The 55,631-nt window shown below is 74.1% G+C and carries 56 protein-coding genes and 2 pseudogenes (2 of these 58 only partly in view); 25 read left to right on the top strand and 33 right to left on the bottom strand.

All coding sequences use genetic code 11. From position 1 onward, the window contains the following. From ACF053_RS19995 to ACF053_RS19980, 4 genes are all read left to right on the top strand, one after another. A protein-coding gene (locus ACF053_RS19995) for an ATP-binding protein (protein WP_391955106.1) crosses the window boundary here: on the top strand, positions 1–65 show its 3' end. It extends 1,576 nt beyond the left edge of the window; the window shows 65 of its 1,641 coding nt (coding positions 1,577–1,641); the start codon falls outside the window, past its left edge; it ends in the stop codon at positions 63–65. After that, the gene (locus tag ACF053_RS19990) at positions 52–744 is read left to right on the top strand and encodes a hypothetical protein (protein ID WP_391955105.1); all 693 of its coding nucleotides are present in this window, start codon (positions 52–54) and stop codon (positions 742–744) included. The genes ACF053_RS19995 and ACF053_RS19990 overlap by 14 nt, the downstream gene beginning before the upstream one ends. A 250-nt stretch (positions 745–994) precedes the next feature. Beyond that, complete coding sequence (locus tag ACF053_RS19985) at positions 995–1,636, top strand: VanZ family protein (RefSeq protein WP_391955104.1); 642 nt, start codon at positions 995–997, stop codon at positions 1,634–1,636. Between the two features lie 90 nt (positions 1,637–1,726). Continuing rightward, entirely contained in the window at positions 1,727–1,927 is a 201-nt protein-coding gene (locus tag ACF053_RS19980; protein ID WP_058944084.1) for a PspC domain-containing protein, read from the top strand. A 105-nt stretch (positions 1,928–2,032) separates the two neighbouring features. Here ACF053_RS19980 and ACF053_RS19975 read toward each other — a convergent pair whose 3' ends face one another. Both ACF053_RS19975 and ACF053_RS19970 read right to left on the bottom strand, forming a co-directional pair. Continuing rightward, positions 2,033–2,353: an ATP-binding protein gene (locus ACF053_RS19975; RefSeq protein ID WP_391955103.1), complete on the bottom strand. Its 321-nt coding sequence runs from the start codon at positions 2,351–2,353 to the stop codon at positions 2,033–2,035. Positions 2,354–2,491: 138 nt separating this feature from the next. Next, positions 2,492–3,646, bottom strand: a complete 1,155-nt coding sequence (locus tag ACF053_RS19970) for an adenosine deaminase (protein ID WP_391955102.1) — start codon at positions 3,644–3,646, stop codon at positions 2,492–2,494. A 180-nt stretch (positions 3,647–3,826) separates the two neighbouring features. On the opposite strand from ACF053_RS19970, the gene ACF053_RS19965 reads away from it, so the two are divergent. Beyond that, positions 3,827–4,600, top strand: coding sequence for an alpha/beta hydrolase (locus tag ACF053_RS19965; protein ID WP_391955101.1), 774 nt, complete (start codon positions 3,827–3,829; stop codon positions 4,598–4,600). Between the two features lie 167 nt (positions 4,601–4,767). Here the strand turns inward: ACF053_RS19965 and ACF053_RS19960 are convergent, their stop codons facing one another. Both ACF053_RS19960 and ACF053_RS19955 read right to left on the bottom strand, forming a co-directional pair. Next, positions 4,768–5,127 (bottom strand): hypothetical protein, encoded by a 360-nt coding sequence (locus ACF053_RS19960; protein WP_391955100.1) that lies wholly within the window; start codon positions 5,125–5,127, stop codon positions 4,768–4,770. A 133-nt stretch (positions 5,128–5,260) separates the two neighbouring features. Beyond that, a complete protein-coding gene (locus ACF053_RS19955; protein WP_391955099.1) occupies positions 5,261–6,223 on the bottom strand; it encodes a LysR family transcriptional regulator in 963 nt (320 codons plus the stop codon). A 63-nt stretch (positions 6,224–6,286) separates the two neighbouring features. On the opposite strand from ACF053_RS19955, the gene ACF053_RS19950 reads away from it, so the two are divergent. The 3 genes from ACF053_RS19950 (at position 6,287) to ACF053_RS19940 (ending at position 9,512) form a co-directional block, all read left to right on the top strand. Then, positions 6,287–7,585 (top strand): MFS transporter, encoded by a 1,299-nt coding sequence (locus ACF053_RS19950; protein WP_391955098.1) that lies wholly within the window; start codon positions 6,287–6,289, stop codon positions 7,583–7,585. Between the two features lie 154 nt (positions 7,586–7,739). Beyond that, positions 7,740–8,450 (top strand): L,D-transpeptidase family protein, encoded by a 711-nt coding sequence (locus ACF053_RS19945; protein WP_391955097.1) that lies wholly within the window; start codon positions 7,740–7,742, stop codon positions 8,448–8,450. An 84-nt stretch (positions 8,451–8,534) separates the two neighbouring features. Further along, entirely contained in the window at positions 8,535–9,512 is a 978-nt protein-coding gene (locus tag ACF053_RS19940) for a sigma-70 family RNA polymerase sigma factor (protein ID WP_391955096.1), read from the top strand. Here the strand turns inward: ACF053_RS19940 and ACF053_RS19935 are convergent. The 11 genes and pseudogenes from ACF053_RS19935 to ACF053_RS19885 form a co-directional block, all read right to left on the bottom strand. Next, on the bottom strand, positions 9,445–9,795 hold the full coding sequence (locus ACF053_RS19935; protein WP_391955095.1) for an STAS domain-containing protein: 351 nt from the start codon (positions 9,793–9,795) through the stop codon (positions 9,445–9,447). The genes ACF053_RS19940 and ACF053_RS19935 overlap by 68 nt on opposite strands. Before the next feature lie 294 nt (positions 9,796–10,089). Beyond that, positions 10,090–10,350 (bottom strand): annotated as a pseudogene (locus ACF053_RS19930) (Uma2 family endonuclease); the annotation flags it as partial. Between the two features lie 220 nt (positions 10,351–10,570). Next, positions 10,571–11,848, bottom strand: coding sequence for a thymidine phosphorylase (locus ACF053_RS19925; protein WP_391955094.1), 1,278 nt, complete (start codon positions 11,846–11,848; stop codon positions 10,571–10,573). Between the two features lie 103 nt (positions 11,849–11,951). After that, complete coding sequence (locus ACF053_RS19920; RefSeq protein ID WP_391955093.1) at positions 11,952–12,359, bottom strand: cytidine deaminase; 408 nt, start codon at positions 12,357–12,359, stop codon at positions 11,952–11,954. After that, on the bottom strand, positions 12,356–13,636 hold the full coding sequence (locus tag ACF053_RS19915) for an ABC transporter permease (RefSeq protein WP_391955092.1): 1,281 nt from the start codon (positions 13,634–13,636) through the stop codon (positions 12,356–12,358). The genes ACF053_RS19920 and ACF053_RS19915 overlap by 4 nt, the downstream gene beginning before the upstream one ends. Further along, the gene (locus tag ACF053_RS19910; RefSeq protein WP_391955091.1) at positions 13,633–14,742 is read right to left on the bottom strand and encodes an ABC transporter permease; all 1,110 of its coding nucleotides are present in this window, start codon (positions 14,740–14,742) and stop codon (positions 13,633–13,635) included. Before ACF053_RS19910 ends, ACF053_RS19915 begins: the two co-directional genes overlap by 4 nt. Beyond that, positions 14,739–16,445 (bottom strand): ABC transporter ATP-binding protein, encoded by a 1,707-nt coding sequence (locus tag ACF053_RS19905; RefSeq protein WP_391955090.1) that lies wholly within the window; start codon positions 16,443–16,445, stop codon positions 14,739–14,741. Before ACF053_RS19905 ends, ACF053_RS19910 begins: the two co-directional genes overlap by 4 nt. 88 nt (positions 16,446–16,533) lie before the next feature. After that, on the bottom strand, positions 16,534–17,583 hold the full coding sequence (locus ACF053_RS19900) for a BMP family lipoprotein (protein ID WP_391955089.1): 1,050 nt from the start codon (positions 17,581–17,583) through the stop codon (positions 16,534–16,536). A gap of 714 nt (positions 17,584–18,297) precedes the next feature. Continuing rightward, positions 18,298–19,521: an amidohydrolase gene (locus ACF053_RS19895; RefSeq protein WP_391955144.1), complete on the bottom strand. Its 1,224-nt coding sequence runs from the start codon at positions 19,519–19,521 to the stop codon at positions 18,298–18,300. A gap of 192 nt (positions 19,522–19,713) precedes the next feature. Further along, a complete protein-coding gene (locus ACF053_RS19890) occupies positions 19,714–20,877 on the bottom strand; it encodes a hypothetical protein (RefSeq protein WP_391955088.1) in 1,164 nt (387 codons plus the stop codon). Positions 20,878–20,900: 23 nt separating this feature from the next. Next, positions 20,901–21,335: an N-acetylneuraminate synthase family protein gene (locus ACF053_RS19885; RefSeq protein ID WP_391955087.1), complete on the bottom strand. Its 435-nt coding sequence runs from the start codon at positions 21,333–21,335 to the stop codon at positions 20,901–20,903. 166 nt (positions 21,336–21,501) lie between these two features. Between ACF053_RS19885 and ACF053_RS19880 the strand changes: the two are divergent. Then, a pseudogene (locus tag ACF053_RS19880) lies at positions 21,502–21,653 on the top strand (glycosyltransferase); the annotation flags it as partial. Between the two features lie 336 nt (positions 21,654–21,989). Here ACF053_RS19880 and ACF053_RS19875 read toward each other — a convergent pair. From ACF053_RS19875 to ACF053_RS19865, 3 genes are all read right to left on the bottom strand, one after another. Then, complete coding sequence (locus tag ACF053_RS19875) at positions 21,990–22,835, bottom strand: MerR family transcriptional regulator (protein ID WP_391955086.1); 846 nt, start codon at positions 22,833–22,835, stop codon at positions 21,990–21,992. 85 nt (positions 22,836–22,920) lie between these two features. After that, positions 22,921–24,501, bottom strand: a complete 1,581-nt coding sequence (locus ACF053_RS19870) for an acyl-CoA mutase large subunit family protein (RefSeq protein ID WP_391955085.1) — start codon at positions 24,499–24,501, stop codon at positions 22,921–22,923. Between the two features lie 125 nt (positions 24,502–24,626). Continuing rightward, positions 24,627–24,995, bottom strand: a complete 369-nt coding sequence (locus ACF053_RS19865; protein ID WP_391955084.1) for a hypothetical protein — start codon at positions 24,993–24,995, stop codon at positions 24,627–24,629. Here ACF053_RS19865 and ACF053_RS19860 point away from each other — a divergent pair. Beyond that, entirely contained in the window at positions 24,985–25,608 is a 624-nt protein-coding gene (locus ACF053_RS19860) for a L,D-transpeptidase family protein (RefSeq protein ID WP_391955083.1), read from the top strand. The two genes, ACF053_RS19865 and ACF053_RS19860, sit on opposite strands and share 11 nt — an antisense overlap. Positions 25,609–26,018: 410 nt before the next feature. On the opposite strand, the gene ACF053_RS19855 is transcribed toward ACF053_RS19860, so the two are convergent. The 3 genes from ACF053_RS19855 to ACF053_RS19845 form a co-directional block, all read right to left on the bottom strand. Then, positions 26,019–27,158, bottom strand: coding sequence for a hypothetical protein (locus ACF053_RS19855; RefSeq protein ID WP_391955082.1), 1,140 nt, complete (start codon positions 27,156–27,158; stop codon positions 26,019–26,021). After that, entirely contained in the window at positions 27,158–27,835 is a 678-nt protein-coding gene (locus ACF053_RS19850; protein ID WP_058944063.1) for an RNA polymerase sigma factor, read from the bottom strand. The genes ACF053_RS19855 and ACF053_RS19850 overlap by 1 nt, the downstream gene beginning before the upstream one ends. Positions 27,836–28,011: 176 nt before the next feature. Continuing rightward, positions 28,012–28,692 (bottom strand): RNA polymerase sigma factor, encoded by a 681-nt coding sequence (locus ACF053_RS19845; protein ID WP_391955081.1) that lies wholly within the window; start codon positions 28,690–28,692, stop codon positions 28,012–28,014. A 182-nt stretch (positions 28,693–28,874) separates the two neighbouring features. Here ACF053_RS19845 and ACF053_RS19840 point away from each other — a divergent pair, with 182 nt between their 5' ends. The 3 genes from ACF053_RS19840 to ACF053_RS19830 all read left to right on the top strand — a co-directional run bounded on the left by ACF053_RS19840 (position 28,875) and on the right by ACF053_RS19830 (position 31,997). Next, entirely contained in the window at positions 28,875–29,303 is a 429-nt protein-coding gene (locus ACF053_RS19840) for a nuclear transport factor 2 family protein (protein WP_391955080.1), read from the top strand. Between the two features lie 196 nt (positions 29,304–29,499). Beyond that, positions 29,500–31,431 (top strand): hypothetical protein, encoded by a 1,932-nt coding sequence (locus tag ACF053_RS19835; RefSeq protein ID WP_391955079.1) that lies wholly within the window; start codon positions 29,500–29,502, stop codon positions 31,429–31,431. Between the two features lie 251 nt (positions 31,432–31,682). Further along, positions 31,683–31,997 carry a hypothetical protein gene (locus ACF053_RS19830; protein ID WP_391955078.1) on the top strand — a complete coding sequence of 105 codons (315 nt, stop codon included), beginning with the start codon at positions 31,683–31,685 and terminating at the stop codon, positions 31,995–31,997. Positions 31,998–32,195: 198 nt separating this feature from the next. Here ACF053_RS19830 and ACF053_RS19825 read toward each other — a convergent pair whose 3' ends face one another. Both ACF053_RS19825 and ACF053_RS19820 read right to left on the bottom strand, forming a co-directional pair. Further along, positions 32,196–32,777 carry a hypothetical protein gene (locus ACF053_RS19825; RefSeq protein WP_391955077.1) on the bottom strand — a complete coding sequence of 194 codons (582 nt, stop codon included), beginning with the start codon at positions 32,775–32,777 and terminating at the stop codon, positions 32,196–32,198. 249 nt (positions 32,778–33,026) lie between these two features. Further along, complete coding sequence (locus ACF053_RS19820) at positions 33,027–34,610, bottom strand: beta-N-acetylhexosaminidase (RefSeq protein WP_391955076.1); 1,584 nt, start codon at positions 34,608–34,610, stop codon at positions 33,027–33,029. 505 nt (positions 34,611–35,115) lie between these two features. On the opposite strand from ACF053_RS19820, the gene ACF053_RS19815 reads away from it, so the two are divergent. From ACF053_RS19815 to ACF053_RS19775, 9 genes are all read left to right on the top strand, one after another. Then, complete coding sequence (locus ACF053_RS19815) at positions 35,116–35,655, top strand: 2-oxo-4-hydroxy-4-carboxy-5-ureidoimidazoline decarboxylase (protein WP_391955075.1); 540 nt, start codon at positions 35,116–35,118, stop codon at positions 35,653–35,655. A gap of 147 nt (positions 35,656–35,802) precedes the next feature. Further along, complete coding sequence (gene sdhC, locus ACF053_RS19810; protein ID WP_079047448.1) at positions 35,803–36,183, top strand: succinate dehydrogenase, cytochrome b556 subunit; 381 nt, start codon at positions 35,803–35,805, stop codon at positions 36,181–36,183. Positions 36,184–36,191: 8 nt separating this feature from the next. Continuing rightward, a complete protein-coding gene (locus tag ACF053_RS19805) occupies positions 36,192–36,671 on the top strand; it encodes a succinate dehydrogenase hydrophobic membrane anchor subunit (protein WP_391955074.1) in 480 nt (159 codons plus the stop codon). A 24-nt stretch (positions 36,672–36,695) separates the two neighbouring features. Next, entirely contained in the window at positions 36,696–38,450 is a 1,755-nt protein-coding gene (gene sdhA / locus ACF053_RS19800) for a succinate dehydrogenase flavoprotein subunit (protein ID WP_391955073.1), read from the top strand. Continuing rightward, a complete protein-coding gene (locus ACF053_RS19795) occupies positions 38,450–39,208 on the top strand; it encodes a succinate dehydrogenase iron-sulfur subunit (protein WP_058944754.1) in 759 nt (252 codons plus the stop codon). The genes sdhA and ACF053_RS19795 overlap by 1 nt, the downstream gene beginning before the upstream one ends. A gap of 165 nt (positions 39,209–39,373) precedes the next feature. Continuing rightward, positions 39,374–39,562 carry a ferredoxin gene (locus ACF053_RS19790; RefSeq protein WP_391955072.1) on the top strand — a complete coding sequence of 63 codons (189 nt, stop codon included), beginning with the start codon at positions 39,374–39,376 and terminating at the stop codon, positions 39,560–39,562. A gap of 352 nt (positions 39,563–39,914) precedes the next feature. After that, entirely contained in the window at positions 39,915–40,322 is a 408-nt protein-coding gene (locus tag ACF053_RS19785; protein ID WP_391955071.1) for a hypothetical protein, read from the top strand. Between the two features lie 25 nt (positions 40,323–40,347). Continuing rightward, positions 40,348–40,740 carry a thiol-disulfide oxidoreductase DCC family protein gene (locus tag ACF053_RS19780; RefSeq protein WP_391955143.1) on the top strand — a complete coding sequence of 131 codons (393 nt, stop codon included), beginning with the start codon at positions 40,348–40,350 and terminating at the stop codon, positions 40,738–40,740. A gap of 11 nt (positions 40,741–40,751) precedes the next feature. Then, positions 40,752–41,543: a TetR/AcrR family transcriptional regulator gene (locus tag ACF053_RS19775; protein ID WP_391955070.1), complete on the top strand. Its 792-nt coding sequence runs from the start codon at positions 40,752–40,754 to the stop codon at positions 41,541–41,543. An 85-nt stretch (positions 41,544–41,628) separates the two neighbouring features. Here ACF053_RS19775 and ACF053_RS19770 read toward each other — a convergent pair whose 3' ends face one another. The 3 genes from ACF053_RS19770 to ACF053_RS19760 form a co-directional block, all read right to left on the bottom strand. After that, complete coding sequence (locus ACF053_RS19770) at positions 41,629–43,188, bottom strand: ABC transporter substrate-binding protein (RefSeq protein WP_391955069.1); 1,560 nt, start codon at positions 43,186–43,188, stop codon at positions 41,629–41,631. A 125-nt stretch (positions 43,189–43,313) separates the two neighbouring features. Then, positions 43,314–44,681: a metallophosphoesterase gene (locus tag ACF053_RS19765; protein WP_391955068.1), complete on the bottom strand. Its 1,368-nt coding sequence runs from the start codon at positions 44,679–44,681 to the stop codon at positions 43,314–43,316. 10 nt (positions 44,682–44,691) lie between these two features. Next, positions 44,692–44,943, bottom strand: coding sequence for an SCO4848 family membrane protein (locus ACF053_RS19760; protein WP_058944749.1), 252 nt, complete (start codon positions 44,941–44,943; stop codon positions 44,692–44,694). A 61-nt stretch (positions 44,944–45,004) separates the two neighbouring features. Here ACF053_RS19760 and ACF053_RS19755 point away from each other — a divergent pair, with 61 nt between their 5' ends. Next, complete coding sequence (locus tag ACF053_RS19755) at positions 45,005–46,216, top strand: D-alanyl-D-alanine carboxypeptidase family protein (protein ID WP_391955067.1); 1,212 nt, start codon at positions 45,005–45,007, stop codon at positions 46,214–46,216. Here the strand turns inward: ACF053_RS19755 and ACF053_RS19750 are convergent. From ACF053_RS19750 to ACF053_RS19735, 4 genes are all read right to left on the bottom strand, one after another. Further along, the gene (locus ACF053_RS19750; RefSeq protein WP_391955066.1) at positions 46,185–47,078 is read right to left on the bottom strand and encodes a YihY/virulence factor BrkB family protein; all 894 of its coding nucleotides are present in this window, start codon (positions 47,076–47,078) and stop codon (positions 46,185–46,187) included. The two genes, ACF053_RS19755 and ACF053_RS19750, sit on opposite strands and share 32 nt — an antisense overlap. A gap of 147 nt (positions 47,079–47,225) precedes the next feature. Continuing rightward, entirely contained in the window at positions 47,226–47,822 is a 597-nt protein-coding gene (locus ACF053_RS19745) for a 2'-5' RNA ligase family protein (protein ID WP_391955065.1), read from the bottom strand. A gap of 121 nt (positions 47,823–47,943) precedes the next feature. Beyond that, positions 47,944–48,969: a tryptophan--tRNA ligase gene (gene trpS / locus ACF053_RS19740; RefSeq protein WP_391955064.1), complete on the bottom strand. Its 1,026-nt coding sequence runs from the start codon at positions 48,967–48,969 to the stop codon at positions 47,944–47,946. Between the two features lie 86 nt (positions 48,970–49,055). Beyond that, entirely contained in the window at positions 49,056–50,450 is a 1,395-nt protein-coding gene (locus ACF053_RS19735; RefSeq protein ID WP_391955063.1) for a serine hydroxymethyltransferase, read from the bottom strand. 222 nt (positions 50,451–50,672) lie between these two features. On the opposite strand from ACF053_RS19735, the gene rocD reads away from it, so the two are divergent. Beyond that, positions 50,673–51,878, top strand: a complete 1,206-nt coding sequence (gene rocD / locus ACF053_RS19730) for an ornithine--oxo-acid transaminase (RefSeq protein ID WP_391955062.1) — start codon at positions 50,673–50,675, stop codon at positions 51,876–51,878. A 165-nt stretch (positions 51,879–52,043) separates the two neighbouring features. Here the strand turns inward: rocD and ACF053_RS19725 are convergent, their stop codons facing one another. The 3 genes from ACF053_RS19725 to pdxR all read right to left on the bottom strand — a co-directional run bounded on the left by ACF053_RS19725 (position 52,044) and on the right by pdxR (position 55,072). Then, on the bottom strand, positions 52,044–53,225 hold the full coding sequence (locus tag ACF053_RS19725; protein WP_391955061.1) for a glutathionylspermidine synthase family protein: 1,182 nt from the start codon (positions 53,223–53,225) through the stop codon (positions 52,044–52,046). A gap of 19 nt (positions 53,226–53,244) precedes the next feature. Continuing rightward, on the bottom strand, positions 53,245–53,547 hold the full coding sequence (locus tag ACF053_RS19720) for a hypothetical protein (protein WP_391955060.1): 303 nt from the start codon (positions 53,545–53,547) through the stop codon (positions 53,245–53,247). A 61-nt stretch (positions 53,548–53,608) separates the two neighbouring features. Then, positions 53,609–55,072 carry a MocR-like pyridoxine biosynthesis transcription factor PdxR gene (pdxR, locus tag ACF053_RS19715; protein WP_391955059.1) on the bottom strand — a complete coding sequence of 488 codons (1,464 nt, stop codon included), beginning with the start codon at positions 55,070–55,072 and terminating at the stop codon, positions 53,609–53,611. Between the two features lie 47 nt (positions 55,073–55,119). Between pdxR and ACF053_RS19710 the strand changes: the two genes are divergently transcribed. Continuing rightward, a protein-coding gene (locus tag ACF053_RS19710) for a carboxymuconolactone decarboxylase family protein (protein ID WP_391955058.1) crosses the window boundary here: on the top strand, positions 55,120–55,631 show its 5' portion. 55 nt of this gene lie beyond the right edge of the window; 512 of the gene's 567 nt are visible here — the first part of the coding sequence; the start codon lies at positions 55,120–55,122; its stop codon lies off the right edge, out of view.

Below are 55,631 nucleotides of genomic sequence, written 5' to 3'. Positions count from 1 at the left end.
GCCGAGGGAACGGCGGTCCAGGGGATGAGGGACAGGGGAGTGACGAGCGGGATGCGGGTGCCTGAGGCCGGCGGCGGGCGGTCCCGGCCGGGCGGCGTCCGGGGCGCGCGGGCCGGCCTGCGCGCGCGGGGCCCGGTCCGCGCAGGCCGGCGCGTGCTCGCCGGTGCGGCCGTGCTGGCGGCGGTGGCGGCGCTGACCGCCGGGTGCGGGATCCGCACGACGTCGGTGCCGGTCGACGCGGGCGGGGCGCCCTCGCGGGTGCCGTGCAGCCTGTCGGAGGCGGCCTCGGGGTCGCGGACGCCGGACGGGGGCACGACCGCGCGGGTGTACCTGGTCTGCGCGTCGGGGCTGGAGCCGGTGGACCGCATCCTGCCGCCGTCGGACGCGGCGACCGGCGAGGCGGGGCGCGTGGCCGTCGCCGCGGCGCTGGTGGAGGCGATGCGGGAGCGGCCGTCGCAGGGCGAGCGGCAGGCGGGCTTCACCACGTACATCGAGGAGCCGTTGACGGTGTCGGCGGGCCGGGAGGGCGACCCGGAGGGCGCGCTGCGGCTCAGCCGGCAGCCGGAGGACCTGCCGCCGGCGGCGCTGGCGCAGATCGTGTGCACGTACGCCGGTACGGACGCGACGTCGGTGGACGGCACGGTGGTGCTGGGCGGGCCGGGGAAGTACCCGGTGCGGCGGTACGTGTGCGACGAGGGCGTGAAGGAGCGGCCGGAGTCGGCCGTGCCGACGCGGAGCCCCTGATCCGGCTGCGGCGCTGCGGGCGTCGTGCTGTGGGCGTGACTGTCGCGCTGTGGCTGGTGGGCCGGACGCCGGCCCTGTGCCGGGTGTGGTGCTGCGGCTGGTGTGACGGATGGGGAGTCTCTGATCCGGCTGCGCAGCTCGCTGCGCGTGCGGCCCGTGGGCCGGACGTGGAGCTCTCCGATCCGGGTGCGGGTGCGGCCCGTGGGCCGGGCGCGGAACCGATCCCGCCGGTCCCCGCGTCTTGGGGGGCGTGCAGCGTCAAGGTTCGGGCGGCAGTGCCGCCCTCCGCTACCGCGTGGCGGGGCTCGTCCTCCTCTTCGTCCATCTGGTGTTCGTGGGGTGGCTGACGCTGCGGCCGCTGGACGTGATGTGGGTGACGGCCGCGAATCTGGAGCCGCTGGCCGGGATCAGGGCCGACCTGGCGCTGGGCCCGGTGGAAGCGGCGCGGCGGATCGGCGAGTCCCTCCTCCTGCTGGCGCCGCTGGGGGTGCTGCTGCCGCTCGCGGACGCGCGCCTCGACGTGGCGCCGTGGGCGTCCCTGGTGCGGACGGTGTCGGCGGGCGCCCTGCTGTCCCTGGGGATCGAGCTGCTGCAGACGGCCGTCCCGGGGCGGGTGGTGGACGTCGACGCGGTGCTCCTCAACGCCGCCGGCGTGGCGCTGGCCCACCTGGCGGTGGTGCCGGCCTGGCGGGCGAGGCTGCGGCGCAGGCTGTACGCGCCGGGCGGCGGGGGCGCGGGCGGCCCGCGGGCCGGGATCGGGGCCCGGGTCGGCGCCGGTGCCGGCGGCTGGTCCTCCCCCGGGCGGAGCCGCGGGCCCGGCGGGCCCCTGCGTCGGGAGGACGCCCCCCAGGGGGCGACCCCGAGGATTCCCAGGGTCGGGATCGCCCCGTAGCCTGACGTTTTGTCCGGTGGGTGCGGGCAGGATGGAGTCATCGGGAGCCGACGAGAGGCTTCCGCGACACAGCTCACGAAGGAGCCCACCATGGCCGCACTGACCCGCCCCCGTGACGGACGCGTGATCGGCGGAGTGTGCGCGGCGCTGGCACGGCGCTTCGGCACCTCGGCGACGACGATGCGCGTGATCTTCGTGGTGTCGTGCCTGCTGCCGGGCCCGCAGTTCCTGCTGTACCTGGCGCTGTGGATGCTGCTGCCGGTGGAGCGGGGCGCGAAGCCGGCCTGGTAGCCCGCCGGAGCCGGGGCGTCACGTACGTACGGCGGTGGGCGCGCATCCTTCACGGATGCGCGCCCACCGCCTCGTCGTGCGTGTCGCCTCGTCGTGCGTGTCGGCTCAGAGGCCGGCTGCCGGGAGGGCGCCGCCGACCGGGAGGCCGCCGAGGAGCCCGACCACCGGGTCGGCCGGGGTGTTGACCGGCACCGCGGGGGCGGATTCCGTGACGGTGTCCAGGACGCCCTGCGTGACGGTGGCGGTCTCGCCGGCGCCGCCGGGCAGCTGCGCGACGGTCTCGGCGACGGGGAGCATCGAGGTGACGGTCTGGAGGGCCGGGCCGGTGGGGACGGAGGTGAGCGCGGAGGCGCTGCCGGCGGCGGAGGCGGCGAAGGCGGCACCGAGGGCGGCGACGCCGAGGGTCTTGGCAGCGGACTGCTTCATCGGTTTTCGTCCTTGGGGTGACTCGGGGGGTGGAGCGGCTCTGCAACGTAGCCACGGGCCGCCGGACCCCGCAAACACCCGGCGGTGGGCCGTTCGGCGGCGCCCGCGTCCCCCGCACCGGCCGGGCGCGGCGCGGCGTCAGGCGTCCTGGGCCGCAGAACCGCTGGTGGGGCCGGTCGACCCGAACAGCCAAGCGGATTTCAGCGCGGCGAAGCCCGGCTTGATCACGTCATTGATCATCGCCAGTCGTTCGTCGAAAGGGATGAACGCCGACTTCATCGCGTTGACCGTGAACCACTGGACGTCGTCGAGCGTGTAGCCGAACGCCTCGGTCAGGTGTGCGAACTCCCGGCTCAGGGTGGTGCCCGACATCAGCCTGTTGTCGGTGTTGACCGTGGCCCGGAAGTGCAGGCGGCGCAGCAGGCCGATGGGGTGCTCCGCGTACGAGGTCGCGGCGCCGGTCTGGAGGTTGGAGGTCGGGCACATCTCCAGCGGGACGCGCTTGTCGCGCACGTACGCGGCGAGGCGGCCCAGCGAGACCGTGCCGTCGTCGGCGATCGCGATGTCGTCGATGATGCGGACGCCGTGGCCGAGGCGGTCCGCGCCGCACCACTGGAGGGCCTGCCAGATCGACGGCAGCCCGAACGCCTCGCCGGCGTGGATGGTGAAGTGGTTGTTCTCGCGCTTCAGGTACTCGAAGGCGTCGAGGTGCCGGGTGGGCGGGAAGCCCGCCTCGGCACCGGCGATGTCGAAGCCGACGACGCCTGCGTCCCGGTGGGCGTTGGCGAGTTCGGCGATCTCCAGGGAGCGCGCGGCGTGCCGCATCGCGGTGAGGAGCGCGCCGACCCGGATGCGGTGGCCGTTCGCGCGGGCGCGGCGCTCCCCCTCGCGGAAGCCCTCGTTGACGGCGTCCACGACCTCGTCCAGGGTGAGACCGGCCTCCAGGTGCTGCTCGGGGGCGTAGCGCACCTCGGCGTAGACGACACCGTCCTCCGCGAGGTCCTCGGCGCACTCGGCGGCGACCCGGAAGAGGGCGTCGCGGGTCTGCATGACGGCGCAGGTGTGCGCGAAGGTCTCCAGGTACCGCTCCAGCGAACCGGAGTCGGCGGCCTCGCGGAACCAGGTGCCGAGCCGTTCGGGATCGGTCTCGGGTAGGCCGGCGTAGCCGCCGTCGCGGGCGAGGTCGACGACCGTGCCGGGCCGCAGTCCCCCGTCGAGGTGGTCGTGGAGCAGGACCTTCGGCGCGCGGCGGAGCTGGTCCGCGGTCGGGGTGGTGAGGCTCTGGCTCGTCATCCCGGCACTGTAGTCCCTACGCGCGTAGAGGCACCCGTGGTGGCGCGAACCGGCCGCGGGCCGGTCGGGGGGGGGCGGGCAGGGGCGGGCCGGGGGCGCGTGGGTGGGGGGGCCACCCGATGCGGAACGGTGACCGCGTGTACGGGTGGCGTACACCTCCTCTTCTGAGACTGTTCTGCCATGGCACACCACGCACTCGTAGGCCCGGGCACCGCCCGGGAGGCGCGCCTGGGGCGGGCGGTCCGGGGTTCGGGAACGGCGGCGGTCGGCGGGGTGGTGCTGCTGCTGCCGGACGGCTGCGCCGAGTCGCCGCGCCGCGCCTCGCCGCTGCACCGCGCCGCGCTGGCGCCGCTGGCCCGACGGCTCGCCCGGGCGGGCCGCGACGACGGATTGGCCGCACACGTGGTGCGGTACGGGTGCCGCGGCTGGAACGGCGCCGACGAGCGGCTCGCCGTGGACGCTCGGTGGGCGGTCGCCGAGGTGGTGCGGCGCCACGGCGACGTACCCGTCTGCCTCGTCGGCCACGGGATGGGCGGCCGCGCGGCGCTGCGGGCGGCGGGGCACGCGGCCGTGGCGTCCGTGCTGGCATTGGCGCCGTGGCTGCCGGAGGACGACGTGGCCGCCGAGCCGGAGCCGGTCAGGCAGCTGGTGGGGCGTCAGGTGATGTTCGTGCACGGGACGAACGACGCGGCGGCGCACCCGGACCTGTCGTACCGGCTGGCGGTGCGGGCGAAGAAGGCGAACCGGGACACGTGCCGGTTCGAGGTGCACTCCGACGGGCACGCGCTGCGCCAGCACCACGGCGAGGTCCTGGCGCTCGCCGAGGACTTCGTGCTGGGCTCGCTCTTCGGGCGGCCCCACTCCCGCCCCGTGGTGGACGCCTTCGCCGCGCCGCCCCCGCTGGGCCTGCGCATGCCGCTGGCTGCGGGCTTCGGCCGGTCCCTGCGGCACTGAGGCGCCTGCCGGTCGGGCGTCGGCGGGCGGGCTCCGGTGGGGGCAGGCGGGCGGGCTCCGGTGGGGGCAGGCGGGCGGGCTCCGGTGGGGGCAGGCTTCGGCCGCCGGGGCGGGCGGGCGGCGCCGGGGCGGGCCTGCCCGGGCGGTGGGCCCGGGCTCGGCGGGGGTCAGTCCTGATCGGTCCTGCGGCGCGGGTCGGGCTCGCCGCCCGCGATCGTGTCGGCGTACTCGGCCGGGTCGATGGTCCCCTCCCGGTCGGGCGCGATGCCCGGGCTGCCGCCGGGCTGTCCGCCGCCGGTGGTGCCGTAACCGCCCGGGACGCCGGGGACGCTGTCGGCGTCCGCGCGCTCCCGGTCGATGCGGCGGGTCGCGCGGACACCCGCGCGGCGCTCCGGGTACGGGTAACTGAACGGCTGCGACGCCGCCCGCTCCTCCTCGGCCTTCCGGGCCGCCTCCGCGGCCTCGGCCTGGTGGCCGGCGCGCTGGTCCACGGGGTCTGCGGGGTGGTTCTCGTCGTGGTGCGTCATGCCCGTCGGGTACCCGGCCGCCGCCGCCCGATGCAGGCCGGGCCGGGTCCCTGGCGGCCCCCGGGGCCGCCTCGGCGACCGGGTCGCACCGGGGCGTGCCGGCGCCGCGCGCCCGGCCCGATCGGCGAGGCCCCTAGTGCTCCGCCTCGCCGAGGAGCTTGCCGCGGCGGGACAGGAGGAACCGCTTGAACGCCGCCACCGGGGGCGTGTCCGGGCGGCCCGCCTGCCAGGCGACGCCGATCTCGCGGGCCGCGCGCGGCGCCGTCACCGTCAGTTCGACGACCCCCGGGCGCCGTACGGCCGGCGGCGGGAGCAGCGCGACGCCGAGGCCGGCCGCGACGAGGCCCCGCAGGGTCTCCGCCTCCTCGCCCTCGAACGCCACGCGCGGCCGGAACCCGGCCTCCGCGCACAGGTCGTCGGTGATGCGGCGCAGCCCGTACCCCGGTTCGAGGGTCACGAACGCCTCGTCGGCCGCCTCCGCCAGGCGGACGCGCTTGCGGCCGGCCAGCCGGTGGTCGTCCGGGACCACGAGCCGCAGCCGCTGCTCGTCCAGCCGCCGGGCGACCAGGTCGGGGGCGTCCGGCACCGGGGAGGTCAGGCACAGGTCGAGCTCGCCGGCGCGCAGGCGTTCGAGCATGGCCTCGCCGTAGTTCTGCACGAGGGTGAAGCGGACCTTCGGGTGGTCGACGCGGAACGCCCGCAGCAGCCCGGGGACGGTCTCCGAGCCCATCGTGTGCAGGAAGCCGAACGCGACGCGCCCCGCCGTCGGGTCGACGTCCGCGCGCACCGCCTCCGCGGCCCGCTCCACCTCGCCGAGGGCCCGCTCCACGGAGAGGAGGAAGGTGCGGCCCGCCGGGGTCAGGGACAGGGCGCGGCCCCGGCGCGCGAAGAGCGTGACGCCGAGGTCCTCCTCCAGCCGCGCCACCGCGCGCGACAGGGTCGACTGCGGCACTCCGGTCTCCCGCGCCGCCCGCGTCACGTGCTCGTGGCGGGCGACCGCCGCGAAGTACGCCAGGCGAGGGGCAAGCAGCAGGCCCATTTCTTCTTCGTTACTGTTCAGTGACAGCCGTGGCTGTGGCCTGTACTCATGCACCATGGGAACGATTAAAGCCGTTCCGTGCATTGGACGCATGAACGGCCGTCTCCGTACGGTCGAAGCATGTCTCCCGCCAGTACCGAGGCGTCCACGGCCCCCGTGGACGCCGACACGCGCCTCGCCCCCGGACGACCCGGCCACCGCCGCATGAGCCTCGCCCTCTTCGCCGCCGGCGTCGCGACGTTCGCCCTCCTCTACTCGACGCAGGCCCTGCTGCCCGCCGTCTCCGCCGACTTCGCGGTCTCCGCGTCGGCCGCCAGCTGGACCGTCTCCGCCGCGACGGGCGCGCTCGCCCTGTGCGTCCTGCCGCTCAGCGCGCTGTCGGAGCGGTTCGGGCGGCGGGCCCTGATGACGGCCTCCCTCGCGGTCGCCTCCGCCGTGGGGCTGCTGGTGCCGTTCGCGCCGGACCTGGAGTGGCTGGTGGCGCTGCGGGCCGTGCAGGGCGCGGCGCTGGCCGGGGTACCGGCGTCGGCGATGGCGTACCTGGCGGAGGAAGTGCGTCCGAAGGCGCTGGTCGGTGCGATCGGGCTGTTCGTCGCGGGCAACAGCGTCGGCGGCATGAGCGGGCGGATCGTGACCGGCTGGACCGCGCAGCTGTGGGGCTGGCGGGCCGGGCTGGCCGCCGTCGGCGTGCTGGCGGTGGTGTGCGCGGTGGCGTACCGGCTGCTGCTGCCCCCCGCCCGCCACTTCCGGCCGGGCACCCTCGACCCGCGCGCCTTGGCGCGCACGGTGCGCACGCACCTGTCGGACCCTCTGCTGATGCGGCTGTACGCCATCGGCGCGCTGTTCATGACGGTGTTCGGCGCGGTGTACACGGTCATCGGCTACCGGCTCGTGGAGGCCCCCTTCTCGCTGCCGCAGGGCGTCGTCGGCTCGGTGTTCCTCGTGTACCTGGTGGGCACGGTCGCCTCGGCCGCGGCCGGGCGGCTCGTCGGCCGCATGGGGCGGCGCGGGGCGCTGTACCTGGCCGTCGCCACGACGGCGGCCGGTCTGCTGCTGTCGCTGTCCGGGTCGCTGACCGCCGTGCTCGGCGGGCTCGTCCTGATCACCGCGGGCTTCTTCGCCGGCCACGCCGTCGCCTCGTCCTCGGTGAGCCGCGCCGCGACCACCGGCCGCGCCCAGGCGTCGGCCCTGTACCAGTCGGCGTACTACCTCGGCAGCAGTGTCGGCGGCACGCTCGGCGCCGTCGCCTACCACCGGGCCGGTTGGGGCGGCACGGTCCTGCTCGGGCTGGTCGCGGTCCTCGGCGTCGTCTCCCTCACCCTGTACGGCACGCACCGGGCGCGGGTGGCGGCGCGGCGCGTCGGCCCCCGGCCGGCACCGAAGCGGAGCGTGCTCGTCGCGGCCGGCGGATCGCGCTGACGCGTCGTGCCGACGTCGCACCGATACGGCGCTGACGCGTCCGCGCGCTCGGACGCGTCGTGCTGACGCATCGCGCGGATTTTCGGTACAACCGCGGGGCGGTCACGAGCGTCCTACGGGTACGACAACCTCATCGGAGGCAAGGGGAGTGGCTATGGGGGTCAAGGGCGGGGCATGGCGGCGGCGCACCGGAGTGGTGCTCGGCGCCACCGGGCTCGTCGTGCCGCTGGCACTGACCGTGGGCGCGGGTTCCGCGCACGCGGCCACGGCGTGCACGGCGGGAACGGGGCCGTACCAGAAGCAGGTGGAGAAGTTCCTCGGCAGGACCGTGGACGGCAAGCAGTCCACGGGTGACTGCCAGGCGATCCGCTCGTTCCAGCAGACGCACGGCATCACGCCGAGCGCCGGTTACGCGGGGCCGCTGACCTGGCGGACCATGGACACGATGCTGCAGCAGCGGGCCGCGGGGAAGACGCCGAACAAGGCGGGCACGTGCCCGGTCAACAAGGGCCGCATCGCCTGCGTCGACCTGACCCGGCAGCTCAGCTGGGTCCAGGACGGGTCGAAGCTCGTGTACGGGCCGGTGCCGGTCCGCACGGGCCGTGACGGCGCCGAGACGCGCACCGGCGCGAAGAAGGTCTACCAGCGCACGCTCAACCACTGGTCGACCCTCTACAAGGTGTGGATGCCGTACTCGCAGTTCTTCGACGGCGGGCAGGCGTTCCACTCCACGACCAAGTCGATGTGGAACCCGCCGGGTTCCGGGGGCTGCGTCAACATGCGGCCCAACGACGCGAAGGCATACTGGAACCTGCTGAAGAACGGCGACGACGTGTTCGTGTACGGGCGCAAGCCCGGCACGTGACGCGCGATCCGGTCCGCGTTGTCAGTGCCCTCCGGTAACTTCCGGAGGGACGGCGGTGACAGCGGCGCGACAGGGGTGGACGCGATGGCGGACGTGGCGGCTCCGGAGGATCCGGAGGCCCGGCTGGAGGAGTACCGGACGGAGCTGACCGGTTACTGCTACCGGATGCTCGGCTCGGCCTTCGAGGCGGAGGACGCCGTGCAGGACACGATGGTCCGCGCGTGGCGGAGCATCGACCGGTTCGAGGGCCGCTCGTCGCTGCGTTCCTGGCTCTACCGCATCGCGACGAACGTCTGCCTGGACGCGCTCAACGCGGGCAATCGCCGCGCCCGCCCCATGGACCTGACGGCGGCCACGCCCGTCGCCCAGGCCCAGCTCACGGCCCGCCCCGAGGTCACCTGGCTGGAGCCCGTCCCCGACGGGCGGGTGCTCCCCCAGAGCGCCGACCCGGCGGAGGCGGCGCTCGCCCGGGAGTCCGTGCGTCTGGCGTTCGTGGCGGCGCTCCAGCACCTGCCGGCGAAGCAGCGGGCGGTGCTCATCCTGCGCGAGGTGCTCGCCTGGAAGGCGAGCGAGGTCGCGGAGCTCCTGGAGACCTCGGTCGCCTCCGTGAACAGCGCGCTCCAGCGCGCGCGGGCCACCCTCGCCGCGTCCGACCCGGCGCGGACGGACGCGGCGGACCCGCTCGACGAGGAGCAGCGCGGCCTCCTCGACCGGTACGTGGCGGCCTTCGAGGCGTACGACATGGCGGCGCTGACGGCGCTGCTCCACGAGGACGCGACGCTCTCCATGCCGCCCTACGACCTGTGGCTGCGCGGCCACGACGACATCGTCGGCTGGATGCTCGGCGTCGGCGAGGTGTGCCGGGGTTCGCGCCTGGTGCCGGTGGTGGCCAACGGCACGCCGGCGTTCGCCCACTACCACCCGGACCCGGAGGGCGGGTTCAGTCCCTGGGCGCTCATGGTCATCGAGATCGTGGACGGGAAGGTCTCGGGGATCACGTCGTTCCTGGACGTGAAGCGCTGGTTCCCCCTGTTCGACCTGCCGGACCGGCTGGAGGGCTGAGGAGCCCGGTCAGACCGACCAGCTCCAGCAGCAGCCGCAGGTCGGTTCCGGCGCCGCGCACGGCCATCCGGTGGCCCAGGCGCCGGGCCGTCAGGCGCAGCCGGGCCAGCGCGTCGACGGTGGCGAGGCCCGGCCGGGTCACCCCGCCGACGTCGCAGACCACCTCGCAGCCGGCGGCCGTACCCTCGCGGAGCAGCGCGCTCAGCTCCTCGCAGAGGCGCGGGACGTCGGCGGGCCCGACGGGCCCGGCGACGCGGAAGACTGTCGGATCGGTGGCGTCCACACGGGGTGAGACCCGCGCGACGCCCGGAACTCATCGGTCGGCCACGCGGGGCCGCCCCGGGCACCGGCCGCGAGCCGGCGCGGCGGCCGTCAGGCGCCGGGGAACTCGCCGGTGTCGAGGACGAGGTCGAAGGGCTCCGGCAGCCGCAGCTCCTCGCCGTACTTGACGGTGTCGAGCACGCGGTACACGGCGTTCCTCGGCTCGCCGTACAGGGTCCGCCTCGGGGCGGCCGGCGTGCCAGCTGTCGAACAGCAGGTAGAGCGGCACGCCCGCCGTGGCGTAGCCGTGGAGCTTTTCGACACGGTCGTGGTTCGCGCTCGACCTGGAAGTGATCTCGACTACCGGCTCGGCGGCGGTGGCGGGGATGTAGTGGCCGGGCTCCTTGTGGGCAGTGCGGGATGCCCCGAGAAGATCGGGAATGAACATCCCTTGCCGGCAGGGCAAGGCCACGGTCTGGGTCGGGTGGATGCCCCGGTCCTTGGGGATCACCCCGTACAGGTGGTGTTGGACCAGGTCGGCGATGTCGTTGTGGCTGTTGGCAGGCCCAGGTGTCACGGTGACGACCCCTTCGATGATCTCCACCCTGCATCCCTCCGGGCGCGTCCGTCGCCTCCCAGATACGGAGGAGCTCGTCCCAGCCGTCGCCCCAGGGGGACTCCGGCTCGATGGCGAGTGCGCCGATGGCGGTCTCCTCGTTTCGGTGCGTCACCGATCCCAGCATGCCGAACGGGACCGACGGAGGTCCGTCGGTCCCGTTCAGTCGCACGGGGGAGGGTCAGGCGATGCGCTCCAGGACGACCGGGGTCGGCTCGTACGACGAGCCCGCCGGGGCGACGTCGTAGGTGCCGACCAGGGACTTCAGGGCGTAGTCGAACTTCTCCGGGGTGTCCGTGTGCAGCGTCATCAGCGGCTGGCCCGCCGTGACCGTGTCGCCCGGCTTGGCGTGCAGTTCGACGCCCGCGCCGGCCTGCACCGGGTCCTCCTTGCGGGCGCGGCCCGCGCCGAGGCGCCAGGCGGCGACGCCGACGCCGTACGCGTCGAGGCGGGTGAGCACGCCGGACGACGGGGCCGTGACGACGTGCTGCTCGCGGGCGACCGGGAGGGCGGCGTCCGGGTCGCCGCCCTGCGCGGCGATCATGCGGCGCCACACGTCCATGGCGGAGCCGTCTGCAAGGGCCTTCGCCGGGTCGGCGTCCGTGATGCCGGCCGCGTCGAGCATCTCGCGGGCGAGCGCGACGGTGAGCTCGACGACGTCGGCGGGGCCGCCGCCGGCGAGGACCTCGACGGACTCGCGGACCTCCAGGGCGTTGCCCGCGGTCAGGCCGAGCGGGGTCGACATGTCGGTGAGGAGGGCAACGGTCTTCACGCCGTGGTCGGTGCCCAGGCCCACCATGGTGGAGGCCAGCTCGCGGGCGTCCTCGATGGTCTTCATGAAGGCGCCGGAGCCGACCTTCACGTCGAGGACCAGCGAGCCGGTGCCCTCGGCGATCTTCTTCGACATGATCGAGGAGGCGATCAGCGGGATCGCCTCGACCGTGCCGGTGACGTCGCGCAGCGCGTACAGCTTCTTGTCGGCGGGGGCCAGCCCGTCGCCGGCGGCGCAGATCACGGCGCCGGTGGTGTCGAGGACGTGCAGCATCTCCTCGTTGGAGAGCAGCGCGCGCCAGCCGGGGATGGACTCCAGCTTGTCCAGGGTGCCGCCGGTGTGGCCGAGGCCGCGGCCCGACAGCTGCGGCACGGCGGCGCCGCACGCGGCGACGAGCGGGGCGAGCGGCAGGGTGATCTTGTCGCCGACGCCGCCGGTGGAGTGCTTGTCCGCCGTGGGGCGGGAGAGGGAGGAGAAGTCCATCCGCTCGCCGGAGGCGATCATCGCGGCGGTCCAGCGGGCGATCTCCGAGCGGTTCATGCCGTTGAGCAGGATCGCCATGGCGAGGGCGGACATCTGCTCGTCGGCGACCTCGCCGCGGGTGTACGCGTCGATGACCCAGTCGATCTGCTCGGGGGTCAGCTCGCCCCGGTCCCGCTTCGTGCGGATGACGGAAATCGCGTCCATGGGCTCAGTGTTCCTTCCAGCGGGGCGAAACGCGGTGTCTACGCGCATAGAGATGGTAAAGCGGCGCGGCCCTTCCACCGCTGGGGCGGAAGGGCCGCGTCGGTCAGGTGAGGTGCGCCGGGCCGAACGCCTGCGGCAGCATCTCGTCCAGCGTGCGGATCCCGTCGGGGGTGTCCAACAGCAGCTCGCCGCCGCCGAACTCGAAGAGGAGCTGCCGGCAGCGCCCGCAGGGCACGAGCGTCTCGCCGCGCCCGTCCACGCACGCGAAGTGCGTGAGCCGGCCGCCGCCCGTGGCCTGGAGCTGGGAGACGAGCCCGCACTCGGCGCACAGGCCGATGCCGTACGAGGCGTTCTCGACGTTGCAACCGGTGACCGTGCGGCCGTCGTCGACCACGGCGGCCGCCCCGACGGGGTAGCCCGAGTACGGCGCGTACGCGCGGGACATGGCGTCCCGGGCGGTGGCGCGCAGGGCCTCCCAGTCGAAGGACGGCCGCCCGGCCGGGGTGCTCACTTGCCCTGGCCCTTCTTGTACGGCATGCCGTTCGCCTTGGGCATCCTCAACCGCTGCGCCGACAGCGCCAGCACCAGCAGGGTGGTGACGTAGGGCGCCGCGTCGACGAACTGGCTGGGCAGGACGTCGGTGGCGGAGTACCAGAGGAACAGCACGGCGGAGAAGACGGCGGAGACCACCGCGGCCGTGTACTTCTTCTTGTACAGGGTCCAGGCGCACGCGAAGACCAGCAGGATCGCCAACAGGAGCAGCATCGCGTGGACGTTCTCGGCGCCGCCGCGCAGCTTGAGGCTGTCGGTGAAGCCGAAGAGGCCGGCGCCGAGGGCGAGGCCGCCCGGCATCCAGTTGCCGAAGATCATCGCGGCGAGGCCGATGTAGCCGCGGCCGCCGGTCTGGCCCTCCTGGTAGATGCCCGTGGAGACGATCGCGAGGAAGGCGCCACCGAGGCCGGCGAGGGCGCCGGAGACGAGGACCGCGATGTACTTGTACTTGTAGACGTTCACGCCCAGGGACTCGGCCGCGACCGGGTTCTCACCGCAGGAGCGCAGCCGCAGGCCGAAGCCGGTGCGCCACAGGACCCACCAGGTGCCGGGGACGAGGAGCAGGGCGACGACGGTGAGCACGGACAGGTTCGTGACCAGGCCGCCGAGCAGGCCCGCCAGGTCCGAGACGAAGAACCAGTGCTTCTCCTGGAGGTCGCCCAGCCAGTCCGACAGCCCCGGGACGGTGATGCGGTCGATGCCCTCGACGCGCGGGGACTGCTTGGAGGAGCCGCCCGGGGCCTCGGCGAACGTGAAGTTCGACAGGTAGCGGGTGGCGCCGGTCGCCAGGATGGTGATGGCCACACCGGAGACGATGTGGTTGACGTTGAACGTGACGGTCATGATCGCGTGGATCAGGCCGCCCAGCGCGCCGCCGAGGATGCCGACGGCCACACCGGTCCACGGGCCCCACTGGTAGCCGGCCCAGGCACCGAACCAGGTGCCGAGGATCATCATGCCCTCGAGGCCGATGTTGACCACGCCGGCCCGCTCGGCCCACAGGCCGCCGAGTCCGGCGAGGCCGATCGGCACGGCGAGCTGGAGGGCGCCGGACACCTGGCCCACGGAGGTCAGGTCGTCGGCGCCGCTGACCGCGCGGACCAGCGAGAACAGGAGCAGACCGCCCGCGACGAACAGCAGGATGACCGGCAGGGTCAGCTTGCGGCGTCCCCCGCCCTTGGCCGGCGCGGTGGCGCCCGCGGCGGTCACCGTGCTCGTGGATTCGATCTCGCTCATGCCGCCACGTCCTCCTTGTTCTTGCGGGCCTGGGCGGCAAGTTCCTCGCCGACCTTCTGCTGCTGCCGGCGGAGCCCGTACTGCCGGACGACCTCGTACGACACGACGACCGAGATCACGATGAGGCCCTGCATGATCGTGGCGATCTCCTTCTCGAAGTCCGCGTCGATCACCGAACCGGACGCCTTCTCCAGGAAGGAGATGAGCAGGGCGGCGAAGAAGATGCCGATCGGGCTGTTGCGCCCGAGCAGGGCGACGGTGATGCCCACGAAGCCGACGCCGGCGGGGAAGCTCAGGCTGTACGTGTGGGTCTGGCCGAGCAGCAGCGGCAGGCCGGTCAGACCGGCGACGCCGCCGGAGAGCAGCATCGCGGTGAGGACCATCTTCTTGGCGTCGACGCCGCTCGCCTGCGCGGCGGTCGAGCTGGCGCCCGTGGCGCGCAGGTCGAAGCCGAAGCGGGTGCGGTTGAGGACGAACCAGTAGACGACGCCGAGGGCGAAGGCGACGAAGGTGAAGCCGTAGATGTTGCCGCCCTCGATGGCGAGGCCGGTCATCCAGCCGGACTCGGCGATCACACCGGTGGTGAGGTCGTTCGAGCCGGGGGGCTGGACGCCGAGGTTGGCCGGCAGGATCATCCAGGCGATCAGGCTGGTCGCGATGGCGTTCAGCATGATCGTGGAGACGACCTCGCTGACCCCGCGGGTGGTCTTCAGGAAGCCGGCGATGCCGGCCCAGAAGGCGCCGACGAGCACGGCGACGAGCACGATCAGCAGCAGGTGCAGCGGCCCGGGCAGCTCGACGGAGGCGCCGACGACGGCGGCGAGCATCGCCGCGAGGCGGTACTGGCCGTCGACGCCGATGTTGAACAGGTTCATCCGGAAGCCGATGGCGACGGCCAGGGCTGCCAGGTAGTACGTGCCGGTCTGGTTGATGATGAGGACCTGGACGTCCGGGAACTCCGCGGTCTCCATCATCAGGACGTACGGCTGGATCGGGTCGCGGCCCGAGGCCAGCAGCACGATCGAGGTCAGGACGAAGGCCACGGCCAGGGCGAGCGCCGGGCCCGCCAGACCCAGCAGCACCTTGTCCTTGTCGAACTTCTTCATCGGCCCTCACCGTCCGCGTCGTGGTTGTGCTCGAGGTGACCGGTGGCGGCGCCCGTCATGGCAGAGCCCAGCTCCTCGGGGGTGATCGTGGCGGGGTCGGCGTCCGCGACCAGGCGGCCGCGGTACATCACCCGCAGGGTGTCGGAGAGCCCGATCAGCTCGTCCAGGTCGGCGGAGATCAGCAGCACCGCGAGGCCCTCCCGCCGGGCCTCCCGGATCTGGTCCCAGATCTGCGCCTGCGCGCCGACGTCCACACCGCGGGTGGGGTGGGCGGCGATGAGCAGTTTCGGCTGGTGGCTCATCTCGCGGCCGACGATCAGCTTCTGCTGGTTGCCGCCGGACAGGGAGGCCGCGGTGACCTCGATGCCGGGGGTGCGCACGTCGTACTCGCGCACGATCCGCTCGGTGTCCTGGCGGGCGGCCTTCAGGTCGAGGACGCCGCGCTTGCTGTTGGGGGCCTCGGTGACGTGGCCGAGGATGCGGTTCTCCCACAGCGGGGACTCCAGCAGGAGGCCGTGGCGGTGGCGGTCCTCGGGGATGTAGCCGATGCCGCCCTCCCGGCGCCTGCGCGTCGGGGCGTGGGAGATGTCGGTGCCGTCGAGGGTGATGACGCCGGCGTCGGGGTCGCGCATGCCCATGAGGGCTTCGATCAGCTCGGTCTGGCCGTTGCCCTCCACGCCGGCGATGCCCATGACCTCGCCCTTGTGGATGGTGAACCCGATCCCGCCGAGGACCTCGCGGACGACGCCGTCGGGGTCGGTCTGGGCCAGCCGCAGGTCCTCGACCGTGAGCATCGGGACGTCGGTGACCGTGGACTCGCGGGTCTCCGGGGAGGGCAGCTCGGCGCCGACCATCAGCTCGGCGAGCTGCTTGGTCGTCGTCGTCCTCGGGTCGGCGGTGCCGACGGTCGTACCGCGCCGGATGACGGTGATGTCGTCGGCGACGGACAGCACCTCGCCCAGCTTGTGGGAGATGAAGATGACGGTGAGGCCCTCGGCCTTGAGCTCCCGCAGGTTGTCGAAGAGCGCCTCGACCTCCTGGGGCACGAGCACGGCGGTCGGCTCGTCCAGGATGAGCGTGCGGGCGCCGCGGTAGAGGACCTTGAGGATCTCCACGCGCTGGCGGTCGGCGACGCCGAGGTGCTCGACGAGCACGTCCGGACGGATGTTCAGCCCGTACGCCTCGGAGATCTCCTTGATCTTGTCGCGGGCCTTGGCGCCGATGCCGTACAGCTTCTCGCCGCCGAGGACGACGTTCTCCAGGACGGTGAGGTTGTCCGCCAGCATGAAGTGCTGGTGGACCATGCCGATGCCGGTGGCGATGGCGTCGGCCGGGCTGCTGAAGGTGACGTCGTCGCCGTCGATGGTGATCGTGCCCTCGTCCGGCTTCTGCATGCCGTAGAGGATCTTCATGAGGGTCGACTTGCCGGCGCCGTTCTCACCGCAGAGGGCGTGGACCGTGCCCTTGCGGACGGTGAGGTGGATGTCGTGGTTGGCGACGACACCGGGGAAGCGCTTGGTGATGCCGCGCAGTTCGACGGCAGGGGGGCTGGACGCGTTGATGACGCACTCTCCTTGGCGAGAAAGGAGCGAAGAAGCGGGGGACGGGCGGGCACGCTGGGCACGGTGGGGGCTCGGTGTGGCCGAAGTTATCGCGCCGGAGAGTTTTCTACGCGCGTAGCGATCCCTAATGCCAAAACCCATGGCCAGGACGTGACCCGGGGTCCGGAGAACGGTGGGGTACACCGTCCTCCGGACCCCCGGGTCGGGGCCCCGGCCCCGTGGCTGCGGGTTACGGAGCGGTCTTGACCTTGATCTTGCCGGCGGTGATGCCGGCCTTGGCCTGGTCCACCGCGGTCATGACGTCGGTCATCTTGGTGAAGGCCGGGTTGGAGCGGGCCAGGCCCACGCCGTCCTTGTCCAGGCCGTAGCGGATCTCACCGCTCTGCGGCTTGCCGTCCTTGACGGACTTGATCAGGTTGTAGACCGCACCGGAGACGTCCTTGGTCACCGAGGTGAGGATGTACTCCTTGTACGCGGCGAGGCCGGACTGGTTGTACTGGTCCGAGTCGACGCCGATGGCCCACTTCTTCGCCTTCGCCGCGGCCTCGATGGAGCCGGAGCCGGCGAGGCCGGCGGCGGCGTAGACCACGTCGGCGCCCGCGTCGATCTGGCCCTGCGCGGCGGCCTTGCCCAGGTCGGGCTTGGAGAAGCCGCCGAAGTCCGGCGGCTGCGTCAGGTACTGGACCTTGACGTTGACGTTCTTGTTGGTGTCCTTGACGCCCTGGACGAAGCCCGCCTCGAACTTCTTGATGAGCGGGGTCTCGACGCCGCCGATGAAGCCGACGGTGTTGGACTTGGTCACCTTGGCGGCGGCGACGCCGGCCAGGTAGGAGCCCTGCTCCTCGTTGAAGACCAGGTTGGCGATGTTCTTGCCGGTCTTCGACGTGTCGTCGATGAGGCCGAACGTGGTGTTCGGGAACTTCGGCGCGACCTCGGCGATGGCGGGCGCGTACGCGAAGCCCACGCCGATCACCGGGTTGTTGCCGGCGCGGGCGAGGGAGGTGAGGCGCTGGACCTTGTCCGGGTCGCCCTCGCCCTCGCTGGGCTCGGCCTCCGTGCCCTTGACGCCGAAGTCCTTCTCGGCCTTGGCGAGACCGGCGTAGGCGGCGTCGTTGAACGACTGGTCGCCGCGACCACCGATGTCGTACGCGATGGCGGCCGTGCCGCCCTTCGAGTCGGCACCGGCGTCCGACTTCTTGTCTCCACCACAGGCGGTGACACTGAGGGCGAGCGCCGCGGACGCGATACCCGCGGTGGCGATCCTGGTGATCCGGCGCAAGGGGGGCTCCTTCGACCTACCGAAGCGCCTCTTCCGGCGCTGGTTTCGCGGGCGATCGTAACGCGCGTAGATGTCTAATAAAGCCCTGTACGGAAGCCGTTATCGATTCGTCGCGTACAGGCCGCCCGCAGGCCGCCTGCCGGCCGCCCGCACCGAGTAGAGGCTGCCTCAGCGTGTCGGCCCGTGCACGCGGGGTCCGCCCGGAACACCCGGGAGGGGGCGACGTTGCGGCCGGATGGCGGAGGGGACCCGGCACGCGGACGCGCCGGCCCGGCGGGAGTCGCTTTCGGCCACGGGGGGGTTCGGGGGCGGGGGCTCGGGGGGCGCGGGGCGGCCGGGGCGGGGCGATCGGGGGCGCCGGCCCACATCCGGGGGGTGCGGCCGCCGGGGCGGGGAGTTCGCTCTCCGGGCGGCCGGGGCGGGGAGTTCGACGCGTCGGGGCGCGGGGCGTCGCCGGGCGGGCCGCCGGGGCGGGGAGTTCGGGGGGCGATCAGGGGCGTCGACACGACGTCCGGGGGGCGCGGCCACCGGGACAGGGGGGCTGCCGCCGGGCGGAGAGTCCGCTCTCCGGGCGGCCGGACCCGCCGGGGTGACGCTGCGGGGGACGCGCGGAGTCGGTGCGGGCGGCGCGCGGTCCGTGCGGGTGCACCGGGGCCGGGGGCCCCGGGCGCACGGGCCCGGCCCCGCTTGGGTGGGGGCCGGGGGTGGGAGGTGTCAGGCGGCGCCGGCGTCGATCAGGGCCGCGGCGGTGAACAGCTCCACACCGACCTTGATCGCGGCCTCGTCGACGTCGAAGTCGCCGCGGTGCAGGTCGTGGCGGGCCGGGTCGCCGGGGCGCCGGACGCCGAGGCGGGCCATCGCGCCGGGGACGTGCTCCAGGTACCAGGAGAAGTCCTCGCCGCCGAGGGACTGCTCGGTGTCCTCCACGGAGTACGGGCCGCAGCGGCGCTCCATGGCCTCCCGCAGGAGCTCGGCGATGACCGGGTCGTTCACCACGGGCGGCACGCCGCGCACGTAGTTGATCTGGGACTTGGCGCCGTGCAGGGTCGCGACCTCGTCGATCGCGGCGTACACCTGGTCCGGGGCGCCGCGCCACGCCTCCAGGTCGAGGCAGCGGACCGTGCCGCCCAGCTCGGCGTGCTGGGGGATGACGTTCGGAGCGTGGCCGGACTCGATGCGGCCCCAGGTCAGGACCAGGCCGGAGCGGGCGTCCACGCGGCGGGCGAGCAGCGCGGGGACGTCCGTCGCGACCCGGGCCACGGCGGTGACCATGTCCGTCGTCAGGTGCGGGCGGGCGGTGTGGCCGCCGGGGCCGTCGAGGGTGACCTCCAGGCGGTCGCACGCCGACGTGATGGGGCCGACGCGCAGGCCGATCCGGCCGGCGTCGACGCGCGGGTCGCAGTGGACCGCGATGATCCGGCCGACACCGTCCAGGACGCCCGCCTCGACGGCCTCCACGGCTCCGCCGGGCAGGACCTCCTCGGCGGGCTGGAAGAGGAGGCGGACCGGTCGCGGCAGCAGGCCCTGGCGGTGCAGGTCGGCGAGGACGAGGCCGGCGCCCAGCACCGTGGTGGTGTGGACGTCGTGGCCACAGGCGTGCGCGCGGTCGGGGACGGTGGAGCGGTAGGCGCAGTCCACCTTGGTGTCCGGGATGGGCAGGGCGTCGATGTCCGCGCGGATCGCGAGCATGGGGCGGTGCCCGTCCCACGTGCCGATGTCGCAGGTGAGCCCGGTGCCGCTGGGCAGGACCCGGGGGTGGAGGCCGGCGGCCTCCAGCCGGGCCTTGAGCGCCGCGGTGGTGCGAAACTCCTGGTTGCCCAGCTCCGGGTGCATGTGCAAATCCCGGCGGAAGGCGATCAGCTCGGTACGGAGTGACTCCGGCAGCGTACCGAGGAGGGGCGTTTCGCCGGGAACGTCGGCTTCGGGCTCGCGGGACATCAACTTGTTCACCCATCAAAGGGTAGGCGTCTTTACCCCTCAACTGACGTGTGATCTACAAAACTTCAGCCCGATAGGGGAAAGAAACCACGCTGACCGGGCTTGAGTCGGGTTCGAAGTGGGTAAGCTCACGCGATTTGGGGGTTGTCTTGGGCTTTTCGGGTACCCTGACTCTCCGCCGTTAACACTCGTTCACGCTCCGGTGAGCGTCAGCCCGTGCGCGGCGCGTGCCGTCTCGGCCACTGCGGCCAGGAACCCGCGCGCCCGGGGCGGGGCGCCCGCGCGCAGCCACTCCGGGGCCACGTCGCACACCGTGATCGTCACTCCGCTGCCCGCGAGGGCCGTCGGCAGGGTGTGCACGACGGTCGAGGGGAAGCTCACCACCGTACGCCCGATCGGGCCGCGCCGCGCGGTCATCTCCAGTGGCAGCTCGGGGCGGACCACCTCCAGGCCGGTCGTGGTGGCGATGCGGTGCAGCTTGGTGACGTCCTCGCGGCGGTGGGCGAAGTAGCGGGTGACGCCGTGCGCCGCGGCCAGGGCGGCGACGGCGTCCACGTACCGGTCGGGGTCGACCACACCGGTCTCCACGAGCGACGTGCCGACCAGGTCGGCGCCGCCGGTGATCCGGGGCGGGCCGTAGCGGGCCCGGGTCCAGGCGAAGGTGTTGCGGCTGACCTCGGCGCCGTCGGGCGCCTGGACCGGCAGGGCGCTGAAGATCTCCAGGGCGCGTCGGCGGCCGGGCGACAGCCGGCGCCGGGCGAGCGCGCCGACCGGGGCGAGGGCCAGCTCGCGCGGGGAGCGGACGCCGCCGCGGTCCCAACGCGCCAGCCGCTCGCCGCTGACCAGCTGGGCCGCGTACTCCATGGTGGCCGTGCCGTCGTCGACGACGGTGACGCGGCGCGGCCGGAAGAGGCCGAGCAGCAGCTGCGCGTGGCGGGAGAAGGGGTCGCCGACGAGGACCCGGTCCACGTCGCGCAGCAGCGGCGCGAGATCCCGCAGGGTGCGGGGCAGGCCGCCGCGCGGCCCGCGGGCCTCCTGCCAGCGGACGGTGGCGTCCTCGTCCCTGGCGATCCCCGCCATGCGGCGGAGCTGGCCGCGGGACATGGGGTCGGTCGGCGGGAGGACGACGACGGTGAGCCGGCCGGGGCCGCCGCCCCGCGCGCACGCCCACTCCAGGGCGTTCAGGACCTGGACGGGACTCTCGACGAGGGCGACGTTCCGGCGGCTCGGGCGGCTCGGGGAGCTGTGGGGGCTCGGGCGGCTCGGGGAGCTGTGGGGGCTCGGGGGTCCGGGGAGCTGTGGGGGCTCGGGGGGCTCGGCTGCCAATGTGGGGTGTACGGGATCTGTGGGATGCATGGGCTTCCTGGGCTTCCTGGGGCTCATACGGGGGCCGGGACCCTGCGGAGCGTCCTCATGGGCGCGAGCTCCGACCCGTGCGCCCGTTTCACACCGTCGCCGAAGGTCGTTCCGGTGGTGCGGTTGTCCCGGACGGGACGGGTGGGGCCCTGCGGTTCGACGGGGGCGGCCCGGTCGCCCCCCCTGGTCGCGGGGTCGAGGGTGGCGTGCCGCTCGGCGAGGACCGCGCCGAGGGCGACGGCGGCCAGGGCGGTCCGCAGTCCGGTCCCGCGACCGCCGGAGCCGACGGGGATGTGCGGGTGGTCACGGCGGAGCGTCCCGGTGACCTCGCGGGGCGTGTCCGGTCCGGCCTCGGCTGGCCGCCGGGCGGTCCCGGTGGCGCGACCGCGCGGCACGTACCCGGTGACGTGGGACCCGGAATCCGCGACGACCGCGATCCGGTGCGTGGGGGAAGGCACGTCGAGGACGTTAGGAATCCCTTCCGGTGCGCGGCCCAACGCGACCGCAACAAACGGTGAACAGCGCCGGGCGGTCGTCCGGTCGACCACCCCGTCACCGGGTGTTCACCACCCCTCCCTTTCCCGGTGGTGAGGAAGGCCGGGGACACCGCCTCATCTCGGGGCCGTGGTCGAGCTCTCCCTCGCCGTGCCGTACCTCAACGTGAGGGGTACGCGCCCGACGCCCTCCGAAGCCTCCGCGCCAACGCCTGGGGCAACCGCTGCTTCGTCCTCGTCGACGACTGCTCCACCGACGGCACGCCGCAGGACCTCCGGCGCGACGCCGGCCCGGCGACCGCACGCGCTGAGCCCGCCGAGCGGCCTGCCCGCCTCCGGCAACGGCTCGGCCCGCCGCGTGACGTGCCGGGCCCGGCACGCGGCACGGCGCGTCCGCCGGGCGGCCGACCGCCCCGGTCGGGGCCGCGCCGCACGGCGTGAGGGACCGCCCCGCGTGAGGGACGGCCCCGCGTGAGGGACCGCCCCGCGTGAGGGACGGCCCTGCGTGAGGGACGGCCCTGCCGGCGGTATGGGACCGGCAGGACCGACACGGACTGCCCGCCCGTCCCGGCCCCGACCACACCACGGTCCCGCGCCCCGGCGGCCCCGGCGGCCGGTCTACTCGACCGGCACGGCCCGCTCGACCGGCTCGACCGGTTCCTGGATCTCCGTCACCCACTCCGCCGGGTCCTGCGACCACTCCAGGTACAGCTCGCGGGAGTACCCCACCGAGCGGTAGCCGTTGGCGTCGATCCAGGTCGCCAGGGTCTGGATGGTGGGCAGCAGCTCCTCCATCGCCCCCCGGTGGACGACCGTCGCCGCCCGCTCCAGCCCGGGCAGGTCGACGATCCGGACGCCCGGCACGTCGACGACCCCGGCGGGAACGGTCATCCCCGCGTGGACGACGATCGAGCCGTCGCCCTCCGGTGCGTCCTCGTAGTAGGCGATGCCCGGGCCGGAGAGGGTGACCCCGGCGGCTTCCAGCCGGGCGCACAGCTCCTGGTACAGGGGGGTGATGACCGGGCCGATCTCACCCGGTCCGAACCCCGCGGCGACTCCGGTCAGCTCGGCCAGCCGGGCTGCCGGCACGCTCTTCACGACGACGTCCTGCGTGGACATGTGTCCCTCGCTCTCGATGGCTCGGAGCCTCGCCGCGACCCGCGCCAGCCGCGCGGCCGCCTCGCTGACGGCCGACTCCAGCTCGGCCTGCCGCAGTCGCAGCATCCCGCGCAGTTCCTCGGGCGCGACCTCCTCGTCGAGGATCGACCGCACCTGGTCGAGGGTGAACCCGAGGTCCTTGAGCGCGATGACGCGGTTGAGCCGGGCGAGCTGACCGGCCCCGTAGAAGCGGTAGCCGCTGTGCGGGTCGACACGGGCGGGGCGCAGCAGTCCGACGGCGTCGTAGTGGCGCAGCATCCGGACCGACACCCGGCCGTGCCTGGCGAAGTCTCCGATGGTGAACATGACGCCTCCTACGACACGGCCTCACACGGTGTCAGGGTCAAGGTCGGATCGAGCGCGCCGGGTCACCGGCCGGGGCGAGGGGTGCTCAGAACGCGTCCGTCGGGACGTACGTGCCCCACACCTCGCGCAGCGCGTTGCAGACCTCACCGACCGTGGCCCGGGCCTTCAGGGCGTCCTTCATCGGGTACAGGACGTTGTCGCTGCCCTCCGCGGCCTTCTTCAGCTCCGCGAGGGCCTCGTCGACCGCCGCCTGGTCCCGCTCGGCCCGCAGCCTGGCGAGGCGCTCGGCCTGCTGGGCCTCGATGGCCGGGTCGACGCGCAGGGGCTCGTACGGCTCCTCCGCGTCGAGGGTGTAGCGGTTGACGCCGACGACGACGCGCTCGCCGCTGTCGGTCTCCTGCGCGATGCGGTAGGCGGAGCGCTCGATCTCGTTCTTCTGGAAGCCGCGTTCGATGGCGCTGACGGCGCCGCCGAGCTCCTCGACCTTCGTCATGAGTTCGAGGGCGGCGGCCTCCACGTCGTCCGTCATCTTCTCGACGACGTAGGACCCGGCGAACGGGTCGACGGTGGCGGTGACGTCCGTCTCGTACGCCAGGACCTGCTGGGTGCGCAGGGCCAGGCGGGCGCTCTTGTCGGTGGGGAGCGCGATGGCCTCGTCGAAGGAGTTGGTGTGCAGCGACTGCGTGCCGCCGAGGACCGCGGCGAGGCCCTGCACGGCGACGCGGACGAGGTTGACCTCGGGCTGCTGGGCGGTGAGCTGGACGCCCGCGGTCTGGGTGTGGAAGCGCAGCATCCAGGACTTGGGGTTCTTCGCGCCGAACTCGTCGCGCATGACCCGTGCCCAGATGCGGCGGGCCGCGCGGAACTTGGCGACCTCCTCCAGGATCGTCGTGCGGGCGACGAAGAAGAAGGAGAGGCGGGGCGCGAAGTCGTCGACGTCCATGCCCGCGGCCACGGCCGTGCGGACGTACTCGATGCCGTCGGCGAGGGTGAAGGCGATCTCCTGCGCGGGCGAGGCACCGGCCTCCGCCATGTGGTAGCCGGAGATCGAGATGGTGTTCCACTTCGGGATCTCGGCCTTGCAGTACTTGAAGATGTCGGCGATCAGCCGGAGGGACGGCTTCGGCGGGAAGATGTACGTGCCGCGGGCGATGTACTCCTTCAGCACGTCGTTCTGGATGGTGCCGGTCAGCTTGTCGGCGCTGACGCCCTGCTCCTCCGCGACGAGTTGGTAGAGCAGGAGCAGCAGCGCGGCGGGCGCGTTGATCGTCATCGAGGTGGAGACCTTGTCCAGCGGGATCCCGCCGAACAGGACGCGCATGTCGTCGACGGAGTCGATCGCCACGCCGACCTTGCCGACCTCGCCGTGCGCGATGGCGGCGTCCGAGTCGTGGCCCATCTGGGTGGGCAGGTCGAAGGCGACGGACAGGCCCATGGTGCCGTTGGCGATCAGCTGCTTGTAACGGGCGTTGGACTCGACGGCGGTGCCGAAGCCGGCGTACTGCCGCATGGTCCAGGGGCGGCCCGTGTACATCGTCGGGTAGACGCCCCGCGTGAAGGGGTACGAGCCCGGCTCGCCCAGCTTCTCGCCGGGCTCCCAGCCGGACAGCGCGTCCGGCCCGTACACCGGCTCGATGGGCAGTCCCGACTCCGACTCGCGCGCCATGTGCTGTGCCTTCCGATAGACCTACTCGCAGGTATCGACCCTCGCGACGGACTGTAGCGGCGGGCGTGCGGCCGGTGGAGGGCCGCACGCTGGGACCTTGCTCACAGCATTCCCCGGGGCCTTCGTCACAGCATCGTCACACCACTCCGGTGGGGGCAACCACCGCCGGCTGTCGACGATCCCTGGATACACACGAACCAGACCCGGGGGGCCACCATGTACCGACGTTCGACCGCGATAGGCAGAGGGCTGCTGGCCGCCGTGGCGGTGGCACTGGCCGCGGGCTGCACCGCCCAGGCGGCGGGACCGACCGGGTCGCCGGCGCCCGCCGCGTCGGCGCCGGGCACGGCCTCGCCGTCGGCGGACTCCTCGGGGGCGCCGTCCTCCTCGCCGTCCGGGTCGTCCTCGCCGTCCGGGTCCTCCGCGTCCGCCTCGCCGTCCGCGCCGGGCGGTGACGGGCCGTCCGCGTCCGCCTCCCCGGCCGTGCTGGCCAAGGGCACCGAGAACGAGCAGGTCCGCGAGGCGCAGGCGCGGCTGCGGCAGCTCGGCCACTTCCACCGCAGCCCGACGGCCTTCTACGGCGCCATGACCGCCGAGGCCGTCTCCGCCTTCCAGGGGAAGAAGGGCCTCCCGGCGACCGGCGAGGTGGACGCGGCGACCTGGCGGGCGCTGGTGGCGGCGACGCGGAGGCCGACCGGCGACGAGCTGCGGCCGCCCACCACCAACGAGGTGGACACGCCGGACCAGCGCTGCATGACGGGTCGGGTGCTCTGCATCAGCAAGGAGAGCAGGACCCTCGCCTGGATGGTCGACGGGAAGGTCGTCTCGGCGATGGACGTCCGCTTCGGCGCGGTGAACACGCCCACGCGGGAGGGCACCTTCAAGGTGGACCGCAAGGAGGTCGAGTGGAAGTCGACGCTCTACCACTCCGACATGCCGTACTCGATGTTCTTCAGCGGCGGGCAGGCGGTGCACTACTCCGCCGACTTCGCGGCGCGCGGCTACAACGGCGGCTCGCACGGCTGCGTCAACGTCCGGGACAAGGACCGGCTCGCGACGGTGTTCTCGCAGGTGAAGGTGGGGGACAAGGTCGTCGTCCACTGGTGACCCGCCGGTGTCCGCGGGGCCGTCGGGCGGCGGGACCGTCCGGCGGCGCGCTGCCGGGTGGGGGCGGGGGCCTGTGAGCCGGGTGATCGTGTGGGCCGGGTGACCGGGCGGCGGGTGACCCTGTGGGCCGGGTACCTGTGGGCCGGGCGGCGGGGGGGCGAGGACGGGCTGCCGGGATCCCGGGGCCTGCGCGCGGGGGCCGGGCGGAGGAGATGGGCGCGGGCGGGACCGGGGGAACGTGTCCCGCCCGCGCCATGTGCGCCGAGCCGTAGGTACGGGGGGAACCCCGGCTCGTGCGCCGCCGATGACCAGTCGGCTCACTCATTACTGCGTCACCGGCTCGAAAAGTGTCACACCTTGGCCGCGCCGCTGTGAAAGCGCAGGTCAGAGGGGTGAATGAGGCGCGAGGGTCAGAGGGTGGCGCGGGGCGCGGAGGTCAGGGGAACGGTCCACGAGACCGCCGAGGCGGAACCGCCCGCGCCCCCCGACGCCTTCCCGCCCGACGCCTTGCCCCCGGACGGCCGGCCACCGGACACCTTGCCGCCCGAGGTGGTGCCGCCGGACGTCCTCCCGCCCGACGACGTGCCGCCCGAGGTCGTACCGCCCGGCTTGGCGCCGGTGGTGCCACCGCTGCCGTCGCCGTCGCCGTCACCGCCGCCGACGGACTCCGGGTCGCCGGTGGCGCCGGTGGCGCCGGTGGACGTGCCGCCGGACCCGCGCCCGGACAGGACCTCGTCGCAGAAGCGCTCGATCCCGCCGCCGGCCTTCGCCGACAGCTCCAGCTGCTGCCGCCGCGCCCCGTCGAGGTGGCCGTCGCGGTAGTCGCGGCACGCCTGCGTGGTGCGGTCGGGCCAGGCGCCGCCCGGGGCGCGCTTGTCGCCACCGGCCCAGTACTCGTCGTCGGCGTGCCCGCGGTCGGCGCCATCGTTGTCAGCGGTCCCGTCGGAGCCGGCTGTCGCGTCCGGGCCGCCGGTGGCGGGGAGGGACGCGCCGGGGGGCGTCGGGCCGTCCGGGTGCGGGGGCGTCACCGGGCGGGTCGAGCCCCGCGGGGTGACGGCCACGCCGTCGGGCGTGTCGAGCTCCATGGGCGCGGACGCCGAGGCGGCCGGCACGGGGGCGGCGTCCCCGCCGAAGTCGGGCAGGACACCCGTGCCGGCGGCGACCGCGACGCCGCCGACGGCCAGTCCGGCGACGGAGGCGGCCAGGCCCCAGCGGGCGGGGCGGGTCCAGGCGCGGGCCCGCGTCCGGCCGGCGGGACGGGGGGAGCCCCCGATGCGCACGGCGCCGAGGTCGCGGCCCGTGCCGGGCGCCCGGCCGTCGACGCGCGTCGACCTGGCCGCGCGGAACGCCGTGAGCGCCGCCTCCTCGCCGGGCAGCGCGCCCGCGGGGCCGGTACGGGTGCGCGCCGCGTCGGCCCGGGCGGACTCCAGCGCCTCCGCGAGGCGTTCGGCCTGCAACCGTGTGTAGTCGTCGTCGGCGTCGACCGGCTCACCACACAGCAGTCGCTCCGCCGCCTCGTGGTCGAGCCACTCATACCGCTCGTCGGCCATCACATGTCCTTCTGCGTCCGTGAGCGCGAATGCGTCACAGCACGGCGCACGGCAGCGGCCCGTGCGCCGGTCCTCGTCCGGGGACCCGGCTGCGGCGGTACGGCGCTCAGCGCGACGCCGGTCGGGTCGGCGGCGCCCAACAGTTCGGCCAGCCGCTTCAGCCCCCGGTGGGCGGCGGTGCGGACCGCGCCGGGGCGCTTGCCCAGGGCCTCGGCCGCGCTCTTGGCGTCGAGGCCGACGACGACCCGGAGGATCACGGCCTCGGCCTGGTCCTGCGGGAGCTGGGCGATCAGGTCCATGGTGTGGCCGGTGGCGAGGGCCTCCATGGCCTCGACGGCCGTGTCGGCGTCGGCGGGCTTGTCCGTCAGCTCCGTCTCGTCGCCGCCCTGCGCGGGGCGGCGGCCGCGCATGCGCAGGTGGTCGAGGGCGCGGTTGCGGGCGATGCGCGCGGCCCAGCCGCGGAAGCGGTCGGCGTCCCCGCTGAAACGGTCGAGGTCGCGGGCGATCTGGAGCCAGGACTCGGAGGCCACGTCCTCGGCGTCCACCTCGCCGACGAGCGTGCGTATGTACCCGAGCAGCCGCGGGTGCACGGCGCGGTACACAGTCCGGAAGGCGTCCTCGTCCCCGTCCTGCGCCGCGAGCACTGCGGCGGTCAGCTCCGCGTCGTCCCCCAGCACTCCACAACCCGTTCGTCTCGCGGCCGGCAAAGCCGGGCCGCTCCGCCCAGCGCGCAGGAGCACGCTACGTGCTCCTGCCGTATCTCGTCCATGTTTGTACAACATGCAACGGCATGCGCCGACGGGTGGTGTGACAGAAAACGCACCCCGGGCGCTGATAGGAGTACGGGGCCGTCCTACGGACCCGCGGACGGCGACCGGGGCCTCTCCTGTGGGGGGTGGCGGCCCCGGTCGTCCTCCGGATCGGCCCGCCCGCCCGCCTCTTGGCCGGATCCGGGCGCCCGCTCCCCCGCCTCCTGCGGCGTCCCCGCCTCCTCCCGCAGCCGGCCCGCGAGCCTCCGGAGCCCCCGGTGGGCGGCGGTGCGCACCGCGCCGGGGCGCTTGCCCAGCAACCGCGCGGCCGCCGGGGCGTCCAGGCCGACCACCACCCGTAACAGCACCGCCTCCGCCTGGTCGCGGGGCAGCTCGCGGACGAGGGCGAGCGCCTCGCCCGTGGCGAGGGACTCCAGCGCGGCGAGGGCCGTGTCCCGGCCGTCGGGGAGGTCGAGCGCGTCCTCGTCGAGTGCGGCGGTACGCGGTCGGCGGCGCTGCCGGCGCAGGTGGTCCAGGGCCCGGTGGCGCGCGATCGTCGCCGCCCAGCCGCGGAAGCCGCCGCCGTCCCCGCGGAACCGGCCGAGGTCGCGGGCGATCTCCAGCCACGCCTCGGCGGCCACGTCCTCGGCGTCGTCCCCGACGAGCCCGCGCACGTACGTGAGGAGCTGCGGCTGGACCAGGCGGTACACCCGGGCGAAGGCCGCCTCGTCGCCGTACTGCGCCTGCCGGACCGCGGCGCCGAGTTCCGCATCGTGTCCCCCCATACCTCAGCCTGCGTGCGCCCGCGGGGAAGTGTCACAGGGCCGGGGGGAGGGAGGCGGTCCGGAACGGGCGCGGGAGTGACCCGGATCACCTCTAATCAAGTTTGCCTAGTCCCCCCGGCCGGGCATACCGTCCGTGTAGTCAAACTTGACGAGACGGGCGAGACGCCCACCGAGGAGACCGCGTGACCTTCCTGCCCGACACCGGATACGCCCCGACGCCCGAAGACCGCGCGAGCCTGGACGCCTGGTTCGCGGAGTACGACGCGCGCAGCGCCCGGCGCGACGTCGAGGGCATGGCCGACCTGGCCGTCTTCCCGCTGAACCTGGTCAGCGACGACAGCGCGGGCGACGGCCGGTCCGCCCAGTGGGACCGGGAGCAGTTCGTCGCCACGATGACGCACGTGATGGGGGACGGCGCCGACGACATCACGTTCGAGTCGACGCGCACCCCGGTCTTCCTGTCGCCCGCCATGGCCGTCGTCTTCACCGACTCCACCATGACCGCGGGCGGCACGACGCGCCGGCTGCGCTACGCGGACGTCCTCGTCCGGCGGCAGGGGGCGTGGGCGTTCCAGACCATGATCCAGGGCGGGTGGGGCGACAACCTCTGACGCCGGCCCGTGATGCGGGGCCCGGCGGTCGCCACCGGACGATGGCCGCCACCGGACGATGGCGGCCGTCCGGCGGCGGGCCGTCCGATGCCGGCCGCGCCCCCGTCGCCGCCATCCGGCGGCCGACGCGCCCGGTGACCGCCGTCCGGTGGCGGGTACCGGCGGTCCTCCGCCGCGCCGTCGCGATAATGCGCGGGTGACCACCGCACCCGTACCGCTCCCCGCCGACCACATACCGCCCGGTGCCGCCGAGTGGCGTTCGGCCGACGCGCGCCGCTGGCTGGCCGCCTCGCCCGCCGCGTGGGCGCACCCCCTGTGGGCCGTCCTCGCCCTGGCCGCCGGGACCGTGTGGCAGGTGGCGGCGGTCCCCGCGGCCCCCTGCACCACGGCGTCCCCCTGCGGGGCGGACTGGCTGGGCATGGGCTTCGCCGCGCTGCTGCTGCTCACCCTGTACTGGGTGGCGCGCCAACCCCGGCTCGCGCTGGCGGGCCTGGTGCTGCTGCTCGCCGGGCACGTCACGGACGGCGGCACGCAGGCCCTCGGCACGCCGCCGTGGCTCGCCTTCGTCGTGGCGGCCGGGTTCGCCGCCGCCGGGCTGCTGCACCGGCTGTCCGTCGCGGCCCGGCAGCGGGCGCTGGCCGGCGAGGCGGCCGGGCCCGCCGCGCACGCGGTGCCCGCCGCCGCGCTCGCCTTCCGCCGCGGGCGCCTCTCCACCTCCGTCGCCGCGCTGCTGCTGGCCGTCGCGGCCTTCGGCTGGTGGCAGGGCCAGGCGGTCGCCGACGCGTACGAGGAACGGGCCGCGCGCCTCACGCCCGTGACCGGGACGGTCGTCCGGTCGGACGAGGACGGGCTGCGCGTCTCGGTGCCGTCCCTGGAGCGCGCGTACGACATCGAGGTCCTGTTCCCGGAGGACTTCCCCGTCGACAGCGAGGTCGACGTCCTCGTGGACGGCGACTGGGTGCGGCTCGTGGCCGAGCCGTACGACATCGCCGGGTGGGAGCTGCTCGTGCTCGTCGCGCTGGTCGGCGGGTTCGCCTTCCTCGCCAACGCGGTCGACGGGCGCACCCGCTCGCGGTGGGCGCACCACGGTCCCCTGCCCGTCCTGCGCGTGCTGGTGCGGGAGGGTCACGACGACGGCAGGACGTGGGTGTACGCGGCCGACGACCTCGCGGCCGAGCGGCCCCTGTTCCGCTTCCACTCCCTGTACGCCGTCGAGGACGAGGACGAGGGCGCCGCGCCGTTCGGGGCCGGGGGCGGCGCGGGCGGTCCCGAGGACGACGACGAGGGCGGCGCGTGGGGGCGCGAGGACGACCTGGTCGAGGAGTTGCGCAAGGTCGGCGCCGTCCTCAAGGGCGAGGACCCGCCGCCCCCGCTGCGCGAGGCCGTGCTGTACGGGCTGCCGTACGCGGGCGCCGAACTGGTCTTCGCCGCCCGCGACGACGAGGACAGCCCCGAGGTCTCCGTGGAGTGCAGCGTCACCGCCGTGAAGCCGGCCGTGCCCGGCCCGTTCGGCGGCAGGGGCCCCGGGCCCACGGCGGGCGGGCAGCGGCGGCCGCGGGGCCGGTCCGTCGACGAGGTCGCCGCGACGCTGGCGCCGTCCACGGCGCCCCGCGTCTGGGGGGCGAACGGCGTGTCCCGGGCGGTCGGGGTCTTCCTGCTCCTGGTGCAGGGCGGCGGCGTGTGGGCGCTGCTCGACGACGAGTTCACCTGGACGTCGGTGGTCCCGCTGGTCGGCCTGTTCTTCGTCGTGTCGTCCGCGTCGACCGCGCTCGGTTGGCGCCTCACCGCGGACCGGGACGGCCTGTGGGTCGCCGGGGCGTGGCGGGTGCGGCACGTGCCGTGGGACCGGGTCCTGACGGTCCGCCATCGCAGCGGCGGCGACATCGTCATCGCCCGCGAGGAGGACACCGAGCTGACGCTCTCCCCGGTGGGCTGGGCGTGGCTGGAGCGGCGGTCGGGCCGCGAACCGGCCGGGCCGCGCGCCGCCGAGGAGGCGTACGCGCTGTTGCGCCGGCCCGAGCTGCGCCCGGCGGAGGCGGCCGGCCCCGGCGAACAGGGCATGCCGGTCGGCCCGCTCCTCGCGGCGGCGTCGGTCCTGTGGGGGGCGGCCGTCCTGCTCCTGCTCTGACGGTGCGGCGTTCGCGGTACGGCGGGGCGCCACGGCGGGGGGCGGCGCGTCCCTGCCGGTGCGCGCCCCGGCGGGGACGGTACGCGGGTGGGACGGCGGCGGGCGGGACGGCGGGGGCGGGACGCGGGACGCGGGTGGCTCAGGATTCGCTCAAGTGCGTGACCCGCGGCCCGCCCCGTGCGTCTCCCCCGGTGACATCCGCAGGTCCGCGGACCCCTGCGTCCGCGGGCCCGTGCACGAGGGAGCCGCACATGGCCATCAGCAAGCCGCCCCTGGTCCTGTTCCGCGACGGGGACGACATCCGCCGCGACCTGCGCCTGGCGCTCGCGTCGGCGACCGACGCCGAGCGGCCCGGACTGGAACGGGCCCTCGCCCTCGTCGAGGCGCAGTGCGCGCGCGGCGACGACGACGTGCTCGCCCAGTGGACGCGCGGCGTACTCGAGGCCGCCGGGGTCGACCCGGCCCGCGACCACGTGAAGGCCGTGGCCGCCGTGCGCGGCGCCGTACCGGAGCTGAGCCTCCTCGCCGCGCACCGGCTGGTGAAGGGCGCGGCGGGCGAGCTGTAGCGGCGGCCCCCACGGACGGTACGGGCCTGGGCGCGGGCCCACGCGGCGCGGGCCCACGACGCCGCGGGCCTGAGCCGGACGGGCCTTGAGCGGACGGGCCCGGGCCCTGCGCGACAACCCGGGCCCTGCGCGACGACCCGGGCCCTGCGCGACAACCGGGAACGGGACGCGACGGCCCTCGGCGTACCCGACCCGGCCCTATGCGATGCGGGCGCGCCGGGAGACGACCGCCTGGAGGATCCGGCGGCCCTCGGCGGAGAGCTCCAGGACGCGGCGCAGCCCGTACGCCCCGCCCTCGGCCAGGATCTCCAGGGCCCGCACCTGGCGGCGCAGCTCGCCGCCGGCCAGGGGGCCGACCGCGTCGAGGTCCCCCGCGCGGCAGAGGTCCAGCGCCCGCGCGAGTTCCGGGCCGGCGGCGGCGCCGAGCCGCTGGTGCAGCTCCAGCGCGGTCAGCGAGCAGGTGTCGGCCCACGCCCGCAGGGACCCGGGCGCCCACCCGGCGGGAGCCGCGTCCAGCATGGAGCGGACCAGCGCGGACTCCTCGTCGCCGACCGGGGCCGGACGGGCGTCCTCCAGCACCGCCGTCGTCTCGGCGAGGCGGCGGGACCAGCCGGCCCCGCCGCGGGCCACGCCCAGCCACAGGGGGCGCAGCTGGTCGGTCGCCTCGGGGACGAGCAGCGGCATGCAGCGGTCGAGGCAGGCCAGCGCGGCGGCGGCGAGGCCGCGCTCGTCGGCCCGCGCGATCAGCTCCACCAGGCTCGGGGTCGTGCTCGGACTCATGGACGTCTCCCGTCGCTGACGCGGTACTCCCCTTTCTGCGCCACCCGGGAGCAAAGCGTCACTCACGGTCGCCGGAACGTCACATCTCCCCCCGCTTCGGACGGAACCGCGCCCCGCCCCCCGCAGCCCGTCCACCGGGCCACCGGCCCCCGTCCGCCGACCCACCGGTGCACCGACCCGCCACCCCGCCGGCCCACGCACCCACCGCACCCCTGGCCCACCGGCCCACCGGGCCACCGGGCCACCGGCTCACAGGCGCCGGGCGAGGGCCGCGAAGTCCTGCCAGGGCAGGGCCGGCCGGCGGGGGTCCCACACCTTCTGCGCCAGGGCACGCAGCGGCGTGCGGATGCCCGCGGCCACCTGGGCCTGCGTCTGGGCGTTCGCGAGGTCGCACCACACCGCGAACCGGCCGCCCAGGATCTGGCGGGAGTACCGCTCGGGCACCGGCTGCGTGCCGCGCAGCACCAGCGGGGTCCACTTCTCGTAGATCTCGCGGCCGGTCGGGTAGGTGAACTGGTTGGGCTGGCCGAGGACGTAGTAGAGGTACCGGTCGTTGACGTTGACGACCGGGCGGCCCTCGGCGAGGTACTCGGCCGGCGGGCGGGCACCCAGCTCGCGGCCGGTCCAGTACTCGACCTCCACGTCCTCGTCGGCCTTCACCACGCCGCCGCGGAAGATCCCGTCGTTCCACGCCTTGGGCTGCTTCCCGGCCGCGCGCACCGTGGCGGCCCGGTCGTTCAGCCACTCCGTCGCCAGGTCCTGCACGCGGCCCGCCGCGCCGTACCGGCGGCGGGCCTCGGCCGCCAGCGCCGGGTACGACGCCTCGGGGTCCTGCGCCATCAGCGCGCGGTACTCGTCGGCGCCGACGTGGAAGTACCGCCCGGGGAAGAGCGCCGCGTACTCGCGCAGCAGGTCGTCGACGATGCGCGCCGACTGCGGCCGGGCGATGTCGATCGCGCCGCGCGCCACGGTGCCCCGGGCGTCGCGCAGCCGCAGCGACGGGTGGGCGGCGAGGACGGCGCCGAGGTGCCCGGGCGAGTCGATCTCGGGGACGACCGTGACGTGCAGGCTCGCCGCGAGGGCGACGATCCGCCGCACCTCCGCCTTGGTCAGGTGCTGCGGGGACACCACCTCGGGGTGGCTGTCGGACGCGATGCGGAACGCCTGGTCGTCGGAGAAGTGCAGGCCGAGCTGGTTCAGCTTGAGGTCGGCCGCCTCGCGGACGCGGGCCTCCAGCCAGGCCGCGGTGAAGTGTTTGCGGGCGATGTCGACCATCAGCCCGCGCTGCGGGCGGTCGGGCCGGTCGCGGACGACGCCCTCGGGGACGGCCCCGCCGGAGCGGACGGCCTGCTTGACGGTCCGCGTCCCGTAGAAGACGCCCGCCTGGTCGGGTCCGGAGATCCGCACGCGGCCGTCGCGGACGGTCATCGTGTACGACTCGGGCGTCGCGGCGCCCGACCCGCCCGGGGCGAGCGCCAGCTCGACGTCGCCGGCGCGGGGCCGGGCCTCGCCCCGGGCCGGGATGCCCAGCTCCCGGGCGAGCAGCCGCGCCTCGTCGGCCAGCCCGTCGCTGCCCGGCGCGACCACGACGGCGCTCCCGGGCCCGGGCCGCCAGCCGGGGCCCCGCGCCGGGACGTGCTCCCGCACGGCGGGGATGGTGCGCGGCGCGGTGGACAGCGGGTACGTCCGGGTGGGACTCGGGGTGGGCGTGGGGCTGGCGGCGGACGGCGGGGCCGTCGTCGAGGCGGGCCCGGCGCCCACACCGGCATCGTCGTCACCGCCCCCGCACCCGACGAGCCCGAACGCGAGTACGAACACCAGGCCGAGCCCCACCGCGCGCCCGCCGCGCCGCCGCCGCGGCGGCCCGCCCCGGACCGCACCGGTCGGGACCGGCGCGCCCGCGGCGGCTGGGACGGCTGCGGCGGCCGCGGCCGCGGCGGCCCCCGCAGTCGGCGGCGGGGCCGCCGGGCCGCCCCCGGGGGCGTCGGGGGCGGCCCGGTGGGGGGTTTCCGGGCCGTCGGAGGGGCCCGGGCGTGGGGGCGCGGGCGCTATCGGGGCCTCACCTGTGCGTTCGTGTCGTGCGTTCACGCCTGCACCTCCTCCTTCGGGGTCCTCGGGCCCCGGTCCCGACGCGCCGAGTGCGTCCATCCACTGTGCTGAAACTCTGCCTTCCGAGTGAAATACGGAAAGCCTTGAGACCACACTTGCTCACCCTGGGTAACGTTGTGTCCCTTCCCTCACGCGTTTCGCACGACTTCCGCATACCGCCTCCGCCGTTTCGTCCGAGGAGCCCACGCTGTCCCGCGAACCCGCCTCCGGAACTCCGCAGACCCTCGGCATGGCCGCCGCCGTCCCGGCGCAGGCCCGCGGCCTCCCGGCGGACGCCCTGGCGGTGTTCAACGCCGCCCCCTCCCGCGCCGCGGAAGCCTCCCTGCTGGCCTGCTGCGGCAGCGTCCGCTGGGCGCACCGCGTGGCCGCGCACCGCCCCTACCCGACGCTCGACGCCCTGCTCGCCGCCGCCGACGAGGCGGGGTACGACCTGTCCGGGGCGGACCTCGACGAGGCGCTGGGCGACGAGACGGCGCCGGTGCTCCCGCCCGGCACGCCCACCGCCGCGCACACCGCGCTGCGCGCCGCGCACGACGCGTACGAGGCGCGCTTCGGCCACGCCTTCATCGTCTGCCTCGACGCCGACCGGCCCGAGGAGCACCTCGACCGGGTGCTGGGCGGGATCCGGGCGCGGCTCGGGAACGAGCCGGAGGAGGAGCGGGCCGTGGCCGCCGACGAGCTGCGGCGGCTGGCGAGGACGCGACTCGCCCGGCTCATCCAGCATTCTGCCGGTTCGGGTGGTTTCGGTAGGCCGTCCGTGCCTGTTTGATTGCCTGTTTGATCACACATACGGACCCCGCGCGAGGGAACCGACAAGTCGTCGCTACCATGACCGGGGCCGGTGGACCGTACCCGGCCGGGTCTGACCGACAGAGAAGCCGGCCGACCCTGATCCCCGCTCCCGGAGGGTTTTTCCGTGCCGGCTGGAACGCTGTACCGCGGCCGGGAAGGCATGTGGTCGTGGGTGGCTCATCGAGTCACCGGCGTCCTCATCTTCTTCTTCCTGTTCGTACACGTGTTGGACACCGCTCTCGTCCGCGTCTCGCCCGAGGCCTACGACGAGGTCGTGGCGACGTACAAGACCCCGATCGTCGCGCTGCTGGAGTACGGCCTCGTGGCCGCCATCCTCTTCCACGCGCTCAACGGCCTGCGTGTGATCGCCGTGGACTTCTGGTCCAAGGGCGCGCGCTACCAGAAGCACATGCTCTGGACCGTCATGGGCATCTGGATCGTGCTGATGGCGGGGTCCGTCTACCCGGTCCTCGGCCACGCCGCACGTGAACTGTTCGGGAGCTGACGCCAGACATGTCCGCTGACCTCACCAAGTCCACCGTCGGCCCGATCGAGGGCGTGAGCCTCTACGACGTCGACAACCCGGCCCCGCTCATCGAGCCGCCGCGCAAGCGCACCAAGAAGACGCCGAAGTCGACCCGCGGCAACTTCGAGCTCGCCGCCTGGCTCTTCATGCGCCTCTCCGGCGTCGTGCTCGTCGTCCTCGTCATCGGCCACCTGCTGATCCAGCTCGTGCTGGACGGCGGCGTCTCCAAGATCGGCTTCGCCTTCGTGGCGGGCCGCTGGGCGTCCCCGTTCTGGCAGGTCTGGGACCTGCTGATGCTGTGGCTCGCGATGCTGCACGGCGCGAACGGCCTGCGTACCGTCATCAACGACTACGCCGAGCGCCCGAACACGCGCCTGTGGCTCAAGGGCCTGCTCTACACCGCCACGGTGTTCACGATCCTCCTGGGCACGCTGGTGATCTTCACCTTCGACCCGAACATCCGCTAGGCACGGGCTGGGGTAATCCACACCATGAAGATCCACAAGTACGACACCGTCATCGTCGGCGCCGGCGGCGCGGGCATGCGCGCCGCCATCGAGGCGACGAAGCGCAGCCGCACCGCCGTGCTGACGAAGCTCTACCCCACCCGCTCCCACACGGGCGCCGCGCAGGGCGGCATGGCCGCCGCGCTGGCCAACGTGGAGGAGGACAACTGGGAGTGGCACACCTTCGACACGGTCAAGGGCGGTGACTACCTGGTCGACCAGGACGCCGCGGAGATCCTGGCGAAGGAGGCCATCGACGCCGTCCTCGACCTGGAGAAGATGGGCCTGCCGTTCAACCGCACCCCGGACGGCACCATCGACCAGCGCCGCTTCGGCGGCCACAGCCGCAACCACGGCGAGGCCCCGGTCCGCCGGTCCTGCTACGCCGCGGACCGCACCGGCCACATGATCCTCCAGACGCTGTACCAGAACTGCGTCAAGGAGGGCGTGGAGTTCTTCAACGAGTTCTACGTCCTGGACCAGCTGATCACCGAGGTCGACGGCGTCAAGAAGTCCGCCGGCGTGGTCGCCTTCGAGCTGGCCACGGGCGAGATCCACGTCTTCCAGGCGAAGGCCGTGATCTACGCGTCCGGCGGCACCGGCAAGTTCTTCAAGGTGACGTCGAACGCGCACACCCTGACCGGTGACGGCCAGGCCGCCTGCTACCGGCGCGGCCTGCCGCTGGAGGACATGGAGTTCTTCCAGTTCCACCCCACGGGCATCTGGCGCATGGGCATCCTGCTGACGGAGGGCGCCCGCGGTGAGGGCGGCATCCTCCGCAACAAGGACGGCGAGCGCTTCATGGAGAAGTACGCGCCCGTCATGAAGGACCTCGCCTCGCGTGACGTCGTCTCGCGCTCCATCTACACGGAGATCCGCGAGGGCCGCGGCTGCGGTCCCGAGGGCGACCACGTCTTCCTGGACCTGACGCACCTGCCGCCGGAGCAGCTGGACGCCAAGCTGCCCGACATCACCGAGTTCGCGCGGACGTACCTGGGCATCGAGCCGTACACGGACCCGATCCCGATCCAGCCGACCGCGCACTACGCCATGGGCGGCATCCCGACCAACGTGATGGGTGAGGTCCTCAGCGACAACACCACCGTCGTGCCGGGTCTGTACGCCGCGGGCGAGGTCGCCTGCGTGTCGGTGCACGGCGCCAACCGCCTGGGCACCAACTCGCTGCTCGACATCAACGTCTTCGGCAAGCGCGCCGGCATCGCCGCCGCCGAGTACTCCGCGACGGCCGACTACGTCGACCTGCCGGAGGACCCGGCGTCCTTCGTGGCGGAGCAGGTCGAGCGGCTGCGGAACTCCACCGGCACCGAGCGCGTGGCGGAGCTGCGGCGCGAGCTGCAGGAGACCATGGACGCCAACGTCATGGTGTTCCGCACCGAGCAGACGATCAAGACCGCGGTCGAGAAGATCGGCGAGCTGCGCGAGCGCTACCGCAACGTCTCCATCCAGGACAAGGGCAAGCGGTACAACACGGACCTGCTGGAGGCCATCGAGCTGGGCAACCTGCTCGACCTGGCCGAGGTCATGGCCGTCTCGGCGCTCGCGCGCAAGGAGTCCCGCGGCGGTCACTACCGCGAGGACTACCCGAACCGCGACGACGTCAACTTCATGCGCCACACCATGGCGTACCGCGAGGTCGGCGACGACGGCACCGAGACCGTCCGCCTCGACTACAAGCCGGTCGTCCAGACCCGCTACCAGCCGATGGAGCGTAAGTACTGATGGCTACCCCCGTACTGGACAAGGTGGAGAAGGACTCCGCCGCCTCGCCGTACATCACGGTCACGTTCCGGATCCGCCGGTTCAACCCGGAGGTCACCGACGAGGCGCAGTGGCAGGACTTCACGATCGAGATCGACCCGAAGGAGCGCGTGCTCGACGGTCTCCACAAGATCAAGTGGGACGTCGACGGCTCGCTCACCTTCCGGCGCTCCTGCGCGCACGGCATCTGCGGCTCCGACGCGATGCGGATCAACGGCAAGAACAGGCTCGCCTGCAAGACGCTGATCAAGGACATCAACCCGGAGAAGCCGATCACGGTCGAGCCCATCAAGGGCATGACGGTCCTCAAGGACCTCGTGGTCGACATGGAGCCGTTCTTCCAGGCGTACCGGGACGTCATGCCGTTCCTGGTCACGTCCGGCAACGAGCCGACGCGTGAGCGCCTGCAGTCGGCCGAGGACCGGGAGCGCTTCGACGACACGACGAAGTGCATCCTGTGCGCCGCCTGCACGTCCTCCTGCCCGGTGTTCTGGAACGACGGCCAGTACTTCGGTCCGGCCGCGATCGTGAACGCCCACCGCTTCATCTTCGACTCGCGTGACGAGGCCGGAGAGCAGCGGCTGGAGATCCTCAACGACAAGGACGGCGTGTGGCGCTGCCGCACCACGTTCAACTGCACCGACGCCTGCCCCCGCGGCATCGAGGTCACCAAGGCCATCGCCGAGGTCAAGCGCGCGCTCATCACGCGTCGCTTCTGACCCACCGGTCCGGCTCCGCCGACGGCCCGCGCCCCCTGCGTACTCCGCACGGGCGCGGGCCGTCCGCGTTGCGGCGGCGGCGTCCACCGGCGCCCCGCCCGGAACCCGGCGACACGCTGCGCGGGATGGTGGAGTCGCCGGCGTCCCGGTGAGGAGGGTGGGGCCATGAGCATCTCCATCGACCACGACCGCTGCATGGGGGCGGGCCAGTGCGCCCTGACGGCCCCCGGCGTCTTCACCCAGGACGAGGACGGCTACGGCGCCCTGGTGCCCGGCCACGACCAGGACGACCCGATGGTCCGGGAGGCCGCCCGCGCCTGCCCGGTCCGCGCCATCACGGTCGCGGGGCCCTAGCGCCCCGTCCACGCCGCGCCGCCCGGTCCGCGCCGTCCCGGGGGCCGGGCCGCCACCGGGGCTGGGCCGTCACGGTGGCCGGGCCCGGGCGCCCCCGTCCGCTCCTCCCGCCCCCACCTCCTTTTCCACCCCACCCGTCCCGTCCGCCCCGGAGCCGCCGCACCGCGCCGCTCCGGGGCCCTTTCGCGTGCCCGGGGCGCCCCTTCCCCGGACCGGTCACGGGGAAGCGGTCCCTTCCGTCCGTCCCACGTGCCCGGCCGGCGTCGCACCGCACCCACTGCTTGAACATGTTCAAAAAGAGGTCTACAGTCGTCCCGACACTACTTTTGAACGTGTTCAAGGAGGGTGGGGCATGGACCTCACAGTCGTCGCCTACATCGCGTACCTGCTCATCAGCGTGGTCCTCACCGTGTGGGTGGCCCGGACGCTGAGCCGCAACGGGCGGGTCTTCCTGGCCGACGTCCTGCGCGGGGACGAAGGGCTCGCCGACGCGGTGAACCGCCTCCTCGTCGTCGGCTTCTACCTCGTCAACTTCGGCTTCGTCGCGCTCTACCTGCGCCAGGACGCCACCATCGACACCGTCCGGTACCTCTTCGAGGGGCTGTCGGTGAAGCTCGGCGTCGTCCTCCTGGTCCTCGGCGTCATGCACCTCGGCAACGTCTACGTCCTCAACCGCATCCGCCGCCGCGGCGCCCTGGACCGCGAGCAGCAGCCGCCCGTCCCGCCGCAGGGCTGGACCCCGCCCGCCGCCCGCGCGTGAGCCCGCGGTGGCCCCGGTGAAACCCCTGCGGCGACTGACCGTCCTGTACGACGCCCAGTGCCCGCTCTGCGTGCACGTGCGCCACTGGCTGCTGCGGCAGCGCGCCCTCGTCCCGATGGACCTCGTGCCGGCCGGGTCGGTCGAGGCCCGGCGCCGGTTCCCCGCCCTCGACCACGCGGCGACGCTGGAGGAGATCACCGTCGTGGGCGACGGCGGGCAGGTCTACCGCTCCGCCGACGCCTGGATCGTCTGTCTCTGGGCGCTCGCCGAGCACCGCGCGAAGGCCCACTGGCTGGCGAGCCCGACCGGGCGGCCCCTCGCCCGGATGACCGTCCTCGCCGCCTCCCGGTGGCGGGCGGCGACGGCGGGCCCCACCTGCGACGGCGGCACGTGCGGGACACCCGGGCGCTCCGGCTAGGCTCGGGTGCTGTGAAGGACCAGAAGGCCGGCAAGGTGGCGAAGAGCGAGCAGACCCGCACCCTGATCCTGGAGACCGCCCTGCGGCTCTTCCAGGAGCGGGGCTACGACAAGACCACGATGCGGGCCATCGCCCAGGAGGCGGGGGTCTCGGTGGGCAACGCCTACTACTACTTCGCCTCCAAGGAGCACCTGGTCCAGGGCTTCTACGACCGGATCGCCGCCGAGCACGCCGCGGCGGTCCGGCCCGTCCTGGACGGCGACCGCGACCTCGCGGCGCGGATCCGGGGCTCGCTGCTCACCTGGCTGGACGTCGCCGAGCCCTACCACCGGTTCGCGGCCCAGTTCTTCAAGAACGCCGCCGACCCGGAGAGCCCCCTCAGCCCCTTCTCGCCCGACTCGGTCGACGCGCGCCGCGCCGCGATCTCCATCCACGAGGAGGTCCTGCACGGCTCCGACACCAAGACCGCGCCCGAACTGACCGAGCTGCTCCCGCACCTGATGTGGCTGATGCACATGGGTCTCGTGCTGTTCTGGGTGTACGACCGCAGCGAGGGCGCCGAGCGCAGCCGCCGGCTGGTGGAGCGGACGGCGCCGCTCACCGCGCGGGCCATCGCGCTCTCCCGGTTCCGGGTGCTGCGGCCGCTCGCGCGCCAGGCGCACGACGTCATCGTGGAGTTCATGCCGGGCGCCAAGGACGCGCTGGAGAAGGACGCGGTCGCGGAGGACGCGCACCCGACGCCCGGCGGTGAGGGGCCGGCGCGGGACCGGCCCGCGAAGGGCCCGTCGGCGGGGGACGCCTAGGGGACTCCCTGGGGCTCCCCGGGGACACGCGGGGGGTTTTGGGGGTGTTCCCGGGGGCCCGCCCACGGCTGCGGCACGGGCATCCCTAGATCCAGTCCAGCTGCCACAGGCGCCAGATGCCGGTGCCGTCGGACAGGTACTGCGAGCCGGTGACGTCGAGGGTGCTGAGCACGTAGTCCTTCTTCTGCCACAGCGGCACGAGCGGCACGTCCCGCGCCACCTGCGCCTGGATCTCCTTGAAGTCGCCGACCGCCCTGGCCCGGTCGCCGTGACTCTGGGTGGCGGCGACGAGCCGGTCGACGCGCGCGCTGGCGTATCCGTTGTGCAGGGCGTTGTCCCGGCCGACCAGCGGCTGCGTGAAGCTGTCGGAGTCGGGGAAGTCCGGTAGCCAGCCCAGCCCGTACGCGTCGTAGGCGCCGCTCGTGTAGCCCTTCTGGAACTCCTTCCACTCGGCGGCGACGATCCGCACCCGGAACAGTCCGGTCGCCTCCAGCTGACGGCGCAGCTCGGCCGCCTCCGCCGCCCAGGTCTCCCCCGCCCGGTGGCCGTACGTGAACGTCACCGGCGTCTCGACGTCCGCGTCGCGCAGCAGCTCCCCGGCCCGTTCGACGGCTTCGTCGCCCTCGGGGTAGGCGTCGAAGAACGGCGTGCTGTGGCCGACGAAGCCCCGCGGGATCAGCGAGTACAGCGGCTCCACGGTGGAGTGGTACGGCCCGGTGGCGATCCTCGCCCGGTCGACGAGCCCGGCCACCGCCTGCCGTACGGCCCGCTCGGCCATCGGTGAGTCCTTCCGGACGTCGAAGACCAGGCTGCGGATCTCGGCCGTGGTGGCCTCCGTCATCCGTACGCCCTCCGCACCCGGGTCGAGCGCGGAGATCACCTCCGGCGGCAGCTGGCGGTGCGTCACGTCGACCTGGCGGCTCCGCCACGCCGAGGCCAGCTGCTCGTCCTCGGCGAAGTACCGCACCTCCACCGGGGTCCCCGACCGGTGGACGGCGCCGCGGTAGTGCGGGTTGGGCTCCAACAGGGCTCGGACGCCGGGCCGGTACTCCTTCAGCACGTACGGCCCCGAGCCGTCGACGGCGTCGCCCTCGCGCAGCCGGTCCTTCGGGTAGCGGCTGCTGTCGACGATCGCGCCCGCGCCGGTGGCGAGCTTCAGCGGGAACGTGGCGTCCCGGGCGCCGAGCCGGAAGACGACCTCCCGGCCGTCGGCGGTGACGCTCCTCAGCGTCGGGAACAGGGCCGCCGGCCCCACGTCCGCGCCGATACCGCGCATCCGGTCGAAGGAGTACACGACGTCCTCGGCGGTCACCGCGCGCCCGTTGGAGAAGGCGAGCCCCTCCCGCAGCGTGCAGCGGTAGGTGGTGAGGCCCGCACCGGCGAACCCGCAGGTCTCGGCCGCGTCGGGCACCGGGGTCGGGGAGCCCGGCTTGAAGGTCAGCAGCGACTGGTAGACGTTGCTGTACAGGGCCCAGGAGCCGGCGTCGTACGCCCCGGCCGGGTCCAGTGACGACACTTCGTCGGTCGTGCCGACGGTGATGGGTCGATCGTTCTCCTTGTCTGCGGGAAGCAGTTGCCAGGCCCCTATCCCGGCCACCACCAGAGCGATGCAGATGACAATGATCCGTACCCGGATCGATCGCATAGCCGTGATTCCTTTCACGCCCTCCCCTGTGCGATGGCGCAAACTCAACCACAGGGTGTTCACCGGCGGAAGGGAAAACCTTCACTTCACAGCCACATCCGCACCACGGCCTGCGGAAGGCCGGGTCACGCCTGGCGCGACGCGAGCTCCACGACCGTGATGTCGGACGGCGCCCCCACCCGGACCGGCGGCCCCCACGCGCCGGCGCCCCGCGAGACGTACAGCTGCGTGTCGCCGTACCGCTCCAGACCGGCGAGGGTCGGGTTCGCCAGGTCGGCGAGGAGGTTGCCGGGCCACATCTGCCCGCCGTGGGTGTGGCCGGAGAGCTGGAGGTCGACGCCGTGGCGGACCGCGTCGTGGATCAGTACCGGCTGGTGCGCGAGGAGCACCGCGGTGCGGGCCCGGTCGCGGTCGCCGAGGGCGCGGGCGAAGTCGGGGCCGTCGCCGTACGTGGCGCCGGCGACGTCGTTGACACCGGCGAGGTCGAATCCGGCCAGCTCGACGCGCTCGTTGCGCAGGGGGCGCAGTCCGAGCTCGCGGACCTCGTCGACCCACTCCTCGGCGCCGGAGAAGTACTCGTGGTTGCCGGTGACGAAGAAGCTGCCGTGCCGGGCGCGCAGCCCGGCCAGCGGCTCGGCCGCCGGGCCCAGGTTCTCGACGCTGCCGTCGACCAGGTCGCCCACCACGGCGACGAGGTCCGGTTGGGTGGCGTTCACGGCGTCGACGATCCGCTGGGCGTGGGCGCGGCCCAGGATCGGGCCCAGGTGGACGTCGCTCACCACGGCGATCCGGTACCCGTGGGCGCCGCGGGGCAGCTTCGCGAGCGGCACGGTCACCCGCTTGACGCGCGGGCCGCGCAGGACGCCGTGGGTGCCGTACCCGACGGTCCCCGCGGCGGCGGCCAGGGCGGCGGCGCCCACGGCGCGGGAGACGAACAGCCGCCGGGACATCCCCGGCGCGGGGGCGACGGGCGCCTCGGGCGCGGGGGCGGGCGGGTCGGTGGCCTCGGCGGCCCGGGCTGCGGCCGAGGGAGCCTCGGCGGCCTCGGGGGCCGCGGGGGCCGGTCCGGCCGGGCAGGGCACGGGCGCCGCCACCGCCGCCTCGCGGGGCGCGGGAACCGGGGCCTGCGCCGGGGCTTCAGGGGCCGGGGCGGGGGCCGCCGGCGGGGCGGTGGGCCGGCGGGCCGGCAGGCGCAGGAGGAGCGGGCGCAGCGCCTCCCCGACCAGCAGCGCCAGCACCAGGTACAGGAGGACCGCCAGCCACAGGAAGCCCGGCCACGCCAGCACCTGCTGGAGCGCGAACGGGGCGCCCGCCCGGCCCGCGGTCAGCGCGCCGAGCGACAGCAGCGGCAGGGCCACCGCGGCGGCCGTCCCGGCCCGCCGCGCCGCACCTCCCGGGCGGGTGGTGTCGCGGACGAGCCGCCGCCACACGTACCAGTGCACCCCGCCGAAGAGGGCCAGGACCAGGGGGACGACCAGCAGGGCCACCAGCACGACCGCCCTCCTACTTCTCGTCGCGTTCGCGCCGCAGGGCCCGCACCCCGCGCAACCCGATCACGCCAATGGCCGTCCCCAGGAGAAAGGACGTGACGGCCAGCAGAAGATGAACCCAGAAGTATCCGGTGGGGTCACCCGCGTCGTCGAAGGCGAGGCCACTCGCGTCGTTCCACAGGTTCTTGACGAAAGTGATCCAGATGAACCAGCTCCACACCCCGAACGCGAGCAGGAACCAGGAGGCGGAGCGGCTGAGTCTCATGGCCCCAGTATCCGGTGCACCGGTGTCGGGAGCCGCGCCGGGTGGTTGTACGTTCTCGAACGTGCTTGCTCTCAAGAAGGCCACCGCCTCCGTGGCCGCCGCCGTGCTGCTCCCCCTCGCCGCCGCCGGTCCCGCCCTCGCCGCGCCGAGCCCGCAGCCGAAGCCGCACCCCAAGCCGCCGGCGTCCATGTCGACGGTGGGCGGGGCCCTGCTGGGCAAGCCGGGGACGCAGGTGCGGCTCGCGGGCGGGGCGCCGGTCCTGCCGAAGGAGCTGACCGGCCGGTCCTGGATCGTCGCGGACGCCGAGAGCGGCGACGTGCTGGCCGCGCACAACGCGCACTGGCGGCTCGCCCCCGCCTCCACGCTGAAGATGCTCTTCGCCGACACCCTGCTGCCGAGGCTGCCGAAGACGCGCACGCACCTGGTGTCCACCGGCGAGCTGGCGCGGGTCGGCGCGGGCTCCAGCCTCGTCGGCATCAAGGAGAAGCAGAGCTACACGGTCCACGACCTGTGGCTCGGGGTCTTCCTGAAGTCCGGCAACGACGCCGTCCACGCCCTCGCGGAGATGAACGGCGGCGTCGCCAAGACGGTCCGGGAGATGAACGAGCGGGCCGACGAGCTCCAGGCGCTCGACACGGACGTCGTCTCCCCCGACGGGTACGACGCCCAGGGGCAGGTGTCGTCCGCGTACGACCTGACGCTCATCGCGCGCAGCGGCATGCAGAACGCCGACTTCCGCGCGTACTGCTCGACCGTGCGGACGCAGTTCCCCGGCGAGAAGAAGCCCGGCTCGAAGCGGGGCACCTTCGAGATCCAGAACACCAACCGGCTGCTGACCGGGGACTACGGCATAGAGCCGTACAAGGGCATCGCCGGGGTGAAGAACGGCACGACCACGCACGCGGGGTCCACCTTCACCGGGGTGGCCGAGCGGAACGGCAGGGTGCTGCTGGTGACGGTGATGAACCCGTCGTCGGCGGAACGGTTCGCCGTCTACAAGGAGGCCGCGCGGCTGCTGGACTGGGGTTTCGCGGCGGCCGGGAAGGTGCGGCCGGTGGGTGAGCTGGTGCCGCCGAAGTCCGCGCGGACCGGTACGACCATGCCCACGCCCGTCACGGAGGGCGGCGGACCCGTCGAGGCCGCGCCCGCCGGCCGGGCCGAGGCCGGGTCGAGCGGCGCGGGGATCGCCCTGGCGGTCGTCGGCGGCGTGCTGGTCGTGCTGTCCGGCGCGGTCTTCGTGATCAACCGCCGGTGGCCGGTCCGCAGGGGGTAGCGGCGGCCCCGTCCCGCCGCCCGGTGGCCGACCAGGCGGCGCAGAACAGCAGGAGCCTGGCGGTGAGGCTCATCCACAGCAGCAGGGCGACGGGCACGCCGAACGCCCCGTACATCGACTTCCCGGCGACGCCCGCCATGTAGCCGCCGAGCAGCAGCTTCAGCAGCTCGAAGCCGACCGCGCCGATCAGTGCCGCGATCACCAGGTCGCGGCGGGGCGGCTCCACGCCGGGCAGCAGCGTCAGCAGGTACAGCAGGAGCAGGAAGTCGGCGAGCACGGCGATGGCGAGCGCCGCCGTCTGGAGCAGGACCCCGCCGGCGCCGCCGTCGGGGATGCCGAGCCGTTCGGCGGTCCAGCCGACGGCGGTGGAGCCGAGCGTGGAGGCGGCGAGCGAGGCCAGGGCCGTGCCGCCGAGGCCCAGCAGGAGCAGGGCGTCCTTGCCCTTGCGGACGATCGGGTTGCCGTCGTCGGCGTCGTCGCACCCCCACACCACGCGCAGGCACTCGCGCATCGAGCCGACCCAGCCGACACCGGTGAAGAGCAGCACCCCGCCGGCGACCAGGCCGACCGTGCCGGCGTTGGCGACGAGGGCGCCGATGTCCAGCTGGTCGGAGATGCCCGGCACCTGCTCGCCGATCTTCTCCTCGACCGAGCGCAGCCCGTCGTCGCTGAGGAGGGCGGCGCCGACCGCGGCGCCGAGGGTGATCAGGGGGAAGAGGGAGAGGAAGCTGATGAAGGTGATCGCGGCGGCCAGCCGGGACCAGTGGGACCGGTCCAGGGCCTCGTAGGCGCGCCAGGTGTGGGTGCGCATGAGCCGGACGGCCCACGGGCCGATGACGGGGAGCTTGGTGAGCCAGTCCATGGCGTACGCCTACCACCGGACGGCCGCGCCACCGCGGGCGGCACGACCGGATCCGGGGGGCGCCCCGGTCCGGGCGCGAACGGCCCCGCAGGGCGGCCGTCGCCGGCTGGGGCGGCGGCCGTCAGGCGCCGTGCGGGACGGTGGCCGTCAGGCGCCGTGCGGGGTGACGGCCGGCTGGTCGACCGGTGAGCCCTGGGCGGGCACCGTCCCGGCGGGGCGGCCGGAGCCGAAGTCGTACGTGTGCAGCTTGCGCCACACGGCGTCGGCGCCCTGCTCGTAGAGGGCGAAGGAGCACACCGTCCACTCCGCCTCGAAGTCGGCGAGGTCGGCGTAGGCGCGGTCCATCGCCTCCTCCGCGATGCCGTGGGCGACGGTGACGTGCGGGTGGTACGGGAACTGGAGCTCCCGCACCAGCGGCCCGGAGGTGTCGCGGATGCGCTGCTGGAGCCGGGCGCAGGCCGAGCCGCCCTCGACGACCTGGACGAAGACGACCGGGGAGAGCGGCCGGAACGTGCCCGTGCCGCTCAGCCGCATCGGGAAGGGCCGGCCGGCGGCCGCGACCGCGGCCAGGTGGGCACGGATCTCCGGCAGTCGCCCGGCGTCCACCTCGGTCGGCGGGAGCAGGGTGACGTGCGTGGGGATGCCGTGGGCCGCGGCATCGCCGAAGCCCGCGCGCCGCTCCTGGAGCTGGCTGCCGTAGGGCTCCGGGACCGCGATCGAAACGCCGAGCGTTACGGTCCCCACGTCGTTCTCCTCATCCTTCGGTCATCCACGGTCGTCCATGCGCTGCGGTCGCTCCGGTCGCACCACGATGCGGTCGCCAGTGTGGCGCCTCGACCCGTCCCGTGGCCAGAGCCGTCCGGCCTCAGTGCTTGGCGGGCAGGAAGCCCACCCTGTCGTACGTCTGCGCGAGGGTCTCGGCCGCGACGGCGCGGGCCTTCTCGGCGCCCTTGGCCAGGATCGAGTCCAGCGTCTCCGGGTCGTCCAGGTATTCCTGGGTGCGGGTGCGGAAGGGCGTGACGAAGTCCACGACGATCTCGGCGAGGTCCGTCTTGAGGGCGCCGTACATCTTGCCCTCGTACCCCTCGACCAGCCGGTCGACGGGCGTGCCGGTGAGCGTCGACATGATCGTGAGGAGGTTGCTGACGCCGGGCTTGCCCTCGGGGTCGAAGCGGATCACGGTGTCGGTGTCGGTGACCGCGCTCTTGACCTTCTTGGCGGTGGCCTTCGGCTCGTCGAGGAGGTTGATCAGGCCCTTGGGCGTCGCCGCCGACTTCGACATCTTCGCCGTCGGGTCCTGGAGGTCGTAGATCTTCGCCGTCTCCTTGAGGATGTACGGCGCCGGGACGGTGAAGGTCTCGCCGAAGCGGCCGTTGAACCGCTCCGCGAGGTCGCGGGTCAGCTCGATGTGCTGGCGCTGGTCCTCGCCGACCGGGACCTGGTGCGCCTGGTACAGCAGGATGTCGGCGACCTGGAGGATCGGGTACGTGAAGAGGCCGACCGTGGCGCGGTCGGCGCCCTGCTTGGCGGCCTTGTCCTTGAACTGCGTCATGCGGGAGGCCTCGCCGAACCCGGCCAGGCAGTTCATGACCCAGCCGAGCTGGGCGTGCTCGGGGACGTGGCTCTGGACGAAGAGCGTGCACCGCTCCGGGTCGAGCCCGGCGGCCAGCAGCTGGGCCACGGCGAGCCGGGTGTTGGCACGCAGCTCCGCCGGGTCCTGCGGGACGGTGATCGCGTGCAGGTCGACGACCATGTAGAAGGCGTCGTGGGTCTCCTGGAGGGCGACCCACTGGCGGACCGCGCCGAGGTAGTTGCCGAGGTGGAAGGAGCCCGCGGTGGGCTGGATCCCGGAGAGCACACGAGGTCGCTGCGTGGAGGCCATGTCCGCCATTCTCTCAGGTCCGGCGGACAGCTCGGGACTGCCCGCCGGACTGCGGGACTCCGTTCTGCGGGGGCCGCGGGGCCCCCGCCGGAGGGTCAGGCGGGGATGCCGGGCGCCGGGTGGCGGGCCATGAGGTCGGCCACTTCGGCGCGGATCGTCGCGAGGGCGTCCTCGTCGCCCGCGTGTGCTGCGGTGACGCCCCGGTCGAGCCAGTCGGCGACGGTCTCCATGTGCTCCGGCCCGAGTCCGCGCGAGGTGAGCGACGGGGTGCCGATGCGGATGCCGGAGGGGTCGAAGGGCTTCCTCGGGTCGTACGGGACCGTGTTGTAGTTCACGACGAGGCCCGCCCGGTCGAGGGCCTTCGCGGCGGTCTTGCCGGGGACGTCCCGGCCGGTGAGGTCGATGAGGACGAGGTGGTTGTCCGTGCCGCCCGACACGAGGTCGAAGCCGCGGGCGAGGAGGGCGTCGGCGAGGGCGCGGGCGTTGGCGACGACCCGGTGGGCGTAGGTGCGGAAGGACGGCTGGGCGGCCTCGTGGAGGGCGACGGCGATGGCGGCGGTCGTCTGGTTGTGGGGGCCGCCCTGCAGGCCGGGGAAGACCGCCTTGTCGACCGCCTTGGCGTGCTCCTCGCGGCACATCAGCATCGCGCCGCGCGGGCCGCGCAGGGTCTTGTGGGTGGTCGTGGAGACGACGTCGACGTGCGGCACGGGCGAGGGGTGCGCGCCGCCCGCGACGAGGCCGGCGATGTGCGCGATGTCCGCCACCAGGACGGCGCCGGCCTCCCGGGCGATCTCCGCGAACGCGGCGAAGTCGATCGTGCGGGGCAGGGCCGTGCCGCCGCAGAAGATCACCTTCGGCCGCTCCTTCAGGGCGAGGTCGCGGACCTGGTCGAGGTCGACGAGGCCGGTGTCGCGGCGCACGCCGTACTGCACTCCGCGGAACCAGGTGCCGGTGGCGGAGACGCCCCAGCCGTGGGTGAGGTGGCCGCCCATGGGCAGGGCCATGCCCATGACGGTGTCGCCGGGGCGGGCGAACGCGAGGTACACGGCGAGGTTGGCGGGCGAGCCGGAGTAGGGCTGGACGTTGGCGTGGTCGGTGCCGAAGACGGCCTTGGCGCGGGCCACGGCGAGCCGCTCGACCTGGTCGACGACCTGCTGGCCCTCGTAGTAGCGGCGGCCGGCGTACCCCTCGCTGTACTTGTTCTGCAGGACCGTGCCCGAGGCTTCCAGGACGGCGGCGGAGACGTAGTTCTCGCTGGGGATCAGGCGGAGCGTCCCGGCCTGGAGGCGCTCCTCGGCGCTGACGAGCGCGGCGAGTTCGGGGTCGCCCGCGGCGAGCGCGGGGTGCGCGGCCGCGGACGCGGGCGCCGCGGCGGCCGTCGCGGGGTGCGGTTCGGCGGCCGCGGTGGCCGTCGCGGCCGTTCCGGCGTGCGGTTCGGCGGGGGCCGCGGGGCGGGCGGGGGTGGGGGTGGGCGTGGCGGGTCCGGTCATGGCGTCCTCCGGGGTGGGCAGCTCGGGTGTCGTCCCCCGGGGGCCCAGGCGGGCGGCTCCCCGTGCGGTCTGCCGCGCACGGCTCCCCCGGGGTCGCTTCCCCGTACGCCAGTCGCCGCGCGTACCGTCCACCCTATCGGCGCCGCGCGGGGCCAGGTTTCCCCGGTCCCTCGGCGAGCGACGATAGAGACGACCGGCCGTACGATGACGAACGGAGACCCCGTGTCGAGAACGCAGGACGCGATCGCTGCCGCCGAGGCGCACAGCGCGCACAACTACCACCCGCTGCCCGTGGTCGTGGCGACGGCGGAGGGCGCGTGGATGACGGATGTCGAGGGGCGGCGCTACCTCGACCTGCTCGCCGGCTACTCGGCGCTCAACTTCGGCCACGGCAACCGCCGTCTGATCGAAGCCGCCAAGGCGCAGCTGGACCGCGTGACACTGACGTCGCGCGCCTTCCACCACGACCGGTTCGCCGACTTCTGCACGCAGCTCGCGGAGTTCTGCGGCATGGAGACGGTGCTGCCGATGAACACCGGGGCGGAGGCGGTGGAGACCGCCGTGAAGACCGCCCGCAAGTGGGGCTACCGGGTCAAGGGCGTCCCGGACGGCGCCGCGCGGATCGTCGTGGCGGCGGGCAACTTCCACGGCCGCACGACGACGGTCGTCAGCTTCTCCACGGACCCCGAGGCGCGCGAGGACCACGGCCCGTACACGCCGGGCTTCGACGTCGTCCCGTACGGCGACCTTCAGGCGCTGGCGGCGGCGGTGACCGACGAGACGGTGGCCGTGCTGCTGGAGCCGATCCAGGGCGAGGCGGGTGTCCTGGTGCCCCCGCCCGGCTACCTGGCGGGCGTGCGGGAGCTGACCCGCGAGCGGGGCGTGCTGTTCGTCGCGGACGAGATCCAGTCGGGTCTCGGCCGCACCGGCCGGTCCTTCGCGTGCGAACACGAGGGCGTCGTCCCGGACATGTACCTGCTCGGGAAGGCGCTGGGCGGCGGGGTCGTCCCGGTGTCGGCGGTCGTGTCGAGCGCGGAGGTGCTGGGCGTGCACCGGCCGGGCGAGCACGGTTCGACGTTCGGCGGGAACCCGCTGGCCTGCGCGGTGGCGCTGGAGGTGCTGGCGATGCTGCGCACCGGCGAGTACCAGCAGCGGGCGGCCGAACTCGGCGACCACCTGCACCGGGAGCTGAACCTGCTGGTCGGCTCGGGCGCGGTGCGCGAGGTGCGCGGGCGCGGCCTGTGGGCCGGCGTGGACCTGGACCCCGGCCGCGGGACGGGGCGTGAGATCTCCGAGCGGCTGATGGCGCGCGGGGTGCTCGTGAAGGACACCCACGGCTCGACCATCCGCATCGCGCCCCCGCTGGTGATCTCCAAGGAGGACCTGGACTGGGGCCTGGAACAGCTGCGGGAGGTCCTCGCGGTCTGACGGCCGCGGACGGGTACGGCGGCCGACCGGCCCCGCGGGGCCGGTCGCGCCCGCCGTGCCCGTCCGGGCGCCGTGCCCGTCCGGGCGGGGGGACCGTCCGGGCGGGGGGACCGTCCGGGCGCCGTGCCCGTCCGGGCGGAGGGACCGTCCGGGCGGAGGGACCGGCTAGAGGATGACGTGGGGCAGGAAGCGGGCGTAGGTGTCGGTGACGGGGCCGGAGGACTCGCGGATGCCGAGCCCGGCGGCCTCGTCCTCGACGACCCAGGCGCCCAGCACCACGCGGTTGCCGTCGAAGTCGGGCAGCGGGGCGAGCTGCTGGTAGCAGCACGGCTCCGGGCGGAGCACCGGGTCGGCGCCCGGCTCGTGGAGGGTGACGCCTGCGCCCTCCCGGCCCAGCAGCGGCTTGGCGGCGTACCCGCCCTCGGCGGCCAGCTCGCGCGGGCCGTCGAGGTAGGCGGGCAGGAGGTTGGGGTGGCCCGGGTAGAGCTCCCACAGGACGGCCAGCAGCGCCTTGTTGGACAGCAGCATCTTCCACGCCGGTTCGATCCAGCAGGTGCTGCCCGTGCCGCCGCCGTTGTCGAGGGTGTCCAGGACGTGCGGGCCGAACGCGTCCGTGACCAGCCACTCCCACGGGTAGAGCTTGAAGCAGCTGCGGATGTACCGCAGCCGGTCGTCGACGAAGCGGCCCGACAGCCGGTCCCAGCCGATCCGCTCCACCGACAGCGCCTCGGTGGTGATGCCGGCCTGCTCTGCGGTCTCGCGCAGGTAGGCGACGGTCATCAGGTCCTCGCCGATCTCGTCGCCGTCGGAGTGCGCGAAGTGCAGCGGGCCGGGCGGCAGCAGGCGGGCCTGCCGCCGCCACGCGTCGACGAGCCGCTCGTGGAGCGAGTTCCACTGGTCGGCGCCGGGGAACCGCTCCTCCATCCAGAACCACTGCGGGCTGGCCGCCTCGACGAGCGAGGTGGGGGTGTCGGCGTTGTACTCCAGCATCTTCGCCGGACCCCGGCCGTCGTACCGCAGGTCGAACCGGCCGTACAGCGACGGCAGTTCGGCCCGCCGGTGCCACGACTCGGCGACGAGGCCGGCCAGGCGCGGGTCGGTGATGCCGAGGTCGGCGAACCGGTCGCGCTCGACGATGTGCGCGGCCGCCGCCAGGCACATGGCGTGCAGCTCCTCGACGACCTCCTCCAGCGCCTCGACCTCGGGGAGGGTGAAGGAGTAGTACGCGGACTCGTCCCAGTACGGGCGCAGCGAGCCGTCCGGGTGCCGGGTCAGCGGGTAGACGCAGCCCTGCTCCTCGACGGTGCGCTGCCAGTCCGGGCGGGGTTCGGTGGTGTGGCGTTCCATGGTGTGCGCGCGCCGCCGGTCAGCCGCCGCCGCTGCCCGAGCAGCCGAAGCCGCCGCGCTGGACGCTCGCCTTGTCGAAGCTGCCGCCCTCGACCTTGCCGCTGTTGGCGGACCCGCCGTAGTAGTACGAGCCGGAACCGCCTCCGCTGCCACCGCTGCTGCTGCCGCTGCCGCCGCTGCGGCACTTGTAGTCGGGCAGGACGTCGCGCGTGACCGGGTCGACGCACCGCCTGTCCGGCTCGGAACTCCCGCAGGAGGTGAGCGTCAGCGCGAGCACGCCCATCCCTCCCAGTACGACGTGGCTCGACCTGAGTCTGCGCATGTGGTTCTCCCCCGTTGAAGCGTGGAACGCCGGACAGCGTAGAACGCCTCCGTCGTTCGTGCTACGGCAGTACCCGGCACAGGGCTTCGAGGGCTCCCGGCCAGGCGCTGTCGGTGGGGGTGGCGTAGCCGACGACGAGGCCGTCGCGGGTGGTCGTGGCGTCGGGGTGGCGGAAGGCGTGCAGGCCCTGGAGGGCCAGGCCGTGGAGGGCGGCGGCGTGCAGGACGGGGCGTTCGGTGCCGGGCGGGAGGTCCAGCACGGCGTGCAGGCCGGCGGCGATGCCGCTGACGCGGACGCCCGGCGCGCGGGCGGCGAGCGCGGCGACGAGCTGGTCGCGGCGGCGCCGGTAGCGCAGGCGCATGGAGCGGACGTGGCGGTCGTACGCGCCGGAGGCGAGGAACTCGGCCAGGGTCAGCTGGTCCAGCGCGCCCGGCGCCCACTCCACGTCGCCCTTCGCGGCGACCACCTCGTCCACCAGGTGCGGGGGCAGCACCATCCAGCCCAGGCGCAGCCCCGGCGCGAGGGACTTGCTGGCGGTGCCGAGGTACACGACCCGGTCGGGATCGAGGCCCTGGAGGGCGCCCACGGGCTGCCGGTCGTAGCGGAACTCGCCGTCGTAGTCGTCCTCCAGGACGAGCCCGCCGGAGGCGCGCGCCCAGTCGACGAGGGCGGCGCGGCGGTCCGGGGGGAGGGCGCCGCCCAGCGGGAACTGGTGGGCGGGCGTGATGAGCACCGCGCCGGGCCGGCACGCGGCGCCCTCCGCGAGCGCCTCGGTGCGGGTGCCGCGCCCGTCGAGCGGCAGCGGCGGCGTGCGCAGCCCGGCGCCGGCCAGTCGCCGCCAGTGCACGTCGAGGCCGTACGACTCGACGGCGACGTCCCGCACGCGGCGGGCGCGCAGCACGCCGCCCAGCAGCATCAGGCCGTGGGCGAAGCCCGAGCACACCACGACGCGGCCGGGGTCGGCGTGCACGCCGCGCGCGCGGGCCAGGTACTCGGCGAGGGCGGCCCGCAGCTCGGGGCGGCCGCGCGGGTCGCCGTAGCCGAACGCGTCGTGCGGGGCGTCGGCGAGGGCCCGCCGGGACGCCTTGAGCCACTCCGCGCGCGGGAACGAGCCGAGGTCGGGGGTGCCGGGGTGGAGCGTGTGCAGGGGCCGGCCGGTACGGGCGCGGGCGCGGGCCCGCTGCCACGGCAGCGGCGAGGTGTCGCCCGCCGCCTGCGCCCTGCGCGCCGGGAGCGGGGCGGCGCGGCGGGCGACGCGGGTGCCGGAGCCCTGGCGGGCGGTGAGCCAGCCCTCGGCGACCAGCTCGGCGTAGGCGTCGGCGACGGTGTTGCGGGCCACGCCGAGGTCCGCGGCGAGCGTCCGGGAGGACGGCAGCCGGGTCCCGGGGGCGAGACGGCCGCTGCGGACGGCCTCGCGCAGGGCGTCCATCAGTCCGGCGCGCAGACCGGTGCCGCCGCCGATGTCCAGGTGGAGGTCGGTGCCGAAGGCGGCGCCGGCGTCCGGGGTGGCCCGCTGATCCGTCATGGAAATGGACCATACCGCTGCGCCAACGGGGGCGTACGTTCGAGGACATGACGACCGATGTGACGACCGATGTGACGACCGACGCGACGACGCGGGCGCAGCCCACCGGGACCACCGGCACCGCCGCCGCACCGACCGGCCTCGCCGCCGAGCACCCCGCCCGGCTGGCCCTCGCCGACCACGCCCCGGAGGTGTACCGGGCGATGATCAGGCTGGACGCCGCCGCCCACAAGGGCCTGGACCCGGTGCTGGTGGAGCTGGTCAAGATCCGCGCCTCGCAGCTCAACCACTGCGCCTTCTGCCTGGACATGCACACCAAGGACGCCCTCGCGGCGGGCGAGTCCGTCGAACGGATCGTGCAGCTGAGCGCCTGGCAGGAGTCGCGCCACTTCTACACGGAGAAGGAACTCGCCGCCCTCGAACTGACGGAGGCGGTCACCGTCCTCACGGACGGCTTCGTGCCGGACGGCGTCTACGCGCGGGCGGCCGAGCACTTCGACGAGGTCGAGCTCTCCCACCTGATCGCGTCCATCGTCGTGATCAACTCCTGGAACCGGAT

The organism is Streptomyces kanasensis, from assembly GCF_043077165.1.
Lineage (GTDB): Bacteria > Actinomycetota > Actinomycetes > Streptomycetales > Streptomycetaceae > Streptomyces > Streptomyces changanensis.
Note: the sequence above shows the minus strand (reverse complement) of the source record. Positions and strands in the feature narration are given on the sequence as shown.

Coding starts and splice junctions, on each gene's coding strand:
- ACF053_RS19990 (WP_391955105.1), top strand. CDS start 52: ATGCGGGTGCCTGAGGCCGGCGGCGGGCGGTCCCGGCCGGGCGGCGTC.
- ACF053_RS19980 (WP_058944084.1), top strand. CDS start 1,727: ATGGCCGCACTGACCCGCCCCCGTGACGGACGCGTGATCGGCGGAGTG.
- ACF053_RS19975 (WP_391955103.1), bottom strand. CDS start 2,353: ATGAAGCAGTCCGCTGCCAAGACCCTCGGCGTCGCCGCCCTCGGTGCC.
- ACF053_RS19970 (WP_391955102.1), bottom strand. CDS start 3,646: ATGACGAGCCAGAGCCTCACCACCCCGACCGCGGACCAGCTCCGCCGC.
- ACF053_RS19965 (WP_391955101.1), top strand. CDS start 3,827: ATGGCACACCACGCACTCGTAGGCCCGGGCACCGCCCGGGAGGCGCGC.
- ACF053_RS19960 (WP_391955100.1), bottom strand. CDS start 5,127: ATGACGCACCACGACGAGAACCACCCCGCAGACCCCGTGGACCAGCGC.
- ACF053_RS19955 (WP_391955099.1), bottom strand. CDS start 6,223: ATGGTGCATGAGTACAGGCCACAGCCACGGCTGTCACTGAACAGTAAC.
- ACF053_RS19950 (WP_391955098.1), top strand. CDS start 6,287: ATGTCTCCCGCCAGTACCGAGGCGTCCACGGCCCCCGTGGACGCCGAC.
- ACF053_RS19945 (WP_391955097.1), top strand. CDS start 7,740: ATGGGGGTCAAGGGCGGGGCATGGCGGCGGCGCACCGGAGTGGTGCTC.
- ACF053_RS19940 (WP_391955096.1), top strand. CDS start 8,535: ATGGCGGACGTGGCGGCTCCGGAGGATCCGGAGGCCCGGCTGGAGGAG.
- ACF053_RS19925 (WP_391955094.1), bottom strand. CDS start 11,848: ATGGACGCGATTTCCGTCATCCGCACGAAGCGGGACCGGGGCGAGCTG.
- ACF053_RS19915 (WP_391955092.1), bottom strand. CDS start 13,636: ATGAGCGAGATCGAATCCACGAGCACGGTGACCGCCGCGGGCGCCACC.
- ACF053_RS19910 (WP_391955091.1), bottom strand. CDS start 14,742: ATGAAGAAGTTCGACAAGGACAAGGTGCTGCTGGGTCTGGCGGGCCCG.
- ACF053_RS19905 (WP_391955090.1), bottom strand. CDS start 16,445: ATGGGTTTTGGCATTAGGGATCGCTACGCGCGTAGAAAACTCTCCGGC.
- ACF053_RS19895 (WP_391955144.1), bottom strand. CDS start 19,521: ATGTCCCGCGAGCCCGAAGCCGACGTTCCCGGCGAAACGCCCCTCCTC.
- ACF053_RS19890 (WP_391955088.1), bottom strand. CDS start 20,877: ATGCATCCCACAGATCCCGTACACCCCACATTGGCAGCCGAGCCCCCC.
- ACF053_RS19875 (WP_391955086.1), bottom strand. CDS start 22,835: ATGTTCACCATCGGAGACTTCGCCAGGCACGGCCGGGTGTCGGTCCGG.
- ACF053_RS19870 (WP_391955085.1), bottom strand. CDS start 24,501: ATGGCGCGCGAGTCGGAGTCGGGACTGCCCATCGAGCCGGTGTACGGG.
- ACF053_RS19855 (WP_391955082.1), bottom strand. CDS start 27,158: ATGGCCGACGAGCGGTATGAGTGGCTCGACCACGAGGCGGCGGAGCGA.
- ACF053_RS19845 (WP_391955081.1), bottom strand. CDS start 28,692: ATGGGGGGACACGATGCGGAACTCGGCGCCGCGGTCCGGCAGGCGCAG.
- ACF053_RS19830 (WP_391955078.1), top strand. CDS start 31,683: ATGGCCATCAGCAAGCCGCCCCTGGTCCTGTTCCGCGACGGGGACGAC.
- ACF053_RS19825 (WP_391955077.1), bottom strand. CDS start 32,777: ATGAGTCCGAGCACGACCCCGAGCCTGGTGGAGCTGATCGCGCGGGCC.
- ACF053_RS19815 (WP_391955075.1), top strand. CDS start 35,116: ATGGCCGCCGCCGTCCCGGCGCAGGCCCGCGGCCTCCCGGCGGACGCC.
- ACF053_RS19805 (WP_391955074.1), top strand. CDS start 36,192: ATGTCCGCTGACCTCACCAAGTCCACCGTCGGCCCGATCGAGGGCGTG.
- sdhA (WP_391955073.1), top strand. CDS start 36,696: ATGAAGATCCACAAGTACGACACCGTCATCGTCGGCGCCGGCGGCGCG.
- ACF053_RS19795 (WP_058944754.1), top strand. CDS start 38,450: ATGGCTACCCCCGTACTGGACAAGGTGGAGAAGGACTCCGCCGCCTCG.
- ACF053_RS19790 (WP_391955072.1), top strand. CDS start 39,374: ATGAGCATCTCCATCGACCACGACCGCTGCATGGGGGCGGGCCAGTGC.
- ACF053_RS19785 (WP_391955071.1), top strand. CDS start 39,915: ATGGACCTCACAGTCGTCGCCTACATCGCGTACCTGCTCATCAGCGTG.
- ACF053_RS19770 (WP_391955069.1), bottom strand. CDS start 43,188: ATGCGATCGATCCGGGTACGGATCATTGTCATCTGCATCGCTCTGGTG.
- ACF053_RS19760 (WP_058944749.1), bottom strand. CDS start 44,943: ATGAGACTCAGCCGCTCCGCCTCCTGGTTCCTGCTCGCGTTCGGGGTG.
- ACF053_RS19750 (WP_391955066.1), bottom strand. CDS start 47,078: ATGGACTGGCTCACCAAGCTCCCCGTCATCGGCCCGTGGGCCGTCCGG.
- trpS (WP_391955064.1), bottom strand. CDS start 48,969: ATGGCGGACATGGCCTCCACGCAGCGACCTCGTGTGCTCTCCGGGATC.
- ACF053_RS19735 (WP_391955063.1), bottom strand. CDS start 50,450: ATGACCGGACCCGCCACGCCCACCCCCACCCCCGCCCGCCCCGCGGCC.
- ACF053_RS19725 (WP_391955061.1), bottom strand. CDS start 53,225: ATGGAACGCCACACCACCGAACCCCGCCCGGACTGGCAGCGCACCGTC.
- ACF053_RS19720 (WP_391955060.1), bottom strand. CDS start 53,547: ATGCGCAGACTCAGGTCGAGCCACGTCGTACTGGGAGGGATGGGCGTG.
- pdxR (WP_391955059.1), bottom strand. CDS start 55,072: ATGACGGATCAGCGGGCCACCCCGGACGCCGGCGCCGCCTTCGGCACC.